Origin of the sequence: Bradyrhizobium sp. HKCCYLRH3099 (assembly GCF_051167855.1) — a bacterium.
Classification (GTDB): Bacteria; Pseudomonadota; Alphaproteobacteria; order Rhizobiales; family Xanthobacteraceae; genus Bradyrhizobium.
Window position 1 is genome coordinate 111,678 of sequence record NZ_JBNPTW010000018.1, and the last position, 56,236, is coordinate 167,913.

50 protein-coding genes and 1 riboswitch (1 of these 51 running past the window's edge) are annotated in these 56,236 nt (G+C 66.5%); of the genes, 24 read left to right on the plus strand and 26 right to left on the minus strand.

Annotation, left to right across the window (positions count from 1 at the left end):
• From ychF to ACQR1Y_RS27750, 4 genes are all read right to left on the minus strand, one after another.
• On the minus strand, positions 1-1,033 hold the 5' portion of the coding sequence (gene ychF / locus ACQR1Y_RS27735; protein ID WP_009029536.1) for a redox-regulated ATPase YchF. 65 nt of this gene lie to the left of the window's left edge; 1,033 of the gene's 1,098 nt are visible here — the first part of the coding sequence; the start codon lies at positions 1,031-1,033; its stop codon lies off the left edge, out of view.
• A 41-nt stretch (positions 1,034-1,074) separates the two neighbouring features.
• Positions 1,075-1,680, minus strand: coding sequence for an aminoacyl-tRNA hydrolase (pth, locus tag ACQR1Y_RS27740; protein ID WP_434878857.1), 606 nt, complete (start codon positions 1,678-1,680; stop codon positions 1,075-1,077).
• A 72-nt stretch (positions 1,681-1,752) separates the two neighbouring features.
• Positions 1,753-2,457 (minus strand): 50S ribosomal protein L25/general stress protein Ctc, encoded by a 705-nt coding sequence (locus ACQR1Y_RS27745; RefSeq protein WP_172112399.1) that lies wholly within the window; start codon positions 2,455-2,457, stop codon positions 1,753-1,755.
• Positions 2,458-2,643: 186 nt separating this feature from the next.
• The gene (locus tag ACQR1Y_RS27750; RefSeq protein ID WP_434878856.1) at positions 2,644-2,934 is read right to left on the minus strand and encodes an accessory factor UbiK family protein; all 291 of its coding nucleotides are present in this window, start codon (positions 2,932-2,934) and stop codon (positions 2,644-2,646) included.
• A gap of 260 nt (positions 2,935-3,194) precedes the next feature.
• Between ACQR1Y_RS27750 and lgt the strand changes: the two genes are divergently transcribed.
• From lgt to ACQR1Y_RS27775, 5 genes are all read left to right on the plus strand, one after another.
• Positions 3,195-4,052, plus strand: coding sequence for a prolipoprotein diacylglyceryl transferase (gene lgt / locus ACQR1Y_RS27755; protein WP_434878855.1), 858 nt, complete (start codon positions 3,195-3,197; stop codon positions 4,050-4,052).
• Positions 4,049-5,176, plus strand: coding sequence for a class I SAM-dependent methyltransferase (locus ACQR1Y_RS27760; RefSeq protein ID WP_434878854.1), 1,128 nt, complete (start codon positions 4,049-4,051; stop codon positions 5,174-5,176). The genes lgt and ACQR1Y_RS27760 overlap by 4 nt, the downstream gene beginning before the upstream one ends.
• A 20-nt stretch (positions 5,177-5,196) precedes the next feature.
• Positions 5,197-5,943, plus strand: coding sequence for a peptidoglycan editing factor PgeF (gene pgeF, locus ACQR1Y_RS27765; protein ID WP_434878927.1), 747 nt, complete (start codon positions 5,197-5,199; stop codon positions 5,941-5,943).
• Between the two features lie 123 nt (positions 5,944-6,066).
• Positions 6,067-6,708: a hypothetical protein gene (locus tag ACQR1Y_RS27770; protein ID WP_434878853.1), complete on the plus strand. Its 642-nt coding sequence runs from the start codon at positions 6,067-6,069 to the stop codon at positions 6,706-6,708.
• 165 nt (positions 6,709-6,873) lie between these two features.
• Positions 6,874-7,827, plus strand: coding sequence for a ribose-phosphate pyrophosphokinase (locus ACQR1Y_RS27775; protein ID WP_434860590.1), 954 nt, complete (start codon positions 6,874-6,876; stop codon positions 7,825-7,827).
• 1,024 nt (positions 7,828-8,851) lie between these two features.
• On the opposite strand, the gene ACQR1Y_RS27780 is transcribed toward ACQR1Y_RS27775, so the two are convergent.
• Positions 8,852-9,382: an REP-associated tyrosine transposase gene (locus ACQR1Y_RS27780; protein ID WP_434878852.1), complete on the minus strand. Its 531-nt coding sequence runs from the start codon at positions 9,380-9,382 to the stop codon at positions 8,852-8,854.
• Between the two features lie 515 nt (positions 9,383-9,897).
• Between ACQR1Y_RS27780 and ACQR1Y_RS27785 the strand changes: the two genes are divergently transcribed.
• The 5 genes from ACQR1Y_RS27785 to ACQR1Y_RS27805 all read left to right on the plus strand — a co-directional run bounded on the left by ACQR1Y_RS27785 (position 9,898) and on the right by ACQR1Y_RS27805 (position 15,677).
• Positions 9,898-11,130 carry a benzoate/H(+) symporter BenE family transporter gene (locus ACQR1Y_RS27785; RefSeq protein WP_434878851.1) on the plus strand — a complete coding sequence of 411 codons (1,233 nt, stop codon included), beginning with the start codon at positions 9,898-9,900 and terminating at the stop codon, positions 11,128-11,130.
• 126 nt (positions 11,131-11,256) lie between these two features.
• The gene (locus ACQR1Y_RS27790; RefSeq protein ID WP_434878850.1) at positions 11,257-12,576 is read left to right on the plus strand and encodes an ABC transporter substrate-binding protein; all 1,320 of its coding nucleotides are present in this window, start codon (positions 11,257-11,259) and stop codon (positions 12,574-12,576) included.
• Positions 12,573-13,508: a carbohydrate ABC transporter permease gene (locus ACQR1Y_RS27795; protein WP_434878849.1), complete on the plus strand. Its 936-nt coding sequence runs from the start codon at positions 12,573-12,575 to the stop codon at positions 13,506-13,508. Before ACQR1Y_RS27790 ends, ACQR1Y_RS27795 begins: the two co-directional genes overlap by 4 nt.
• Positions 13,505-14,329 carry a carbohydrate ABC transporter permease gene (locus ACQR1Y_RS27800; RefSeq protein ID WP_434878848.1) on the plus strand — a complete coding sequence of 275 codons (825 nt, stop codon included), beginning with the start codon at positions 13,505-13,507 and terminating at the stop codon, positions 14,327-14,329. Before ACQR1Y_RS27795 ends, ACQR1Y_RS27800 begins: the two co-directional genes overlap by 4 nt.
• A gap of 253 nt (positions 14,330-14,582) precedes the next feature.
• Entirely contained in the window at positions 14,583-15,677 is a 1,095-nt protein-coding gene (locus ACQR1Y_RS27805; protein WP_434878847.1) for an HWE histidine kinase domain-containing protein, read from the plus strand.
• A gap of 3 nt (positions 15,678-15,680) precedes the next feature.
• Here ACQR1Y_RS27805 and ACQR1Y_RS27810 read toward each other — a convergent pair whose 3' ends face one another.
• From ACQR1Y_RS27810 to ACQR1Y_RS27845, 8 genes are all read right to left on the minus strand, one after another.
• Complete coding sequence (locus ACQR1Y_RS27810; protein WP_434878846.1) at positions 15,681-16,496, minus strand: XdhC family protein; 816 nt, start codon at positions 16,494-16,496, stop codon at positions 15,681-15,683.
• 211 nt (positions 16,497-16,707) lie between these two features.
• Positions 16,708-17,910, minus strand: coding sequence for a vWA domain-containing protein (locus ACQR1Y_RS27815; protein WP_434878845.1), 1,203 nt, complete (start codon positions 17,908-17,910; stop codon positions 16,708-16,710).
• A complete protein-coding gene (locus tag ACQR1Y_RS27820) occupies positions 17,907-18,776 on the minus strand; it encodes an AAA family ATPase (RefSeq protein WP_434878844.1) in 870 nt (289 codons plus the stop codon). The genes ACQR1Y_RS27815 and ACQR1Y_RS27820 overlap by 4 nt, the downstream gene beginning before the upstream one ends.
• 296 nt (positions 18,777-19,072) lie before the next feature.
• Positions 19,073-21,493: an aerobic carbon-monoxide dehydrogenase large subunit gene (locus tag ACQR1Y_RS27825; protein ID WP_434878843.1), complete on the minus strand. Its 2,421-nt coding sequence runs from the start codon at positions 21,491-21,493 to the stop codon at positions 19,073-19,075.
• Complete coding sequence (locus ACQR1Y_RS27830) at positions 21,490-21,990, minus strand: (2Fe-2S)-binding protein (protein ID WP_434878842.1); 501 nt, start codon at positions 21,988-21,990, stop codon at positions 21,490-21,492. Before ACQR1Y_RS27830 ends, ACQR1Y_RS27825 begins: the two co-directional genes overlap by 4 nt.
• A gap of 230 nt (positions 21,991-22,220) precedes the next feature.
• On the minus strand, positions 22,221-23,084 hold the full coding sequence (locus ACQR1Y_RS27835) for an FAD binding domain-containing protein (RefSeq protein WP_434878841.1): 864 nt from the start codon (positions 23,082-23,084) through the stop codon (positions 22,221-22,223).
• 353 nt (positions 23,085-23,437) lie between these two features.
• Positions 23,438-24,667, minus strand: a complete 1,230-nt coding sequence (locus ACQR1Y_RS27840; protein ID WP_434878840.1) for an MHYT domain-containing protein — start codon at positions 24,665-24,667, stop codon at positions 23,438-23,440.
• Positions 24,668-25,113: 446 nt separating this feature from the next.
• Complete coding sequence (locus ACQR1Y_RS27845; protein ID WP_434878839.1) at positions 25,114-25,728, minus strand: 6,7-dimethyl-8-ribityllumazine synthase; 615 nt, start codon at positions 25,726-25,728, stop codon at positions 25,114-25,116.
• Between the two features lie 77 nt (positions 25,729-25,805).
• Positions 25,806-26,001: riboswitch (FMN riboswitch) on the minus strand.
• Between the two features lie 393 nt (positions 26,002-26,394).
• Here ACQR1Y_RS27845 and ACQR1Y_RS27850 point away from each other — a divergent pair.
• Both ACQR1Y_RS27850 and proC read left to right on the plus strand, forming a co-directional pair.
• Positions 26,395-26,895, plus strand: coding sequence for a YbjN domain-containing protein (locus tag ACQR1Y_RS27850; RefSeq protein ID WP_434860540.1), 501 nt, complete (start codon positions 26,395-26,397; stop codon positions 26,893-26,895).
• Between the two features lie 192 nt (positions 26,896-27,087).
• Complete coding sequence (proC, locus tag ACQR1Y_RS27855; protein ID WP_434878838.1) at positions 27,088-27,915, plus strand: pyrroline-5-carboxylate reductase; 828 nt, start codon at positions 27,088-27,090, stop codon at positions 27,913-27,915.
• Between the two features lie 21 nt (positions 27,916-27,936).
• Here the strand turns inward: proC and ACQR1Y_RS27860 are convergent, their stop codons facing one another.
• Both ACQR1Y_RS27860 and ACQR1Y_RS27865 read right to left on the minus strand, forming a co-directional pair.
• On the minus strand, positions 27,937-29,265 hold the full coding sequence (locus ACQR1Y_RS27860; protein WP_434878837.1) for a TAXI family TRAP transporter solute-binding subunit: 1,329 nt from the start codon (positions 29,263-29,265) through the stop codon (positions 27,937-27,939).
• 307 nt (positions 29,266-29,572) lie between these two features.
• On the minus strand, positions 29,573-30,811 hold the full coding sequence (locus ACQR1Y_RS27865) for an MFS transporter (RefSeq protein WP_434860543.1): 1,239 nt from the start codon (positions 30,809-30,811) through the stop codon (positions 29,573-29,575).
• A 549-nt stretch (positions 30,812-31,360) separates the two neighbouring features.
• On the opposite strand from ACQR1Y_RS27865, the gene ACQR1Y_RS27870 reads away from it, so the two are divergent.
• The 6 genes from ACQR1Y_RS27870 (at position 31,361) to ACQR1Y_RS27895 (ending at position 35,897) form a co-directional block, all read left to right on the plus strand.
• Positions 31,361-31,816 (plus strand): hypothetical protein, encoded by a 456-nt coding sequence (locus tag ACQR1Y_RS27870; RefSeq protein WP_434878836.1) that lies wholly within the window; start codon positions 31,361-31,363, stop codon positions 31,814-31,816.
• A 73-nt stretch (positions 31,817-31,889) separates the two neighbouring features.
• Positions 31,890-32,168 carry a hypothetical protein gene (locus ACQR1Y_RS27875; protein WP_434878835.1) on the plus strand — a complete coding sequence of 93 codons (279 nt, stop codon included), beginning with the start codon at positions 31,890-31,892 and terminating at the stop codon, positions 32,166-32,168.
• 9 nt (positions 32,169-32,177) lie between these two features.
• The gene (locus tag ACQR1Y_RS27880) at positions 32,178-33,593 is read left to right on the plus strand and encodes a TolC family protein (protein ID WP_434878834.1); all 1,416 of its coding nucleotides are present in this window, start codon (positions 32,178-32,180) and stop codon (positions 33,591-33,593) included.
• A 13-nt stretch (positions 33,594-33,606) separates the two neighbouring features.
• Positions 33,607-34,941, plus strand: coding sequence for a multicopper oxidase family protein (locus tag ACQR1Y_RS27885; RefSeq protein ID WP_434860547.1), 1,335 nt, complete (start codon positions 33,607-33,609; stop codon positions 34,939-34,941).
• Positions 34,942-34,986: 45 nt separating this feature from the next.
• Complete coding sequence (locus ACQR1Y_RS27890) at positions 34,987-35,442, plus strand: cupredoxin domain-containing protein (RefSeq protein WP_434860548.1); 456 nt, start codon at positions 34,987-34,989, stop codon at positions 35,440-35,442.
• Between the two features lie 161 nt (positions 35,443-35,603).
• Entirely contained in the window at positions 35,604-35,897 is a 294-nt protein-coding gene (locus tag ACQR1Y_RS27895; protein ID WP_434860549.1) for a copper-binding protein, read from the plus strand.
• Between the two features lie 478 nt (positions 35,898-36,375).
• Here the strand turns inward: ACQR1Y_RS27895 and ACQR1Y_RS27900 are convergent, their stop codons facing one another.
• Positions 36,376-38,451, minus strand: coding sequence for a methyl-accepting chemotaxis protein (locus ACQR1Y_RS27900; protein ID WP_434878833.1), 2,076 nt, complete (start codon positions 38,449-38,451; stop codon positions 36,376-36,378).
• 449 nt (positions 38,452-38,900) lie between these two features.
• On the opposite strand from ACQR1Y_RS27900, the gene ACQR1Y_RS27905 reads away from it, so the two are divergent.
• Both ACQR1Y_RS27905 and ACQR1Y_RS27910 read left to right on the plus strand, forming a co-directional pair.
• Positions 38,901-41,135, plus strand: coding sequence for a tetratricopeptide repeat protein (locus tag ACQR1Y_RS27905; RefSeq protein WP_434878832.1), 2,235 nt, complete (start codon positions 38,901-38,903; stop codon positions 41,133-41,135).
• 460 nt (positions 41,136-41,595) lie between these two features.
• Positions 41,596-42,768 (plus strand): TAXI family TRAP transporter solute-binding subunit, encoded by a 1,173-nt coding sequence (locus ACQR1Y_RS27910; protein WP_434878831.1) that lies wholly within the window; start codon positions 41,596-41,598, stop codon positions 42,766-42,768.
• 9 nt (positions 42,769-42,777) lie between these two features.
• On the opposite strand, the gene maiA is transcribed toward ACQR1Y_RS27910, so the two are convergent.
• The 4 genes from maiA to ACQR1Y_RS27930 form a co-directional block, all read right to left on the minus strand.
• Entirely contained in the window at positions 42,778-43,449 is a 672-nt protein-coding gene (maiA, locus tag ACQR1Y_RS27915) for a maleylacetoacetate isomerase (RefSeq protein ID WP_434878830.1), read from the minus strand.
• A gap of 109 nt (positions 43,450-43,558) precedes the next feature.
• Positions 43,559-44,065 carry a cytochrome family protein gene (locus ACQR1Y_RS27920; RefSeq protein ID WP_434878829.1) on the minus strand — a complete coding sequence of 169 codons (507 nt, stop codon included), beginning with the start codon at positions 44,063-44,065 and terminating at the stop codon, positions 43,559-43,561.
• A 221-nt stretch (positions 44,066-44,286) separates the two neighbouring features.
• A complete protein-coding gene (locus tag ACQR1Y_RS27925; protein WP_434878828.1) occupies positions 44,287-44,565 on the minus strand; it encodes a hypothetical protein in 279 nt (92 codons plus the stop codon).
• 377 nt (positions 44,566-44,942) lie between these two features.
• Positions 44,943-45,290 carry a MerR family transcriptional regulator gene (locus tag ACQR1Y_RS27930; protein ID WP_434878827.1) on the minus strand — a complete coding sequence of 116 codons (348 nt, stop codon included), beginning with the start codon at positions 45,288-45,290 and terminating at the stop codon, positions 44,943-44,945.
• Between the two features lie 86 nt (positions 45,291-45,376).
• On the opposite strand from ACQR1Y_RS27930, the gene ACQR1Y_RS27935 reads away from it, so the two are divergent.
• Entirely contained in the window at positions 45,377-46,387 is a 1,011-nt protein-coding gene (locus ACQR1Y_RS27935) for a zinc-dependent alcohol dehydrogenase family protein (RefSeq protein WP_434878826.1), read from the plus strand.
• Positions 46,388-46,594: 207 nt separating this feature from the next.
• Here ACQR1Y_RS27935 and ACQR1Y_RS27940 read toward each other — a convergent pair whose 3' ends face one another.
• Together ACQR1Y_RS27940 and ACQR1Y_RS27945 are read right to left on the minus strand one after the other, a co-directional pair.
• Positions 46,595-47,518 carry an alpha/beta fold hydrolase gene (locus ACQR1Y_RS27940; RefSeq protein WP_434878825.1) on the minus strand — a complete coding sequence of 308 codons (924 nt, stop codon included), beginning with the start codon at positions 47,516-47,518 and terminating at the stop codon, positions 46,595-46,597.
• 131 nt (positions 47,519-47,649) lie between these two features.
• Complete coding sequence (locus tag ACQR1Y_RS27945) at positions 47,650-47,865, minus strand: DUF7336 domain-containing protein (RefSeq protein WP_434878824.1); 216 nt, start codon at positions 47,863-47,865, stop codon at positions 47,650-47,652.
• Positions 47,866-48,070: 205 nt separating this feature from the next.
• Between ACQR1Y_RS27945 and ACQR1Y_RS27950 the strand changes: the two genes are divergently transcribed.
• The 3 genes from ACQR1Y_RS27950 (at position 48,071) to ACQR1Y_RS27960 (ending at position 52,155) form a co-directional block, all read left to right on the plus strand.
• Positions 48,071-48,268: a hypothetical protein gene (locus ACQR1Y_RS27950; protein ID WP_434878823.1), complete on the plus strand. Its 198-nt coding sequence runs from the start codon at positions 48,071-48,073 to the stop codon at positions 48,266-48,268.
• Positions 48,269-49,449: 1,181 nt separating this feature from the next.
• Positions 49,450-51,582 carry a flagellar biosynthesis protein FlhA gene (flhA, locus tag ACQR1Y_RS27955; RefSeq protein WP_434878822.1) on the plus strand — a complete coding sequence of 711 codons (2,133 nt, stop codon included), beginning with the start codon at positions 49,450-49,452 and terminating at the stop codon, positions 51,580-51,582.
• Between the two features lie 372 nt (positions 51,583-51,954).
• Complete coding sequence (locus ACQR1Y_RS27960) at positions 51,955-52,155, plus strand: hypothetical protein (RefSeq protein WP_434860565.1); 201 nt, start codon at positions 51,955-51,957, stop codon at positions 52,153-52,155.
• 131 nt (positions 52,156-52,286) lie between these two features.
• On the opposite strand, the gene ACQR1Y_RS27965 is transcribed toward ACQR1Y_RS27960, so the two are convergent.
• From ACQR1Y_RS27965 to fliI, 4 genes are all read right to left on the minus strand, one after another.
• On the minus strand, positions 52,287-53,459 hold the full coding sequence (locus ACQR1Y_RS27965; protein ID WP_434878821.1) for an anti-sigma factor: 1,173 nt from the start codon (positions 53,457-53,459) through the stop codon (positions 52,287-52,289).
• 63 nt (positions 53,460-53,522) lie between these two features.
• A complete protein-coding gene (locus tag ACQR1Y_RS27970) occupies positions 53,523-54,071 on the minus strand; it encodes a sigma-70 family RNA polymerase sigma factor (protein ID WP_434860567.1) in 549 nt (182 codons plus the stop codon).
• Between the two features lie 150 nt (positions 54,072-54,221).
• Positions 54,222-54,641, minus strand: a complete 420-nt coding sequence (gene fliJ / locus ACQR1Y_RS27975) for a flagellar export protein FliJ (protein WP_008960735.1) — start codon at positions 54,639-54,641, stop codon at positions 54,222-54,224.
• 109 nt (positions 54,642-54,750) lie between these two features.
• On the minus strand, positions 54,751-56,073 hold the full coding sequence (fliI, locus tag ACQR1Y_RS27980; RefSeq protein WP_434878820.1) for a flagellar protein export ATPase FliI: 1,323 nt from the start codon (positions 56,071-56,073) through the stop codon (positions 54,751-54,753).
• Between the last annotated feature and the right edge of the window lie 163 nt (positions 56,074-56,236).

The following is a 56,236-nucleotide window of genomic DNA, read 5'->3' on the forward strand; positions in this document are numbered from 1 at the left end:
GCAGCTTGCCGCCCTCGCGCGCCCCCGCTTCGCCACCGAGCGCGACGTAGTCGGCATAGGCGATGGTCTCGGCGCGGATGAAGCCCTTCTCGAAATCGGTATGAATCACTCCGGCCGCCGCCGGCGCCTTGGTGCCGCGGTGGATGGTCCAGGCGCGCGCTTCCTTCGGGCCGACGGTGAAGTAGGTGATCAGGTCGAGCAGCTGGTAGCCGGCGCGGATCAGACGGTCGAGACCGGCCTCTTCGAGCCCGAGCGTCTCCAGAAAGTCCACGCGCTCCTCGCGCGACAGGGTCGCGATCTCCGACTCGATCTTGGCCGAGATCACGACGGCGATCGCGCCCTCTTCCTTGGCGCGGGCGAACACCGCCTGCGAGAAGCTGTTGCCGTCCTTGGCAGAGCCTTCCTCGACGTTGCAGACGTAGAGCACCGGCTTCGAGCTCAAAAGGCCGAGCATGCCGAAGGCGCGCTCCTCCTCCGGCTTGCGCTCCAACAGCCGCGCCGGCTTGCCGTCGCGCAGCAGCACCAGTGCGCGGGTCACGAGATCGTGCTGCTCCTTGGCGTCCTTGTCGCCGCCCTTGGCCTTCTTGGCGAGGTTGTCGACGCGCTTCTCGAGGCTGTCGAGGTCGGCGAGCATCAGCTCGGTCTCGATGGTCTCGATGTCGGCGAGCGGGGCGATCTTGCCCTCGACATGGGTGATGTCGGAGTCCTCGAAGCAGCGCACGACATGCGCGATCGCGTCGACCTCGCGGATGTTGGCGAGAAACTGGTTACCGAGGCCTTCGCCCTTGGAAGCGCCGCGCACGAGGCCGGCGATGTCGACAAAGGTCAGCCGCGTCGGAATGATCTGACCCGACTTGGCAATCGCGGCGAGCTTCTCAAGCCGCGGATCCGGCACGGCCACCTCGCCGACATTCGGCTCGATCGTGCAGAACGGATAGTTCGCCGCTTGCGCCGCCGCCGTCTCCGTCAGCGCATTGAACAGCGTCGACTTGCCGACGTTGGGCAGACCGACGATCCCGCATTTGAATCCCATGATCCGTCTCGCATCCTCTCACAGCGACAACCGCGCGCGCCTCACGCGGCGCCGGCGTCGCCCTTGTCCAGAAAACCTTTGGCCTGCAGCGCCAGATGCACCTTGTTGGCGAAGGTGGAGTCGCGCTTGCCCGTCAACAAACCTGCATTGTCGGCCACCGCCTCGCACAGCGCCTCGACCCATGACATCTCGGACTTGGCGAAGTCCGACAGCACGTGGCCATGCACCAGCTCCTTGACGCCGGGATGGCCAATGCCGAGCCGGACGCGGCGGTAGTCGTTGCCAAGATGCGCCGAGATCGAGCGCAAACCGTTATGTCCGGCAATGCCGCCGCCGACCTTCACGCGCAGCTTGCCCGGTGCCAACTCCAACTCGTCCTGAAACACCGTGACGTCGCCGACGCCGAGCTTGAAGAAGCTGGCCGCTTCCTGCACCGCGCGGCCGGACTCGTTCATATAGGTCGTCGGCTTCAGAAGAATGACGCGCTCGCTGTCGAGCGTGCCTTCCGAGGTTTCGCCTTGAAACCGGCGGCGCCAGGGCGAAAAGCGGTGGCGCCGGGAAATCTCGTCCACGGCCATGAAGCCGATATTGTGCCGGTTGCGCGCATATTTCGCGCCGGGATTGCCGAGACCGACGAACAGCAGCATGGCGCGGCACCGGGACCTGCCGTCGCTCCGGGACGCGCGGGATAAGCCCGCGCGCCCCGACAGCGGATCGGCTTACTTCTTCTTCTCGGGGGCCTTGGCCGCGGCAGCAGGAGCCTTCGCAGCGGCGGCAGGCGCCTTGCCACCGGCAGCCGGAGCGGCGGCAGCGGGAGCCGCGGCAGCGCCAGCGGCGGCCTTCTGCTCTTCGCCATAGCCCGACGGCGGCACGATGGTGACGAGGGTCGCGTCCTCGCTACGCGACAGCGTCTTCACGCCGGTCGGCAGCTTGACGTCGGAGACGTGCAGCGAGTGGTTGATTTCCAGCGCGCTGACATCGGCCTCGATGAACTGCGGAATGTTCTCCGCGAGGCACTCGAGCTCGAGCGTGTGGGTCACGATGTTGACCGTGCCGCCACGCTTCACGCCCGGCGAGCCTTCCGAGCCGACCACGTGCAGCGGCACGCTGACGCGGATGGTCGCGCCCTGGCCGAGCCGCATGAAGTCGACGTGGATCGGGAAGTCCTTGACCGGATCGAGATGGAAGTCGCGCGGGATCACCCGGTGCTTCTTGCCGTCGAGGCTGATGTCGAAGATCGTGGTCAGAAACCGGCCGGCGAGGATGCGCTGGCGCAGCTCGCGGTCTTCCACCGAGATCGGCAGCGGGGGCTGGTTGTCTCCATAAATCACTCCGGGCACTCTCCCGGCGCGACGCTCTGCCCGTGCGGCCCCCTTGCCGACTGACGGACGGGCGGTCGCCTTCAGTTCTCTGACGGTCGCCATCTTGCTCAAGTCCTTGTTTTAAAAAGTTAAAGGCCGCAATGCGGCCCGTTGCTGGACGTCCTTCGGCAAGCCTCCAGGGGTGCGGGGGCCGCGGACGTGGCGGCCTTCTAGCCGCAAACCCGGGAAATGACAAGGAAATGAAAGGGGCTCCGTCCCCCGTCCCGTCCCCGCGCAGCCGCCGCGGCGTCAGCCGTCGGCGCTGCCGGTCCCCGGCTGACCGCCGGACGCGCCGCCCAGCTTGGCCTCCAGGGCCGTGATGCGCGCCTTGAGCGCCTCGTTCTCCTCGCGGGCGAGCCGGGCCATGTCCTTGACCGCCTCGAACTCCTCGCGTTTCACGAGATCCAGGTCGTTCAGGATCTTTTCCGCCTGGTTGCGGATGACGGCATCGACCTCGCGCTTCATGCCCTGGGCCGCGCCGGCGGCGTCGTTCATCAGGCGGCCGATCTCGTCGAAAAACCGGTTGTTGGTCTGGGTCATGCTCAAGCTCCGCTGGCGCGACGCGCGCGATCACACAATGGCGATCCGGCCCGCCGGCTTCAAGATGCGCTCGTCTTGTCATGCCTCGGTTTCCTTGTCATCGTACTTGTGAGGCCGGCACGCCCTGCGGCATAAGCGGCCCGCGATCATGTCGCGCCAGGACCGTCTGTGATGGGGCGGGGCCTGTCCGACAGTTGCTCCCTCCGCGTGCGTGCTGAAGCGGGACGCCAGTCCACGAAGTCCTCGAACAAAGTCACGGAATGACGCCTCTCCTCATCGACTTCCCCGTGTTCGATCCCGTGGCGATCGCGATCGGCCCCCTGGCGATCCGCTGGTACGCACTGGCCTATATCTGCGGCATCGTGATCGGCTGGCTCTACGGACGGTCGCTGCTCAAGAAGGAGCGGCTGTGGGGCGGCCCGGCACCGGTGTCGCTGATCCAGCTCGACGACTTCATCCTGTGGGTCACGATCGGCATCATTCTCGGCGGCCGCACCGGCTATGTGCTGTTCTACAACCTGCCGCATTTCATCAAGCACCCGCTCGAGATCTTCCAGCTGTGGAACGGCGGCATGTCCTTCCATGGCGGCTTCATGGGCTGCGTGATCGCGGTGATGTGGTTCGCGCGCCGCAACGGCCTGCCGATTCTCTCTCTCGGCGACATCACCACCGCGGTCGCGCCGATCGGCCTGCTGCTCGGCCGCATCGCCAATTTCATCAATGGCGAATTGTGGGGCCGCCCGGCCGATTCCAGCGTGCCATGGGCGATGATCTTCCCGCGCGATCCGACCCATCTGCCGCGTCATCCGAGCCAGCTCTACGAAGCCGGCCTCGAGGGCATCATGCTGTTCATCGTGCTGGCGATCATGATCCGCTTCGGCGCGCTGAAACGGCCGGGGCTGATCCTCGGCAGTTTCATCGGCCTCTACGGCGTCGCGCGCATCGTCAGCGAATTCTTTCGCGAGCCGGACGAGCAGCTCGGCTTCTTCTGGAGCCACCTCACGATGGGCATGATCCTGTCGGTGCCGATGCTGATCGTCGGCGCGATCCTCGTTGCGCGGGCGCTGCGCAAGCCCAGCGGTCATCAAACCACTCCGTCGCTGCAGGCCAATCCGTGATCGAAACGTCTCCGCTCCACACCGAGATCAAGCGGCTGATCAAGGCATCGGGTCCGATGCCGGTCTGGCGCTACATGGAGCTGTGCCTGATGCATCCGGAGCACGGCTACTACATCTCGCGTGACCCGCTCGGACGCGAAGGCGACTTCACCACGGCGCCCGAGGTCAGCCAGATGTTCGGCGAACTGCTCGGGCTGTGGGCGGCCTCGATCTGGAAGGCGGCGGGATCGCCGCAAGAATTTCGGTTGATCGAGCTCGGGCCCGGTCGCGGCACCATGATGTCGGACGCGCTGCGGGCGTTGCGCGTGCTGCCGCCGCTGTACCAGACCATCTCGGTGCATCTGGTGGAGATCAACCCGGTCCTGCGCGAGAAGCAGAAGGCGACCTTGACGGGACTGCGCAACGTCAACTGGCACGAGAGCTTCGACGAGGTGCCGGACGGCCCGAGCGTCATCTTCGCCAACGAGTATTTCGACGTGCTGCCGGTGCACCAGATGGTCCGGCGCGAGACCGGCTGGCACGAGCGCGTGGTCGAGCTCGATGAGGAAGAGAACTTCGTCTACGGCACCGCCGCCGATCCGACGCCGGGCTTCGAGCTGCTGCTGTCGCCGCTGGTGCGCGCCGCGCCGGCCGGCGCGATCTTCGAATGGCGGCCGGATACCCAGATGATGGCGATCGCGCGCCGCCTCCGCGAGCAGCGGGGCGCTGCCGTGATCATCGACTACGGCCACGTCCGCAGCGACGTCGGCGATACGTTCCAGGCCATCGCACGGCACAGCTTCGCCGATCCCCTCAAGACGCCCGGGCTCGCCGACATCACCGCGCATGTCGATTTCGACGCGCTGTCGCGCACTGCGGAAGCGGTCGGCGCGCGCGTGCATGGGCCGATCACGCAAGGCGAGTTCCTGCAGCGGCTCGGCATCGAGACGCGGGCGCTGACCCTGATGCAGAAGGCGTCGCCCGAGGTCTCCGAAGATATCGCCGGCGGTCTCAAGCGGCTGATCGGCGGCGGCCGCGGCGGCATGGGATCGCTGTTCAAGGTGCTCGGCGTGTCCGATCGCTCGATCCCGGTGCTGGCCGGGATCAGCGACGAACACACCAACGACAAGACGGGAGGCGCGTGATGCTGGTGTCATCGGATGTGATGTCCGCGATTCCGGGCCTTCGCCACGCCTTCTTCACCCGCGAGGGCGGCGTCTCCGGCGGCATCTATGCCGGGCTGAATGGTGGCCTCGGATCGAATGACGTACCGGACGATGTCCGGGAAAACCGCCGCCGCATGGCCGCGCATCTCGGCGTCGCGCCCGAACACTTCCTCAGCCTGCACCAGATTCATTCGCCCGATGTCGTGGTCGCCACCGGGCCGTGGGACGGCGCCGTCAGGCCGAAGGCCGACGCGCTCGTGACCGCCACACCGAATCTCGCGATCGGCGTCACCACCGCCGACTGCGGTCCGATCCTGTTCGTCGATCCCGAAAGGCGCGTCATCGGCGCCGCGCATGCGGGCTGGAAAGGCGCGCTGACCGGCGTGCTCGAAGCCACGCTGCAGGCGATGGAGCAGCTCGGTGCCGAACGCGGGCAGATCATCGCGGCGATCGGTCCGCTGATCCGGCAGCCGAGCTACGAAGTGGGACCCGAATTCGTGACCCGCTTCGTCGATGACGATGGCGAGCATGCGCGCTTCTTCCTGCCCGCCGAGCGCGCGGGCCACGCGATGTTCGACCTCGGCGGCTTCATCCGGATGCGACTGGAAAAGGCCGGCGTGCTGCTGATCGACGATCTCGGCGTCGACACCTATGCCGATGAGCGCTTCTTCAGTTACCGCCGCTCGGTGCACCGTAAAGAACCGGACTACGGCCGGCACGTGCACGCGATCATGCTCGAAGGCTGAAGCTGGGCGCCATTGTGGCCGCATCTGGATTGCTTAACCCTTTCTCTACAACTGAGTGCGTTCTGTCCCATTCTGTGGCAGCGGCGACCTAGACGTTAATCGATTTTAACGATATCGCTCCCGATGATGACGGGAGCGCCGACACCACTTCGACTGATCAGCCGCGCGACGCAGCACGCCTGCGTTGCCGCCGTGCTGATCCTGTCCGCGGCCACGCTGGGCGGCTGCGCGAGCAGCGGCAGTGGGGGTCCTGCCAATGCCTATGCGATGGCGCCCGCCGCTGATGGCGCGACGATCGCGTTCGAACAGATCGACGGCCCGCCACCGCAGATCTTCGACCGCATGGTGAACGTGCTCGACAGCGAGTCCAAGCTGCGCAGCCTGGCCATCGTGTCGCGCGAGGCGCCGTCCGCCTATCGTGTCCGCACCTATCTTTCGGCGCAGGTCGTGAGCGGCAAGAGCGTGATCGCCTGGGTGTTCGACGTCTACGATCGCAATCAGCAGCGCGCGCTGCGCCTCTCCGGCGAAGAGCCGATCGGCCGCGGCGGCCGCGATCCGTGGGCAGCGGTCGATGACATGGTGCTGCGGAAGATCGCGCAGGCCGGCTTCAGCGGCCTCGCCAACATGCTCAATGGCAGCGCACCTGCCGCCACCACGCCGCCGGCAGCGCCTGCGCCCCGAGGTCCTGCGATTGCAGCGGTCGAGCCGGCCTCGCCCGCCTCCGACGGCACCAGCGTCGCCGCCCTCGGCTACACCGACCATTAGGCAAAGCGGCGCATTTTGCCCCGTTTTTTGACCGGGAAAACACCCGCGGCGGGTTGCCAGCGGCGCTATGTCCTTGATATCACCTCGCCCGTGCAAAACTGCCGGTTCCACGGATAGCCCGATATGCTGAACAAGGTCTCCAGCGAGCCGCGGGGAGAAATCGCGATGTCGGCCAAGAACGGCTCCATCAAACTCGTCGCCGGCAACTCCAATCCGCCTCTCGCCGCCGCCATCGCGACCGAGCTCGGTCTGCAGCTGACGAAGGCGGTGGTCCGGCGCTTCGCCGACATGGAGATCTTCGTCGAGATCCAGGAGAACGTCCGCGGCTCCGACGTCTTCATCATCCAGTCGACGTCCTATCCGGCGAACGACCTGCTGATGGAACTGCTGATCATCACCGATGCGCTGCGCCGCGCCTCCGCGCGCCGCATCACCGCCGTGGTTCCGTATTTCGGCTACGCGCGGCAGGATCGCAAGTCCGGCTCGCGCACGCCGATCTCCGCCAAGCTGGTCGCCAATCTGATCACCCATGCCGGCGTTGACCGCGTCATGACGCTCGACCTGCATGCCGGCCAGATCCAGGGCTTCTTCGACATCCCGACCGACAATCTGTTCGCCGCGCCGCTGATGGTGCGCGACATCAAGGAGCGGTTCGACCTCTCCAACGTCATGGTGGTGTCGCCCGACGTCGGCGGCGTGGCGCGCGCCCGCGGCCTCGCCAAGCGCATCAACGCGCCGCTCGCGATCGTCGACAAGCGTCGTGAGCGTCCCGGCGAGTCCGAGGTCATGAACGTGATCGGCGACGTCTCGGGTCACACCTGCATCCTGATCGACGACATCGTCGATTCCGGCGGCACGCTGGTGAACGCCGCCGATGCGCTGCTGAAATACGGCGCGAAGGACGTCTACGCCTACATCACCCATGGCGTGCTCTCCGGCGGCGCCGCGACCCGCATCAGCTCGTCGCGGCTGAAGGAGCTCGTCATCACCGACTCCATCCTGCCGACCGAAGCCGTCCGCAATGCGCCGAACATCCGCGCGCTGCCGATCGCCCCGCTGATCGCGGAAGCCATCGGCCGCACGGCGGCGGAAGAGTCGGTGTCGAGCCTGTTCGACTGAGATTGCCGGCTGCAAGGGGCTGGCCGAGGCATCGCGGCTGCGACTCTCGAAGGCTCTTGCACCAAGCTGATCGTCCCGCATCGGAAGCCTCGCTTTGGTCCCCATTGTCATTCCCTGCGAAAGCGGGGAATCCAGTACGCTGCGGCGCATCGGTTCAATCACAAGCGTCTCGGAGTACTGGATCGCCCGGTCAAGCCGGGCGATGACGGCAGAGTTTGTCGCAATCAGTTCGCTTGCACTCCGTCATTGCGAGCGAAGCGAAGCAATCCAGAGTCCCGCCCACGACTCTGGATTGCTTCGTCGCTGCGCTCCTCGCAATGACGCCTCGCCTGTGAGTTCTTCCACGACAGCAACTATCGACAGCATCGCAGGTACACCTTCGCGATCTCGCGGCACATGTTGCGTCCGAGCTTTGATCTCGCAATCGCCCTCATCCAAAAGAGGGCGCAGGGAAGGCCGGGCGCTGGCCGCGCCCGTGGCCCGCCTGCGGAAAAAAATGCAGGCGGCAGGTACCACAGGTCTGGCCTGATACACCCGGCCCTCCCTGCGCGATGGCTTTAACGGCTGCTTCGCAGTCTCCCCGGTGCGCCGGGCTTTCTGGCCACCGTTGCCTGCGCGGCGCGTGAGCGCCGGCACAAGCGTGACACCAGCATCGGGGTGCCAGGACCGTGCGACTTGACCGTGCGTGCCGGATCGTTCGTCGGCGCGACATCAGCCACGCTGCGACCCGACACACCCACCGCATTCCGCTGCCGACGTCCGTGACGACCGCGATACGTCCCCTCCGACGCAACGGAACGAGCGGCACCATACTGCTGATTTGGCGAAGTCGTCAAGTAATTTATCTTTATCCGAAGTCAGATATTCCCTGGAAGTAACCGACTGAGCTACTCCTTGGGCAGATGGCGGCGGATTACGGCTGCGCCTAATCCGCCCTACACTCCGCCGCGCGCGCGGGACCGTAGGGCGGATTAGCGCAGCGTAATCCGCCGTCGCCCGCCAAATTCAAGGTGCGTCGTAATGATCATCGTTCCCCAAACTCACCGCTTGAATTGACATCCCCCGCCCAGTCGCTTGGAAACAGGCCAGCACGCACGTCGCGGTGAAATGACGAATGGGGCCAATCGACCACACGGCTGACCAGACGGTGCTTGACTGTATTGATGTAACAATACTCGACGTGCCGAGCATGGTCATCTTCGTCGCGGATCAGATGCTCCCAGAATCGGCGCTGCCAAATACCTCGCTCACGGTTCGCGATCCGAACCGCGCTCAGCTGCTCGGTCGGTGACAGCTCGCGGGCGAAACGACTCTTGATGAGCCGCCATCGGGTTGAGAAATCGGCATCGCCGGGCGGCAAGGTCCAGACCGCGTGGAGGTGCTCCGGCATGACGACAAAGGCATCGATCTCGAAGGGAAAGCGCACTCGGGTTGCAGCCACTGCCGACCGCAGGAGATCGATGTGCTCGATCAGCAGATCTCGATGCCGATCGAGGAGGTTGACGGTGAAGAACCAACAACCGCCTGGAACGAATGCGCGCCGGTAGTTGGGCATGGACCAACGCCAGTTGTGATTGATTGTGGCGAGGCTATCCGAAAGGAGGCGACCCAACAAGCTAGCCCCGGCCGAGCGCGCGGCCTGGCGGCGGATTACGGCTGCGCCTAATCCGCCCTACGCATTCCCGGCCTACATCGTCGGAAGCAGAGACTCTCACTCCGTCGTCATTCCGGGGCGCGCGGAGCGACGAAGTCGCGTGAGCGCGAGCCCGGAATCCATACCCACGATCACCTGCCGTGAATCGAAATGTTCGCTCGGGGCTCCTTTCACGTCACAAACGACTGCCTGTGGTTATGGATTCCGGGCTCATTCGCGTTCACGCAAGGGCTTCGCCATTTCGCGAACGCGAATGCCCCGGAATGACGTGTGGAAAGAGGGGGGCCGAACGAGCCACCGCCCGGCTGACCGGCAGTCGCCATTCCCCGCGCCTTGCACGGTTCGCCCCATTCAGTCAAAACATCTCCGACGACCCCAAGGACAACAACAAGAACACGCATCGAGCCCTGCCCCTCATGTTCAGCGCCATCGAACGGCCCGCAGGGCCGCCGCCAGGCCTCCGTCAGATCGCCCGTGATTTCGGACCGCTCCATGCCTCGCATGGCTTCATCGGCTGGCTGTTCGCGATCACCGGGCCCGTCGCGATCATCCTGTCGGTCGGCGCCAAGGACGGGCTGTCACAAGGCGAGCTCGCGTCGTGGATCTTCGGCGTGTTCTTCATCAACGGGCTGATCACGATCCTGTTGTCATGGCGCTATCGCGAGCCGCTGGTGCTGTTCTGGACCATTCCCGGCACCGTGCTGGTCGGACAGGCGCTGACGCATCTCAGCTTCGCGCAGGTCGTCGGCGCGTTCTACGGCACGGCGCTGCTGATGCTGGTCCTCGGCCTCTCCGGCTGGGTGAAGCGGGCGATGCTGCTGGTGCCGATGCCGATCGTGATGGGCATGGTCGCGGGCGTGTTCCTGCGCTTCGGGCTCGATCTCGTGCGCGCCGTGCTCGGCGAATTCAGCATCGCGGGCCCGATGGTCGCGATCTGGCTCGTGCTGACCGCCCTGCCCGCGCTCGGCCGGCGCTGCCCGCCGATCATCGGCGCGCTGGTGGTCGGCACGCTGGCCGCCATCGTGTTCGGTAATTTCGATCACGGCGCGTCGTTGCAGCTTGCGCTGATCACGCCGGTGATCCCGACACCGTCCTGGTCGCTGGCGGCGATGATCGAGCTGGTGGTGCCGCTCGCGGTCACCGTGCTGGTGGTGCAGAACAGCCAGGGTTTTGCCGTGCTCGCCGCCGCCGGGCACACCCCGCCGGTCAATCTCGTCACCGTCGCCTGCGGTCTCGGCTCGGCCTTGGCTGCGATCGTCGGCGGCGTCTCGACCTGCCTGACAGGACCGACCAATGCGATCGTCGTCTCCGGCGGCGAGCGCACGGGCCACTACACCGCGGCGATCGCGGTGGGCGTGCTCGCGCTCGGCTTCGGGCTGCTGGCGCCGACCTTCACCGCGCTGCTGCTGATCGCGCCGAAGGCGCTGATCACCACGCTCGCCGGGCTTGCCATGCTGCGCGTGCTGCAGACGGCGTTCGTGACCGCGTTCAAGACACGGTTCTCGCTCGGTGCTCTCATCGCCTTTCTCGTCACCGTCGCCGATGTGCCGCTGCTCAACATCGGCGCTGCGTTCTGGGGCCTGGTGGCGGGGTTCGCGCTGTCATGGCTGCTGGAGCGCGCTGATTTCAACGCGGAGGCAAGCGCCTGACGCGCCTGCCGCATCGCACCACGCTTTGATGTCGCTATCCCGGCCGAGCGGGCAACACGCTGTTGCAGCGCCGCTCAATCGCGCTACACTTCCCGACCAAACAAAAAGTCTTCGGGGAGGATACCAATGACCGCGATCACGCGCCGCAACATGCTTGCGGGCACGGCAGCAGCAGGCGCGCTGGCGCTCACCGGCCAGCCGGCCTGGTCGGAGCCGCAGTGGAAGAAGTATGCCGGCACCAAGCTGGAGGTGATCCTGGCCAAGGGGCCGCGCGGCGACAATCTGCAGAAGAACATCAAGGAATTCACCGCGCTGACCGGCATCGAGGTCGAATCCGAGCAGATCCCCGAGCAGCAGCAGCGCCAGAAGGTGGTGATCGAGCTGTCGTCGGGCAAGCCGAGCTTCGACGTCGTGCACCTGAGCTATCACGTGCAGAAGCGGCAGTTCGAGAAGGCCGGCTGGCTCACCGACGTCACCGACATGATGAAGGACCCGAACCTCACCGCGCCAGACCTCGTCCCCACCGATTTCTCCGCCGCGGGCCTCACTTACGCCAGCAACGACAAGGGCCGCATGTTCTCGCTGCCATGGTCGGTGGACTACTTCATCCTCTACTACAACAAGGAGCTGTTCGCGAAGAAGGGCGTCGAGGTGCCGAAGACGCTCGACGAAATGGTCACGGCCGCGCAGAAGCTGACCGATCCCAAGGACGGCACCTTCGGCTTCGTCGGCCGCGGCCTGCGCAACGCCAACATGACGTTGTGGACGAACTTCTTCCTCAATTACGGCGGCGAGTTCCTCGACGCCAAGGGCAACATCCAGACCGACGGCCCCGAGGCGGTCGAGGCGACCAAGCTGTATCAGAAGCTGCTGACGACCTGCGCGCCCCCCGGCGTCGCCGGCTTCAACTGGATGGAGTCGATGGCCTCGTTCACGCAAGGCCGCTCGGCGATGTGGATCGACGGCGTCGGCTGGGCGCCGCCGCTGGAGGATCCCAATGCCTCGCGCGTCGTCGGCAAAGTCGGCTACACCGTGGTGCCCGCCGGGCCGAAGGGGCAGTTCTCGGCGACCTATGGCGACGGCGTCGGCATTCCCGCGGCGTGCAAGAACAAGGAGGCCGCCTGGCTGCTGTGCCAATGGATGGTCTCGAAGGCGCAAGGCGCGCGCCTGGTGCAGGCCGGCGGCGGCGTGCCGTTCCGCAACTCCGTGCTCAACGATCCCGGCATTCAGAGCGGCGTGAAGATGCCGAAGGAGTGGCTGCAATCGGCGATCGACTCCGGCAAGATCTCGAAGCTCGGCCTGCCCGTGATCATTCCCGTCGCGGAATTCCGCGATCTCGTGGGCGCGGCGCTGACCGCCACGCTGTCGGGCGCCGATCCCGCGACCGAGTTGAGGAAGGCGCATGAGCAGTTCCGCCCGATCCTGGAGCGCAGCGAAAAAGCGTGAGCACGATCGTCGAACAGGCTGGCGCGGCGGCGGAAGCCGTTGCGCCGGAGCGCGCATTGCGGCCACCGTCCTACTGGCCGTTCGTGGTGCCGGCGCTGATCACCGTGCTGGCGGTGATCATCTTTCCCTGGCTGTTCACGATCTGGATGAGCTTTCAGGAATGGAAGGTCGGTTCGCCCACGACCTTCGTCGGACTGTCGAACTATCTGCGGCTGCCGGCTGATCCGCGCTTCGTCGAATCGGTCGGGCACACGCTGTCCTACACGGCGCTGTCCGTGCTGCTGCCGCTGGTACTCGGCACCTTCGCGGCGGTGATCTTCCACGCCCGCTTTCCGGGACGCGGGCTGCTGCGGGCGCTGTTCATCATGCCGATGATGGCGACGCCGGTGGCGATCGCGCTGGTGTGGACGATGATGTTCCACCCGCAGCTCGGCATCCTGAACTACCTGCTGTCCCTCGTCGGCCTGCCGCCGCAGCTCTGGGTGTTTCATCCGGGCACGGTGATCCCGTCGCTGGTGCTGGTCGAAACCTGGCAGTGGACCCCGCTGGTCATGCTGATCGTGCTCGGCGGCATCGCCTCGCTGCCGACCGAGCCCTATGAGAGCGCGCAGATCGACGGCGCCTCGACCTGGCAGATGTTCCGCTACATCACCCTGCCCCTGATCATGCCGTTTCTGTTCATCGCCGCGATGATCCGCGCGATCGACGCCATCAAGAGCTTCGACATCATCTTCGCGATCACGCAAGGTGGGCCCGGCTCGGCGTCCGAGACAATCAACCTCTATCTCTACAGCGTCGCCTTCGTCTATTACGACCTTGGCTATGCCTCGGCGATCGCGGTGGTGTTCTTCGCTTTGATCATCGCGCTGACCGCGCTGCTACTCCTGCTGCGCCGGCGCGCGCAGTGGAATGCGCTGGGGAGCGAGACATGAGCGTGAACACCCTGCTCGGCAGGATCGGCCTGGCGTTCGGCGTCTTCCTGATCGTCTCGCCGGCGATCCTGTTCTTCCTCTGGATGATCTCGCTGTCGGTGAAGTTCGAGGTCGACAACGCCGCCTATCCGCCGGTGTTCTGGCCGGAGCATTTCGCCTGGAAGAACTACGTCGACGTGCTGTCGTCGAACCGCTTCTTCACCTACTTCAAGAACAGCCTACTGGTGACCGGCGGCGCGACCGCGCTCGCGATGCTGGTCGGCGTGCCCGCCGGCTACGGCATCGCGCGCATGGCCGCGCATAAATCGGCGATCGTGATCCTGATCGCGCGCATCACGCCCGGCCTGTCCTATCTCATCCCGCTGTTTCTCTTGTTTCAGTGGCTCGGCCTGCTCGGCACGCTCTGGCCGCAGATCATCATCCATCTCGTGGTCACCGTGCCGATCGTGATCTGGATCATGATCGGCTATTTCGAGACCACGCCGATCGAGCTCGAGGAGGCCGCGCGCATCGACGGCGCCACGCGCTGGCAGGTTTTCCGCCACGTGGCATTGCCGGTGGCGAAGCCCGGATTGGCCGTCGCCTTCATCCTCGCGGTGATCTTCTCGTGGAATAATTTCGTGTTCGGGATCGTGCTGGCGGGACGCGAGACGCGGACGTTGCCGGTGGCGGTATATAATATGATTTCTTTCGATCAGCTGAGCTGGGGACCGCTCGCGGCAGCCGCGCTGATCGTGACGCTACCGGTGCTGCTGCTCACCGTCACGGCGCAACGCCAGATCGTCGCCGGGCTGACGGCGGGCGCCGTCAAGGGCGGCTGAGCGTCATACCAACGGCACCTCAACCGAACGCGCGTTCGGTATATCATATGCCATGCGACGGCTGCGGCAGAATGGCCTGGATGCCTTGGTCAGGCCATGATCTGCACCTTGGTTACCTCGATGGAACCAGGATTCGGCCCACGGCTTGACGCAAGCTCCGATCGTCTCCAAAGGTTTCCGACTGTGTCCGTGCCGGCTTCGTTTCAGCCGAATACCCCTCTCACCGGCTGAATGCCCGACCGACGAAAGCTGCATGACGTCCGATCGCGACGCCTCCGCGCCTGACCGATTGACTGCCCTGTTGCAGACCGAGCTCCTGGACTCGCCCCCCGAGCCCGGCTTCGATCGCGTCACGCGCCTCGCCACGCGGCTGTTGCAGGCGCCCGCCGCGATCATCGCGCTGGTCGACCGCGACCGGCAATTCTTCAAGAGCTCGGTCGGGCTGTGCGAGCCGTGGGCCTCGCTGCGCGAGACGCCGCTCAGCCATTCGTTCTGCCAGCATGTCGTGACTTCGTCCGGTCCGCTGGTCGTCAACGACGCCACCCGGCATCCCCTGGTGAAGGACAATCTCGCGATCCCGAGCCTCGGCGTCATTGCCTATCTCGGCGTGCCCCTGAAGCTGCCGAGCGGCGAGGTCATCGGCGCGCTCTGCGCCATCGATCACCAGCCGCGGCAGTGGAGCGACGACGACGTCGCGCAGCTGACAGAGCTCGGCGAGATCGTCATGGACGAGATCGCGCTGCGCGCCGAAAATGCGCGGCGACGGACGATCGAACAGCATCAGCGCGTGCTGGTCCATGAGCTCAATCATCGCGTCAAGAACACGCTGGCGCTGGTCGACAGCGTGATCGCGCTCAGCATCCGCGACGATTCCGCGCTCGCGGAGTTCGGCGAGACGCTGCGCGGCCGCATCTCGGCGCTGACCCGCAGCCACGCGCTGGCGCTCGACCGCGGCCGCGAGGCGATCGCGCTGAAGGAGCTGGTCTGCGCCGAGCTCGCGCCGCTGCAATCCGATCGGGTGGTCGTCGACGGTCCCGACGTGCAGCTATCACCGGGCATCGCGCTGTATCTGTCGATGGGCCTGCATGAGCTCGTCACCAATGCGGTGAAATATGGCGCGCTGTCGAACGAGGCGGGACGCGTGGCGCTGAGCTGGAGCCATGCCGACGACCGGCTGTGCCTGTCATGGCAGGAGAGCGACGGGCCGGCCGTCACGCCGCCTGCACGCACCGGCTTCGGCTCGCTGCTGTTCGAGCGCATCCTCGGCAGTGCGCTGAAGGGCCAGGTGACGCGCGACTTCGCAGCCGATGGTCTCAAGGTGACGTTCGATCTGCCGCTGACGGCCTGACACTCAATCGCGCTGGCCGCGCCGGCGCGTCAGCGTGATCTCGGCCAGGATCGACATCGCGATCTCCTCCGGCGTGATCGCGCCGAGATCGAGCCCGGCCGGCGCCTTCACTCTGTCCAGCAACGCCGCGTCGATGCCGTCCTTCAGCAGCTTGTCGCGCAAACTGTCCATCTTGCGCCGGCTGCCGACGAAGGCGTGATACGCCGCCTCGCAGGACAGCGCCCCCCGCAGTGCGGCCTCGTCGCCCTTGCCTTGGGTCGACACCACGATGAAGCGGCGGCCGCCGGCGAGGTTGTCCAGCGCGAAGCCGTCGACATGCGCATCAGCTTGCGGCATCTCGGTGAGATCGGCGGCAGGCGCGGCGAGCGTCACATGATAGCCCAGTGGCCGCGCCTGCGCGACGAGCGCCAGCGCCACCGGGCTGGCGCCGAGGATCACCAAGGACGGATGCGGCAGCACCGGCTCGACGAAGATGTCCATCGTGCCCTTGCTCGGGCACATGTTGGCGGCGAAGCGCACGCCCTCCTTGGTCTCTCCAGCCTTGACGCCGAGCTCGGCGAGCAGGTTCTCCGGCTGCACCGACACCATCCGCGGCACGCCGTCGGCCAGCGCCTCCCGCGCCGCCTTCAGCACCGCTCCCCGCGCGCAGCCGCCGCCGATCCACCCTGCGACGATGCTGCCGTCGGGACGGATGATCGCCTTGGCGCCGGCCTTGGCGGCCGTCACCGACACCGTGCGCACGACTGTGGCGAGCACGAAGCTTTCCTCGTTGGCTTTCAGCTGGGCAGCGAGATCGAGCAGTTCGGGCGAGGTGGTCATATGCTTCTCCTCACTAGGTGGAGGCGAACTGCATCTGCACAGACGGTCTGTTCCCTCCCCCCTTGTGGGGGAGGGTTAGGGAGGGGGGCGGCTGGCGCCGGTGTCCGCGGTACCCCCCTCCCCAGCCCTCCCCCACAAGGGGGGAGGGAGCGCACTGGCGATGCCGCAGCAGCGCGGTTCAAACTGTGCGTGGTCCGCTTCATCCGCATCCTCACAACCTCGCCAGATACGGCTCGAGCGCCGCGAGCGAATTCAGCGTGTGCGCGGGCGCGTAGAGATCGACATGGGGCAGCGCGGCCTTGATGCCGCGCGCTTCAGGCGCGTAGCCGTCCCAGCCGAGCATCGGATTGAGCCAGACGATGCGGCGGCAGCGGCGTCGCAGTTGCGCCATTTCGCGATCGAGCAAATCAGGATCGCCGGTGTCGTAGCCGTCGGAGACGATCATCACGCAGGTGCGCGAATGGATGACGCGTGCGGCGTGCCAGCGATTGAAGGTCTGCAGGCTTTCGCCGATGCGGGTGCCGCCGCCCGCGCCCTGCGCCATCATCGAGAGCCGGTCGAGCGCCCGCGCGGCGTCGCGCTCCTTCATCGCGTCGGAGACGTAGGCAAGCCGGGTGTGAAACAGGAACGCCTCGGCCTCGCGAAATGTATCGAGCACGCCGTGGATGAAGCGCAGGAACACCGCCGTGTACGCGCTCATCGATCCGGACGCGTCGAGCAGCACGACCAGCCGCAGCGGCTTCATCTTGCGGCGGCGATGCACCAGCGCAATCGGCACGCCGCCATGGCTGATGTTGCGATGGATGGTCCGGCGCAGATCGAGGCGCTCGCCCTTGCGGCGCAATTGATCGCGCCGCGTCAGCCGCGTGCGCATCGCCTGCGCGAGCCGCGCCGCGGCCTCATGCGCCAACGCGATTTGATCGGGATCGGCGAGCTTGCGGAAGTCCGTGTCGCTGATCGCTTCCACGCGCGAGGCGCCTTCGCGCTGGCCCTCACCGGACGCCTCACGCGGCGTGTCATCCGAGGGCACCTGATCCATCGCGCCTTGCGGACCACGCTCGCCCGCGCCGGCCTGCAGGCTCTTCAGCGACGGACTGTTCGCCGCCTGCGCCGATCCCGACGCGAGGACCCGCGAACGCGCGCGCTTGCCGAGCCAGAACGCATCGAACAGGCCGTCGAAGCGATCCCACTCGCTCTTGCGTGCCGCGAACAGATGCTTGAAGGCGGAGCGCAGCAGGCCGGGCCTGTCGGCATAGCCAGCTGCCATCACCGCAGCGGCGTCCTGCCCTTCGGGCATTCCGACCGCAAAGCCGTTGTCGCGCAGCGTCCGCAGGAACGCGCCGAGGCGGCCGGCGACCAGCCGCGCCACCGCGTGCAGGTCCTCATGATCGGGCGTGGCGCCACAGCAGCTCATGCGACCTTCCCCAGGAGCCGCGCTGTGACCTCGCGGGAGACCCGGGAACGATCCTCGTGGGTCTTCAGCAGGCAGATCAGCGTGTCATGCATGACCTCCGGCTGATCCTTGAGATCGCGGATATTCAGACCGACCAGCGCCGCGGCCCAGTCTAGCGTCTCGGCAACGCCAGGCACCTTGCGCAGCTCCTCCTTGCGCAGGCCCTCGACCATCCGCGCGATCTGCAGCGCAAGCGACGCCGAGGCGCCGTCGATCCGCGCCAGGATGATCCGCGCCTCGCGATCGACGTCGGGATAGTCGACATAGTGATACAGGCAGCGCCGGCGCAGCGCGTCGGACAGCTCGCGGGTGCCGTTCGAGGTCAGCACCACATGCGGGATGCTGGTCGCCGTGACGGTGCCGAGCTCGGGGATCGAGACCTGGAAGTCGGACAGCAGCTCCAGCAGGAACGCCTCGAACTCGTCGTCGGCGCGATCGATCTCGTCGATCAGCAGCACCGGCGGAGTGGCGCGGCGGATCGCGGCGAGCAAGGGACGCTCGAGCAGATATTTCTCCGAAAAGATCTGGTCCTCGATCGCGTCGGCATGCCCACGATGCGCCTCGATCGCGAGCAGCTGGCGCTGATAGTTCCACTCATAGAGCGCGGCGCTCTGGTCGAGCCCCTCATAGCATTGCAGCCGGATCAGCTCGGTGCCTTCAACCGCAGCCAGCGCCTTGGCCACCTCGGTCTTGCCGACACCGGCCTCGCCCTCCAGCAGCAGCGGCCGCTTCAGCAACTGCATCAGCGCAATCGCCGTCGCCAGCTCGCCATCGGCGATGTAGCCGCAGGCGGTGAGAGATTGCGCGATGTCGTCGCGGGTTTTCATGTTGGTTGGGTTCTCGATCTCGCCTCGAAGTCGGTGCGTTCCCTCCCCCCTTGTGGGGGAGGGCTAGGGAGGGGGGTGGCCCGAAGCGACACTGCCGCCGGAGACCCCCACCCCCGACCCCTCCCCGCAAGGGGGAGCGGAGCGCACTGCCGATGCCGCTATGTCTTTTCCAGCAATTTCGTTCGCTCTCTCGGCGTCATTGCGAGCGAAGCGAAGCAATCCAGGGGCTCGGGTGGGACTCTGGATTGCGTCGTCGCTTCGCTCCTCGCAATGACGGCAGTGCTCAAGGATCCAGTCTACGCCACTACCCCCAGGTTCTTCGCCGCCTGCCAGTTGCGCCAGAAATCGTGGGGCATCTGGATGTGGGTGGCGCCGAGGAACGAGAAGGCGTCGTTGACCGCGTTCGAGAACGCCGGGACGCCGCCGACATTCGGGCTTTCGCCGACGCCCTTGGCGCCGATCGGGTGGTGCGGCGACGGGGTCACCGTGTAGTCGGTCTCCCAATGCGGCGTCTCGACCGCGGTCGGCATGAAGAAGTCCATGAACGAGCCGGTCACGACGTTGCCCTCGGAATCGTAGCGGATCTCCTGGCCCATCGCGATGGCGAAGGCCTCGGTGAGGCCGCCATGCACCTGGCCCTCGATGATCATCGGGTTGATGCGGGTGCCGCAATCGTCGAGCGCGTAGAAGCGCCGGACCTTGTACACGCCGGTGTCGACGTCGATGTCCATCACGCAGAGATAGGCGCCGAACGGATAGGTCATGTTGGGCGGATCGTAGTAGCTGACCGCCTCCAGTCCCGGCTCCATGCCTGGCGGCACGGAATTATACGCCGCCCAGCAGATGTCCTTCATCGACATCGCCTTCTCCGGCAGGCCCTTGACGCGGAAGCCGTCGATGTCCCATTCGAGATCGTCCTCGTGGACCTCGAGCTTGTAGGCCGCGATCATCTGCGCCTTGGCCTTGATCTTGCGCGCCGCCATCGCGATCGCCGCGCCGGCGACCGGCGTCGAGCGCGAGCCGTAGGTGCCGAGGCCGTAGGGCGCCGTGTCGGTGTTGCCCTCCTCGACCATGATGTTGTCGGCGGGAATGCCGATCTCGCTGGCGATGATCTGCGCCCAGGTGGTCTCGTGCCCCTGGCCCTGGCTCTTGGTGCCCATCCGCGCGATGCCGGCGCCGGTCGGGTGCAGCCGGATCTCGCAGGAATCGAACATCGCGATCCCCAGGATGTCGCAGTTCTTGGACGGGCCGGCGCCGACGATCTCGGTGAAGAAGCCGATGCCGATGCCCATGATCTCGCGGGTCTCACCACGCTTGAACGCCGCGCGCTTCTCGGCCTGCTCCTTGCGCAGACCTGCGTAGTCGACGGTCTCCATCATCTTGCGCATGGCGGTGTGGTAGTCACCGGAATCATATTCCCAGCCCAAGGCCGAGTGATAGGGAAACTGCTCCGGTTTGACGAAGTTCTTCAGCCGCAACTCGGCGGGATCCATGCCGAGCTTCTGCGCCAGAATGTCCATCGCGCGCTCGATGCAATAGGCCGCCTCGGTGACGCGGAACGAGCAGCGATAGGCGACACCGCCCGGCGCCTTGTTGGTGTAGACGCCGTCGACCGCGAGATGCGCGACCGGGAAGTCGTAGGAGCCGGTAACGATATTGAAGAAGCCGGCCGGCCATTTCGACGGATCGGCGCAGGCATCGAAGCCGCCGTGGTCGGCCAGCACGTGCACGCGCAGGCCGGTGACCTTGCCGTCCCTGGTCGCAGCGATCTCGGTGGTCATGTGATAGTCGCGCGCGAACGCCGTCGCAGTGAGATTTTCGATGCGGTCCTCGACCCACTTCACCGGCTTGCCGGTGACGATCGAGGCGACCGCCGCGCAGATGTAACCCGGATAGGCGCCGACCTTGTTGCCGAAGCCACCGCCGATGTCCGGCGCGATGACGTGAATCTTCTGCTCCGGGATTTTCGCGATCAGCGACACCACGGTGCGGATCACGTGCGGCGCCTGGAACGTGCCCCAGATCGTCAGCTCGCCCTTGATCTTGTCGAACGAGCAGACGCACTGGCAGGTTTCGAGCGGCGACGGATGGGTGCGGTGATAGGAGATCATCTCCTTGATCGTCACATCCGCCTTCTTGAACGCCGCATCCGTCAGCTCCTTGTCGCCGACGCTCCATTCGAAGATGTGGTTGTGGTGCTTGCGCGGGCCGTGCGCGCCGACCGTCTTGCCGGCTAGATCCTCGCGCAGGACGGGCGCATCCGGGTCCATCGCCTTGAACGGATCGACCAGCACCGGCAGCGGCTCGTAGTCGACGACCACCTTGGAGACGCCGTCATCGGCGGCGTAGCGGTCGGTGGCGACGACGAAGGCGACCTCCTGGTTCTGGAACAGCACCTTGCCGTCGGCGAGCACCATCTGCACATCGCCGGCCAAGGTCGGCATCCAGGCGAGGTTGACGGTCTTCAAGGTCTCGGCGGTGATCACCGCGAGCACGCCAGGCACCTTCAGCGCCTCGTCGGCGTGGATCGCTTTCACTCGCGCATGGGCATGCGGCGAGCGCACGAAGTCGCCATGCAGCATGCCCGGCAGCTTGACGTCATCGACGTAGTTGCCCTTGCCTTGGGTGAAGCGGATGTCCTCGACGCGCTTGCGCCGGCAGCCCATGCCTTCGAGGGCGGCTTCGCGTTGTTCCCGCGTGGGAGTCATGTCGTTCATTCCGCGGCCTCCTGGAATTCAACGCCGTTGATCTTGGCGGCGGCGTATTGGATCGCCTTGACGATGTTCTGATAGCCGGTGCAGCGGCAGATGTTGCCGGAGATGCCTGCGCGGATCTCGGCTTCCGTCGGCTGTGGATTCTCCTTCAGCAGCCGATGGGCGCGCAGGATCATGCCGGGCGTGCAGAAGCCGCATTGCAGGCCGTGCATCATGCGAAAGCCTTCCTGCAGCGGCGACAAGGTGCCATCGGCATTGGCCATGCCTTCGATCGTGGTGATCTCAGCGCCATTGGCCTGCACCGCGAGCATGGTGCAGCTCTTCACGCTCATGCCGTCGATATCGATCGTGCAGGCGCCGCAATGGCTGGTCTCGCAGCCGATATGCGTGCCGGTGAGCTGTGCCTGCTCGCGCAGGAAGTGGACCAGAAGCGTGCGCGGCTCCGCGAGGCCTTCGACCTCGCTGCCGTTCACCTTCATCGTGACGTGGGTTTTGGGCATTCGGTGCTCCCTGAAGACGTCTTTGAACTTTGGGCCGAGCTATCAGCCGCGATCTCGGTGCGCTCCCCTCCCCCTTGCGGGGAGGGGTCGGGGGTGGGGGTCCACGGCGGCGGTCTCGCTTGGGGCTACCCCCCTCCCCGCCCCTCCCCCACAAGGGGGGAGGGAGAGGAGAAAGCGTGCCGTGAGGCGAGAAGGAACCGCCTGCGCGGCCACGGTTCTGGTAAAAGCTGCTACTTCGCCCTGCTCGCCGCGCGCTGCAGCGCGCGCATGACCATGATGCCGCCGACATGGATGCGGTACTCGGCCGGGCCGCGCGCGTCGGACGCCGGTTGCATGATCGCGCGTGCCGCCGTCGCGGCAGCCTTCAGCGCCGCATCGTCGAGCGTAGTGCCGATCACGGCATTCGCCGCATCGGTCGCCAGCAGCGGCGTCTCGTGCAGATTGGTCAGCGAAATGACGCAGTTCGCGACCTTACCGCCGGCCATGGTCAGCACGACGCCGGCGGCGGCGGTCGCATAATCACCGACCTTGCGCTTCAGCTTCTCATAGGCGTAGCCGTGCCCCGCCGGCGGCACGGGAATGCTCACCCCGGTCAGGATCTCCCCGGGCTCAAGCGCCGTGAAATACGCCCCCTGATAAAACTCCCGCGCGGCCACTTCGCGGGCGCCGTTCGGGCCTTCGAGCCGGTACGTCGCATCCAGCGCCAGCATCAGCGCCGGCATGTCATTGCCGGGATCGCCATTGGCGACATTGCCGCCGAGCGTGCCGCGATAGCGCACCTGCGGATCGGCGATCAGCAGCGCGGTCTCGTGCAGGATCGGCAACGCCTCACCGATCTCCGAGGACGCCAGCAGCTCGGCCTGCGTCGTCATGGCGCCGATCGCGATGCGGTCGCCGTCGCGACAGATGCCCTTGAGGCCGGCGATGCCGTGCAGGTCGATGAGATGCGCCGGGGTCGCCAGCCGCAGCTTCATCATCGGCAGCAGGCTGTGGCCGCCGGCGAGCGGACGCGCCTCGTCGCCGAGATCGGCGAGCAGCTTGATCGCATCGCCGACGCTCGCGGGCCGGTGGTAGTCGAACGGACCAGGAATCATCTCGTTTCCCTTCCCTCATGCTGGCCTGCCTTCCCGGCTTGGCCGTTTGCGTCGATGCGGCGAACGTTCGTGCTGCAGGAGCGAAGTGTGAACGCCAGCGGATCGCGAATTGGGCGGGAGAGTCGATCGGGATCGCCGGCCGCGCAACGAAGCGGGCACGGAGAGCGATGAATTCGCACGAACGGCGGATGATCGCGCACGAATTGCGTCAGTCGACACGACCTAATGATGCGAATGACGAACGCAGTTGGTTGCGCGACGCCGCATCGGCGTAAGACGCTCGCGGTGTCAGCCGATGTGCGTTGCGACGAAGCGCGCGCCCGATGCTGCGAGTGCGAAATGACTGTGTGAGATCATGCCGGCCGACGCAACCCGAGTCGCGCCTTGACCTCGGCGACTTTGGCGCGGCTCACCGGCACGCGCGGCTTGGACGGGCCGTCAAGCTCGATGATCGCGCCCTCGCCTTCCTTGCCGACGAAGGTCACATGCTCGATCGCGACGATGTGACTGCGGTGGACGCGGATGAAGCGGCCGGGATCGAGCTGCGCCTCGGCCTCGGAGATCGACCACGGGCACATCCGCTCGCGGGTGCCGTCATGCACCCTGGTGTAGTGCGCATCGGCGCGGACGCTGCGGACGTCGCCGGCATCGATGAAATGGGTGCCGTTTGCGCCTTCGAGCGGCAGCCGCGCTGCCGCGATGCGCGGCGGCTGGCCGATGCCCCCGAGCGGCGCGGCCTTGATGCGTGCGGGTGGAGCGCTTTCGAGCGCGTCGGGGGGAGCCACCGCAACGGGTTGCGCCGCAGGGGTGACCGGCTCCGGCGCGAGGTCAGGGGTAGTGATGGGGGGAGCCGTGGCCGGCTCCGCTGTACGGCGCGGGTCGGGCACCAGCGACAGCAGGAAGCCGGCGGCGACCACGAAGCACAGCACGGCCACGACGATCGCCAGCACCTGCGGCGACGCAGCAAGCCCCGCGGCGGCATGCTGATGGCCCTCGCCGGCCGGCACGACATGCATGCCCAGCATCGCCGTGTAGTGCATGCCGGAGACGGCGATGCCGAACGCCAGCGCACTGATGGCCAGCCGCAGGCCGTCCTGCCGAGCGAGAAAGATGCGCAGGCCGCCGTAAGCGGCGACGATCGCGATGGCGACCGACAGCGCCACAAGCAGCGGATCATGCGTCAGCCCGAAGCGGCCGGCGAGGCCGTGCATGCCGACATAGTGCATGCTGGCGATGCCGGCGCCGAGCAGCAGCGCCGAGGGCACGACGCGCTGCGGCGAAGCATCGCCGATGCTGACGAAGAACAGGGAGACGCCGACCACCAGCGCGCAGATCAGGAAGGAGATGATGGTCGGCAGCACCAGATAGACGGCATCCGCCGGCAGCGGCGCGGCCATCATGCCCACGAAATGCATGGTCCAGATGCCGACCGCGAGAATGCCCGCGGCCCCGGACAGCAGCACGCGCGGACTCGCCCCCGGCCCGCTGCGAATGCGCGCGGTGAGACTGAATCCGGTATAGCCACCCAGGCTCGCGATCACGACCGAGAGCGCGACGAGATAAGGATCGTATCCTTCGATCATCCTTGCCGGCCGCCCGTCGCCACGGGCCAGCCTCCTCCCGGAGGAGGTTTTACAGGGGGCGAGCGGGGGATGACAACACAAGGCGGGGACCGCGAGGGGGCGTGATGTCGCTGGGTGGCGAGGCGGATGCGCGCGGCGCATTTCGGTTCGCAGCAAAGTTGGGATTCGAGCTTCCGCCACGGCGGCAGTGCGCTCCCCTCCCCCTTGCGGGGAGGGGTCGGGGGTGGGGGTCCATGCATTCCGCTCGAAATGATGAGCTTCAACTCCGAGAACACATGTTGGCGGAAGTGAGTCTCATGGGCTTCGGAGTTCGGAGACCCCCACCCCCAACCCCTCCCCGCAAGGGGGAGGGGAGCCCACTGCCTGTGCCGCAAGGATCGAGAATCACAATTCGGCTGCGAGAAGCGCATATGGCTGGCCGCGGCCAGCCATATGCCCTCACCCGGTCAAATGATCCCCGCCGCCACCTGGCTGCGCAGGCGCTCGAGGCTGAGCAAGGTCTCCGCGCAGGCCGTGGCCACTTCGACGCCCTTGGTCGCGAAGTGCTTGCGGAAGAACTCGAAATGCGCCTGCGTCTCGTGGAATTGCTGCGGCGTCAGCACCGCGGAGAACACCGGCACCTCGGTGCGCAGTTGCACGTCCATCATCGCCTTGATGACGGTGTCGGCGACGAACTCGTGCCGATAGATGCCGCCGTCGACGACGAGGCCGGCCGCGACGATCGCGGTGTAGCGCCGCGTCTTGGCGAGCAGCTGCGCATGCAGCGGGATTTCGAACGAGCCCGGCACCTCGAAGATGTCGACGCGGTCGCGGGCGATGTGGCGTGCCTCGATCTCGTCGAGGAACGCTGTGCGGCATTCGGCGACGACGTCGCGGTGCCAGGCCGATTGCACGAAGGCCACCCGCTGCGGCTTGGCGAAGCGGGGATGCGAGGGGGCCGGAGGCTGGTCCTCAGGCGGAGATGCCACCGGCGTGTCCGCCGGCGAAGCGGCTTCAGTCGCGATATCGGTGGGAGTGTCGGTGGCGGTGGTGTCGATGGAGTCTTGCAACATCTGATTCATGGTTGTCCTCGTTGAGAGACCAGAATCAGGGCACACGGAACGACGACGCCCCCACGCGGAGTGCGCGGGGTGCCGGGACCCGTTCTCTTTCATCCGGACTGTGACCGTCGGCTTCGGAGTCGCACCGAATCTGCTGACCCTTCTCTGTTCGGCCCGATCCGGAGAACAGGATTCTCCAAACCTGACCTTGCCGAGAAGGCGCTCGCGGGCTCGCGCTCTCGACCGAGACCGCTTACCGCCGGTGGGGAATTTCGCCCCGCCCTGAGAACATGAGCCGCCCGGCTGGACGACCCGCAGGAACTATGCAGGCCCCCGGCAGCGGCGGCAAGGCCTCACGCCCGCGGCCGGCGAAGCCCCGCCATGCAGCGTCCTGCGGCCTTTTCCGCGGCCAAATCGGTTCGAATAGGCGGTTTGCGGTGAATCCGATTCCGTTTTGTTCTCAAAATCGCATGATTCCACAGGCTGGACAGGAGTTGTGGACGAAGCGGTGTTTCGCTGTGGACGGACTCGCCCCCCCGTTGCGCAGATTCCGCAAATCACATCAGTTTGTCCTCGCACGCCCGGGGTACCTCCGGGGCTGCAAGCCGGGTCGCGACGCGCCGTGAGGGCGCGGGCCGGGTCGCCGCGTAAGTACCAACGAGATCAAGAAGACGAGGTCGAGACGGCATGTCCCTGCTCGAAAGCACTATCGATTCCGGAAATCATCCGTTGAGCGTCGTCGAGAACATCGCCGCCGACAACAACTGGATGTTCGAGCGTTCCGGCGAGGACGAGATCACGATCGCCTCCAAGGGGCAGTGGACCGACTACCAGATCTCCTTCACCTGGATGGCCGAGATCGAGGCGCTGCATCTGGCCTGCGCCTTCGACATGAAGATTCCGGAAGCGCGCCGCGCCGAGGTGCAGCGGCTGATCGCCGCCATCAACGAGCAGCTCTGGCTCGGCCATTTCGACATCTGGACCCACACCGGCATGGTGATGCATCGCCAGGCGCTGGTGCTGCCCGGCGGCATCACGGCCTCGGGCCCGCAATGCGAAAGCATGCTGGCCGGCGCCATCCACGCCTGCGAGCGCTATTTCCCGGCGTTCCAGTTCGTCGTCTGGGCCGGCAAGTCGACCCAGGACGCCATGGCGGCCGCGCTATTCGATACCGAAGGCGAGGCGTAAGCCGCCGGCGCCTCGACATATTCGGTGTCGTCCCGGCCTTGAGCCGGGACCCCTGCGCGAGCGCCTTCGGCGTTCGTCGCAAGCCGCGTGATGCCCATGTCGCCCGCGATGCTTGTCGCTCTGCCCTCGCTCCACTAGAACCGCCTGTGGTTATGGATCCCGGCTCAAGGCCGGGACGACAGCTTTTGTGCGGTGACTCTCGTGGGCAACAACGAACTCCAACACACCACCGGCACGATCGTGCTGGCCGGCGCCGGCAAGATGGGCGGCGCGATGCTGACCGGCTGGCTGGCCGGCGGGCTCGATCCGAAGCGCGTCGTCGTCATCGAGCCGATGCCGTCGGCGGAGATCACCGCGCTCGTGGCCCGCGGCGTCCGGCTCAATCCGGCGACCAGCGCTCCGGCCGAAGTCGTCATCACAGCCGTCAAGCCGCAGATGTTCGCCGAGGCCGGGCCGGCGCTGAAGCCGTGGGTCGGCGCGTCCACGCTGGTGCTGTCGATCATGGCCGGCACCACGATCGCGAGCTTGCAACAAACGCTCGGCGGAGCCGTGGTGCGCGCGATGCCGAACACGCCGGCCGCGATCGGCCGCGGCATCACCGTGGCCGTGCCCGCCGCCAATGTCAGCGCCGCGCAGCGCGCGCTCACCGACGCGCTGCTGCGCGCCACCGGCGCGGTGGAATGGGTCGACGACGAAGGCCTGATGGATGCGGTAACCGCCGTGTCCGGCTCAGGCCCCGCCTATGTCTTCCTGCTGGCCGAGGAGCTCGCCCGCGCCGGCGTGGCCGCCGGCCTGCCCGAGGCGCTCGCCACGACCTTGGCGCGCGCCACCGTGTCGGGCGCCGGCGAGCTGCTGCGCCAGTCGGAGCTACCGTCCGCCACCCTGCGCCAGAACGTCACCTCGCCCGGCGGCACCACGGCAGCGGCCTTGTCAGTGCTAATGGCTGCGGACGGCTTTCAGCCGCTGCTGACCAAGGCGGTGGCCGCCGCGACCGCGCGCTCCAAGGAGCTCGCCAAGTAACTTTGACGATAACTGACAAGCTCAGCGCGACGGCGTCGGCGGGCCGCCATGCTGCTGCCGCCATTGCAGGAACTGCTTGAACAGCGCGCTGCGCTCGGCCGGATCGTTCGACACCTGTCCGCCGCTCTGGCGCACGAAGGTCTCGAACTGCTGCTGCTGGACATCGGCCACCTGCGGCCGCGGCACCATGTTGCGCGCCACCAGCCAATCGTCCGCCGCCTTGAAGCGCTTCCAGCCGGGGATGGTCGCGACGATGCTCGACTCCCGCCATTTCGGATGCCGCGGCGGCTTCATGAACTCATCGTAGTTGGCGAAGAACGCCTCGACGAAGCGCGCGACCTTGCGATAGCGCTCGGTATTCTCAGGCCAGTTGTAGCTGACCAGCAGCATGCCGATCGCCACCGTCTCGATGGTCTCGCCGGGATTGAGCAGATTCGGATACTCCTCGGATGACAACGTCGTCGGCAGATAGAGATCCTGCAATCGGCGGTCATAGGGGATCGTCACCAGATGCAGTGCGCGATTGTCGTTCCTGATGTTGCGGGCGAGCTGAAACACCTTGCCGGTCGAGACGATGTAGGCGTCGGCCTCGCCATCGATCAGCTTCTGGATCGATTTGGCATCGTCGGTTGCGTAGTCGAACGATGCGGTGAGGCCGAGCCGGTTGAAGATCACGCGCGCGGAATAGAAGCCGACATCGGTCGGCGCGATCACGCGCTTGCCGTTGAGATCGGCGATCGAACGGATCGAGGAGCGCGCGATGACGTGGATCTCGTTGTGATAGAGCCGCGCGATGTAGCGGAATTGCGAGGTGATGTCGGGGATGCCGTATTGCAGGCGATAGAACTCGGGCACATCGGCGGCGACCGCGCCCATGTCGATGCTCTTCAGGAAGAGGATGTCGGAGACGTTGCGCACCGGTCCCTTGCCGAGCACCGGCAGCACCCGGACATTGGTCTGGTCGTCGAGCACGCGCGCCATGTCCGAGCCGAACACCGAGGTCGCGCCGCCGGCCGGCGCGGTGATGATGGTGACGGTACCGTCATTGACGTCGTTCGGATTGGGCAGCCGCCAGACGTCCGGACCGCTGCCGGGCGCTGGCGACAGCGACGCCGGCAGGCCGGCGGGACGCGGCGGCGCCGGAGCGTTGGCCGCATTGGGCTTGGCCGGCGCCGGGGCGACCGGCACGATGACCGATCGGGTTGCGGCCGGGCGCTGCGGCTGCGCCTGGGCGGGCGGCGGCTGCTGTTGAAACTGCGGCCACACCTGCGCGGGCGCCTGGCTCATCAAGAGTCCGGATGCCAGCCCGGCGAGCGCGATGAGCGAAGCTGCCTTCGAGACGATGGACATAGCGCAACGGCCTCCTGCACCATCGCGATGCGCCGCAGCGTTCTCGACCGGTCCGGAGCTTTCACCGCGCGGCTTGCCCGGCCCTGGGCATGCGACGGGCGACCGCGGCCTCGGCTGAGACCTCGCGACAACCAACTTCGCGATGCGGAGCGCGCCGGGCCAAATTGCCACGATCGGCTCCGATCGAGTTCCCTAGTTGTCGAATCGGATTCGATGGATTTGCGGCGGGGAACGGGATTTTGTATGACGACGTGCATATAAGCCGGACCTCGCAGTCCGGCTGTGGCTTCAACGCAACGCCTTGACGTCAGGCCGCCAGCCGGTGTTGCCGCCGTGCCAGGATCAGCAGGGTCACCACGATCGCGAGGTTCAGGGCATTCCAGGCGATGCCGTTGGCGAACGCCGCCGCATAGGAGCCCGTGGCATCGAAGATCACGCCGGACACCCAGCCGCCGAACGACATGCCGAACACCGAGGCGAAGATGACGATGCCGACCCGGGTGGCCGCCTCGCGCGCCGGCATCGCCTCGCGCACGATGATCGCGTAGCTCGGCACGATGCCGCCCTGGAACAGGCCGAACATGCCGGAGATCAGGTAGAGCGACGTCAGACCGTCGAAGAACAGATAGAACAACAGGGCAAAACCCTGCGCCAGCGAGCCGATCAGGAGCGTGCGCATGCCGCCGACGCGATCGGCGAGGAAGCCCGAGCCGATCCGGCTGACGATGCCGAGCGCCATCATCAGGGACAGCATCTGCGCGCCGACGGCGACGCCATAGCCGAGGTCGCCGCAATAGGCGACGATGTGCACCTGCGGCATCGCCATCGCCACGCAACAGGCGATCGCGGCGACGCTGAGCAGCACGGTCAGCGCATTGGTGGAGATCGGCAGGCTCAATTGCGGCGGCGGCGCCTGGCTGTGGTCATGCGCGCCCGCGCCGCCCATCCGGGCGCGCAGCACCAGCAGCAGCGCCGACATCGTCACCGCGCAGAATATTCCGAGCGCGACATGGGTGGCGCGCCAGCCGATCTGCTGCACGCCGTAGTTCACCAGCGGCGGCCACACCGTGCCGGCGACATAATTGCCGGAGGCGACGATAGTAACGGCCAGCCCGCGATAGCGCTCGAACCAGTGCGACGCCTCGGCCATCAGCGGCGCGAAGGTCACGGAGGAGCCGAGCCCGATCAGGAAATACACCGCCTGGAACTGCCACAGGGTCACCGAGGCGCCGGCGAGCAGATAGGCCGCGGCGGTCGTGGCGATCGACAAGGCCATCGCGGTGACGATGCCGAAGCGATCGGTGATGCGGCCGACGATGACGCCGCCGAGACCGAAGCCGAACATTGTCAGCGTATAGGCCAGCGAGACCGCGCCGCGGCTCGCGGCATATTCGGCCTGCACCGTCGGCAGCACGACGACCACGGTCCACATGCCGGCGCCGCCGATGGAACCAATGACAAGCGCAAGCGCCAGCCGCGCCCAGGCCTGGCGCGAGTCCGGTGTGAAGTGAGGCGCTTCCTCGAATCTAGTCTGGGGTCCGTGCACGATGGCCGCAACTTCGTCGCCGCATGCCACGGGGTCAAGCCGCATTGCTGCGGGCCAGCCCATGCAGAAGCAGTGCAACAAAGGCGCTTTGGCCAATCGAGCGCACGTATTTACGCGAACTGCGTTGCCGCCCGACGGGTTGGGCAACGCGAGAGCGACCGTCGTGTATGTGGGGGCAAGCTTTCGCGCAGTGCACGGTGCGCTCCCTCTCCCCGTTCTTCACGGGGAGAGGGTTGGGGTGAGGGGCAGCCACACCCACCGACCGTGCGGAGAGCCCCCTCACCCGGATTGCATCTGGCGATGCAATCCGACCTCTCCCCGCCTTAGCGAAGCTTCGCTTCGCCCTGGCGGGGCGAGGTGAACAGTGAGCGCGCGGTACGACTGCCGCAGAACAAGCTCCCGGCGAAATTTGTTGCGGAACCACGGCGCGCAATAGCGTGTAGAGTGGACCGGGTGCCCTCCCCTCTTTGCCCCCCGGCACCTCCTGCGCTACAATGCACGCCTCACGGAGCGATTTGCGCGCGGATGTCGTTGGGGCTCACTCGGAACATGCTGATGGTGGCGGGGCGGCTGCTCGTGCTCGCCTACCTCGTCTGCGTGCTCAGCCCCGGCGTCACGCTGGCCTTCGCCCATGGCGCGGCGCCCTGCCTCGACGAAGCGTTCATTGCCGTCGCCGCCGCGCATCATCACGCCGCCCCGCATGAGAGCCACGACGGCGCGATGATGCCGCGACATGCGGCGCACGCGCATCATCACCAGAATGACCGGGTCGCGGAGGCCAGCCTGCAGACGCAGCCTGACCCCGCGCCCTTCCCGGCCCATCACGACCACGACAAGCTGCCCGGCCCCTGCTGCGCCATGATGTGCGCGGTCGGCCTCACCGCCGCCTTGCCGGCGGTCACCCTGCCCGCGCCGGTCGCCACCGCCAGCGAAGCCATCGGCGAAGCCGGCCTGCCTGGGCGCACGCCGCCGCTGCTGTACCGCCCCCCTATCGTCCTGGCCTGAGCGAACGACGCCGGCTCGTCGCGCCTCGCGCGCGCGGCCGTTTGCTTGTCATCGACAGACCTAAGGACACATCATGTTGTCGCATCCCAAGGCGACGCCCGCAGCCGCACGTCCGGCGCGGCGCAGCCTGCCGTTCCCATGTCTCCCGATCGCTGTGATACTTGTCGCCGCGACGGCACTCGCCGCCTGCCAGCCGCGCACAGTGGCGCTGTCGGGGGCCGACCCCGCCGATCCCTCAGCGCGCGTGGCGCCGGTGCGGACCTCGGCCGTGGTCGCGCCCTACACGCCGCTTCGGCCTGCTGCACCGACACGTTGGGGCCAGCGCGACCCGCGCTCCGAGCCGAGCCGTTAGGAGCGCCCGATGCAGTGGATCAAACGGCTCATGGCCCTGGGCCTGGCCGCGACGGCACTCGCCGGCTGCGCCTCGTTCTCGCCCGACGGCGGCATGGGCGTCGTCGCCGACATCACCGGGCGCACGACGGCCAAGGAGGTCGCCTCGGTGCGAACCGAGGACGACGCCGCGCGCGTCCGCGAGGCCACGCGGAAACTGCTGGCGCGGCCGCTGTCGGCCGATGCCGCGGTGCAGGTCGCGCTGTTCAACAACAAGGGCCTGCAGGCCGCCTTCCATCAACTCGCGCTGAGCGAGGCCGATGCGGTCGAGGCCAGCCTGCCGCCCAACCCGACGTTCTCGCTGATGCGCATCAGCGGCGACGGTGCGTTCGAGGCCGAGCGCCAGGTCGCCGGCGATATCCTGGCGCTCGCCACCCTGCCGCTGCGCTCGGAGATCGCGCGCGAGCGCTTCCATCAGGCGCAGCTCAGGGCGGCGCTGGCGACGCTGCGGCTCGCCGCCGAGGTCCGCCGCGCCTACGTGCGCGTCGTCGCCACCAACGAGCTGGTGGGACTTCTCGTCGAGGCACAATCCGCCGCGGAAGCCACCGCAAAGCTGGCCGCGAAGCTCGGCGAGACCGGCGCGCTGAACCGTCTCGACCAGGCCCGTGAGCAGGTGTTCTACGCCGAGACCACCGCCGAGCTCGCCACCGCACGCCGTGTCGCGGGCAGCGCGCGCGAGCGGTTGATCCGGCTGATGGGATTGTGGGGCGACGATCTCGACTTCCGCCTGCCCAACAAGCTGCCCGCGCTGCCGCGCAAGCCGCTGACAGAGCCGTTCGTCGAGCGCGACGCGGTGACGCATCGCATCGACCTGCAGATCGCGCGGCTCGAGCTCACGGCGCTCGCGACCTCGCTGCAGCTCAGCGACGCCACGCGCTTCGTGACGCTGCTCGACCTCGCCGGCCTCGAGCGCAAGACGGGAGAGCCGGACGGCCGCGTCATTCGCGAGCGCGGCTACGATGTGCAATTCCAGATCCCGATCTTCGACGGCGGCGAGGTGCGGGTACGGCAGGCGGCGGAGACCTACAACATCGCCTTCAACCGCCTGACCGAGCGCGCCGTCACGGTCCGCTCGGAAGCACGCGACGCCTATCGCAGCTATCGCGCCGCATTCGACATCGCCGGCCACTACGCCCGCGAAGTGCTGCCGCTGCGGAACATCATCAGCGAGGAGATGCAGCTGCGCTATTCGAGCATGCAGGTCGACATCTTCGCGCTGCTGCTCGAGGCGCGGCAGCGCCTGGCCTCACGCCGCGCCGCGATCGATGCGGTCAGAGACTTCTTCCTGGCCGAGGCCGAACTGTCAGCCGCCGTCAACGGCGGCGTGGCGGCGGCCGAGGATGGCACGCAACAGACCGCGAGCACGCTCGCGCCGAGCAACGACTGACAGGAGAGCCCACATGTTGTCACGCCGAACCCTGCTCGGCTCCGCGGCGCTGGCCGGCGCCTCCGCCGTGTCAGGCCGCGTCCAGGCCGCCGCGATCCCCGAAGCGCCGACCATGGAGAAGGCCGTGATGCAGCCGCCGCTGCGTCCCACGGCGGGACCGGACTATCAGCCCGTGGTCACGCTCAATGGCTGGTCGCTGCCGTTCCGCATGAACGGCGATTGGAAGGAATTCCATCTCGTTGCCGAACCGGTCACGCGCGAGTTCGCGCCGGGCATGACGACGCATCTCTGGGGCTATAACGGCCAGTCGCCAGGCCCCACCATCGAGGCCGTCGAGGGCGACAAGCTCCGGATCTTCGTCACCAACAAGCTGCCGGAATACACCACCGTGCATTGGCATGGCGTGATCCTGCCCTGCGGCATGGACGGCGTCGGCGGCCTGACCCAGCCGCACATCAAGCCCGGCAAGACCTTCGTCTACGAGTTCGAGATGAAGCATGCCGGCACCTTCATGTATCACCCGCACGCCGACGAGATGGTGCAGATGGCGATGGGCATGATGGGCATGATCGTCGTGCATCCGCGCGGAGCCCAGCCGCCGCCCGTCGACCGGGACTTCGTGTTCGTGATGTCGACCTATCGCATCGAGCCCGGCAGCTACATGCCGAAGGTCAACGAGATGACCGACTTCAACATGTGGACCTGGAACGCGCGGGTGTTTCCCGGCATCGACCCGCTGCCGGTGCGGCTCGGCGACAAGGTGCGCATCCGCATCGGCAACCTCACCATGACCAACCATCCGATCCATCTGCACGGCCACAAGTTCAAGGTGACCGGCACCGATGGCGGCTGGCTTCCGGAAGCGGCGCAATTTCCGGAGACCACCACCGACGTACCCGTCGGCGCGGTGCGCGTGCTCGACTTCGTCGCCGACAATCCCGGCGACTGGGCGTTCCACTGCCACAAGTCGCACCACACGATGAATGCGATGGGCCACGACATGCGCAACCTGATCGGCGTGTCGCGCAAGGAGCTGGCCGCCGCCGTCGGCAAGCTCGCACCGGAGGGCATGGTGATGGGCCACACCGGCATGGCGATGGGCACCATGGAGATGCCGGCGCCGGACAACACGCTGCCGATGATGACCGGCACCGGCCAGTTCGGCCCGATCGAAATGGGCGGCATGTTCACCACGGTGAAGGTGCGCGAGGGGCTGGCGCGCGACGACTATCGCGATCCCGGCCCTTATCAGTTTCCGCAAGGCACCGTCGCCTACGAAGTCGCGAGCGCGCCGGAGGCCGTGCGGCGGAGCGACAGTGCGAAAACACGGACGCGCGCGCAGCGCTGAGGCTGCGATCAACCGCGACACACAGACGACAATCAGGAGCTCTGGATGAAGATTGCGATTTCACTGGCCATGGCCGCCACCGCGCTGCTCGTCGTACCGGCGCATGGGCATGAGCAGCACGGCACGCCCGCCTACTCCGCAGGCGAGCCCGGCGATCCCAAGCAGCCGTCGCGCACCATCGAGGTGCTGCTCAGCGAGATGGAGTTCACGCCGGCGCGCATCGAGGTCAAGCGCGGCGAGCAGATCCGCTTCGTGCTGCGCAACACCGGCAAGGAGGATCACGAATTCCTGCTCGCCACGAGACGCGAGAACCTGAAGCATGCCGCCGTCATGAAGAAGCATCCGCACATGGAGCACGACGAGCCGAACGGCGCGCGTCTCGCCCCGGGCAAGGCCGCCGAACTGCTGTGGCGCTTCAGCAAACGCGGCACGTTCGAATACTCCTGCCTGATCCCCGACCATCGCGAATTCGGCATGACCGGCCATGTCACCGTCAAGTAACGCAGCCCGGATGAGCGCAGCGCTTCAACCAAGCCCACGAGCCCGTAGGGCGGATGAGCGTGAGCGTCATCCGCCCCGCCCCCCGCGCTTGGCGATATGGCGGATGACGCTGCGCTCATCCGCTTTACGCACCGTTTCAACCAACGAGAAGGAACCACATCATGAGAGCTTATCGTCACCTCACGACCGCTGCGCTGCTTGTTGCTCTCATCACTCCCGCCATTGCGGCCGACGCGATCAGCGGTGACGTCAAGAAGATCGACGAGGCGAATAGCAAGATCACGCTGCATCACGGCCCGGCCAAGAGCCTCGGCATGGACGAGGCCATGACCATGGTCTACCGCGTCAAGGACGCCGCCATGCTGAAAGGCTTGAAGACCGGCGACAAGGTGAAGTTCGAAGCGCAGGAGGACGCGTCGGGCTACACGGTGACGAAGATCGAGAAGGGGAAGTAGCACCTCGCCGCTACGTTCGCGGTCTCCGCGGGACCGCACACTCTCTCCACGTCATTCCGGGGCGCGCGGGAGCGCGAGCCCGGAATCCATACCCACGACCATCTGCCGTGGCACGAGATCCAGGCCACGCCTGATCTCCACGATCACGCCGGCCTGTGGCTATGGATTCCGGGCTCATTCACGCGCGCTGATGCGCGCGCGAATGCCCCGGAATGACGCAGGGCAATCGCATGTGGCGATCGCCGTTTTGTGCTCGTCTCTCTCCATCGTCATGGCCGGGCTTGTCCCGGCCATCCACGTCGGCCGGCATGCTGAGAACGATTTGGATGCCCGGGACAAGCCCGGGCATGACGGAGTAACTAACTTGCAGGATCGTTCGTCGCGACAGCCTGGAATTTCCACACGCGATTGCCCAGCGGAATGACGCGCGGATGGGTGGTGCAGGGTCGCAACCAGCTGGGTGAGGCGGCGAAACTGACTAGGCCGCCCGCACCGAGTTCAGGAAGCGCGCGACCTCCTGCTTGAGGCGGCTGCTTTGGCCGCCGAGCGACTTGGCGGCGGCGAGCACGTTCGAGGAGGCCGAGCCGGTCTCGTTGGCGCCCTGGCGCACGCTGGAGATGTTGGCGGAGACTTCCTCGGTGCCGTGCGCGGCCTGCTGCACGTTGCGGGAAATCTCCCGCGTCGCCGAGCTCTGCTCCTCGACCGCGGAGGCGATCGCGGCGGCGATCTCCGACATCCGCGCGATGGTCTCGCCGATGTCCTTGATCGCGCCGACCGACTCCTGGGTCGCGCCCTGGATGCTGCCGATCTGCTGGCCGATCTCGCCGGTCGCCTTCGCCGTCTGCTCCGCCAGCGCCTTGACCTCGGAGGCCACGACGGCGAAGCCGCGGCCGGCCTCGCCGGCGCGTGCCGCCTCGATCGTGGCGTTCAGCGCCAGCAGGTTGGTCTGGCCTGCGATCGCATTGATCAGCTCGACGACGTCGCCGATTCGCGCCGCCGCCTTGGCGAGTTCGCCGACGCGGTCGTTGGTCCGCCGCGCCTGCTCCATGGCGTCGCTCGCGATCTGCGCCGAGATCTTGACCTGGCGGCTGATCTCGTCGACCGAGGTCGTCATTTCCTCGGTCGCCGCCGCCACCGAATGCACGTTGGTCGAGGCCTCCTCGGAGGCGCTGGCAACCACCGTGGCAAGCTCCAGCGAGCGTCCGGCGGTCGTGGTCAGCGCGTCGGCCGCATGTTCGAGATCGGTCGTGGCCGAGGCGACCACCTCGATCACCTCGCCGATCGCAGCCTCGAACTCGCGGGTGAAGGTCTCGACACGCTGGCCGCGCTCGATCTTGGCCTGAGCTTCGGCATTGGCCGCGCGCTCGGCGGCCTTCTTCTCCAGCAGCGCCTCCTTGAAGGTCTGCAGCGAGGCGGCCATCGCGCTGATCTCGTCGTCGTGGCGGCTCGTGGGAATGGCGATGTCGTCATGGCCTGTCGCCATCTCGCCGATCACCCCGGTGAGCGCGATGACCGGCGCGATGACCCGGCGGCGCAGCAGCAGCGTGACGCCGACCAGCAGCGCCAGCAGCACGGCGACCACGACGCAGCCGATGATCAGCATCAGCCGCGCGCTGTCGCGCGCCGCGGTGGCGCGATCGCGCGCCTCGGCAATGGTCGCGTCGCGCAGCACGAAGAACTTCTCGATCGCCGGCACCACCGTCTCGGCGAGCTGGTCGGCATTGATCGTGTAGTTGGCATCGCCCAGGCCGGTGGCGATCTCGCGGTCGACGACCGGATTGGCTCGGCCGAAATAGGCGTCGTTGGCCTCCTTCAGCGCGGTCGCGAGCCGCGGCGGATTGCCGAGCTGCTGGACGCCGGATTGCAGGCGGTCGCGATTGCTCTCGATGCGGCCGAGGCCGCGATCCATCGTGGCCTTTTCAGGGAGCGTGACCTGCCGGCGCGCACTGATCGCGGGCGACAGCGCGGCCGCACGGCCGCCCGCGGCGATGCGCAGATCCTGCGCCGTCCGCGCAACGCTCAACAAGGGTGTCAACGAGGCGTCGTTGGCGGCGACGCGGTCGGCGAGACTGTCCAGGATCGGATCGATCATCGCGGCCACCTGGGTGACGCCCGGCAGGAATCCCTTCACCGCGTTCTGGTCGCGACCGCTCAGCTGGCGCGTCAGAATCGGATCGGTCGCGGCGCGGATGTCGTTGAGCTTGGATCCGGCCTGCGCGAAGCTGTCGGTGATGGATCTGGACTCGGCGAGCTCGCCGAGCGCTGCCTTCGCCTTCTGGAAGCTCGTATCCCCCAATTGCCTGATCTTCGCGATGGCGGCGAGCTGCGGCTCGGTGGCGGGCGCTTCCTGGAACAGCGGCGTGATGTAGGGCGCACGGTGCCCGACCACGTGCTGGCCGTAACTCAGCACGGCGCCGAACGCCTCGACCGACCGGATCGCCTCGTTGCGATCGACATAGGTCCGATATTGCCCGAACACGTTCTGCGCGGCCGGCACGAGCGCCAGGGCCGTCACCGACAGCATCGAGACCGCAAACAATCGACCGATCTTCATCGCAGAGGCGTCCATCCATGTTTTGATTTTGAGTGAATGTGCACGACGCACCCTAAGCGTTGCTTAAGTGGAACCGCCTCCGTAGTCTTACGGGGATCATGGCGCGCGCTGCCAACTGTCATCGCCGCGCAGCAACGACGCCTTGCGCCGTGGACGCCATCGTGGCTCGGCTGCCGCTCGACCTCGCGGCGAACATCCCCGCCGGCCTTGCATCGACACGCCACGGCCTCCGTACTCTGGCGGCTCTCAGCCGCGCCATTAACCATTTGCTAACCATGCGCGCGGCAAGATTTGCCGCGTCGCGCTGCGCGTGGCCGGTCGTCGGACAACCGATCCGAGGCGTCCTGGTCCGTGGGGCCACGGGCTCGACCGGCGGCCGCGGCGTGCTTTGCTCGTGCGTCGGCGGCACGCCGGAGCCAGCCGTCACTGTCAGCCCGGAGAATGAGCCCTTGAGCACCGTCGGTTCGCGCGCCTTCCAGAAGGCGCGGCAGGAAAAGAAGCAGAAGAAGCTCATCGAGACGCAGCTGACGGCCGCCTACACCGCCTATCGCGCCGGCCGCCATGCGGACACGCAGGCGGCGTGCGCCAAGCTGCTGCAGGAGGTGCCGGACTGCTTCGAAGGCATGCACCTGATGGGCATCTCGCTGGTGTCGGCCGCGCGCTTCGGCGAGGCGACCGTGTTCCTGAAGGAAGCCGTCAAGCTCGAGCCCAATTCGGCGGATGCGCAGTCCAATCTCGGCTGGGCCCTGATCAATTGCCAGCTTTTCGAGGAGGCGCTCGCCCCGATCGAGCGATCGCTGGCGCTGCGGCCGAACGCGCCGATCACCTTGCGCAACCACGCCATCGCGCTGCTGCGGCTGAAGCGGGGCGAGGCCTCGATCGCGGCGGCGACCCGCGCGCTCGAGCTCAATCCCAACGACGCCGACTGCTGGTGCAACCGCGCCGTCGCCGAGCTGATGCTGCGGCGCTGGGATGCGTCCGCCGCCAGCGCCGAGCGCGCGCTGGCGCTCAACCCGAACCATTTCGAGGCGACGGTCAACAAGGGCCTCGCCCATCTCGAGCTGCACCATTACGAGGTGGCGGAGGCGGCGTTCAATGCGGCGCTCGCAGCGCAGCCGCGGCATGCCGAGCTGCTCGCGCATCGCGGCCGGCTCTACATGGTCTCGGGCCGCACCGCGGAAGCCGAAGCCGATTTCGACCGTGCCGTCACGCTCGATCCGCAGCTGCAGGTCGGCTGGCAGGGCAAGGCGCAGATCTGCATGCTCAAGGGCAACGTCGCGCAGGCGATCGCCGCCTGCAAGCGCGTGCTCGACACCAACCCGACGGCGCAGGTCGCGCTGACCCTGCTCGGCGCCTGCCGCGGCCGGCTCGGCGATGTCGAAGGCGCGATCGCGCAATTCGACCAGGCGCTCGCGGTGCAGCCCGATTACGACGAGGCGATCACCAAGAAGATCTTCTATCTCGACTTCCTGCCCGGCGCCGATTTCGCGGTCCAGCAGATGGCGCGGCAATATTGGTGGATGGCGGTCGGCTCGAAATTCAAGCGCCGCACGCTTCCGCCGCGCGCGCTCGATCCCGACCGGCGCATCATCGTCGGCTACGTCTCGGCCGACTTCCGCACGCATTCGGCGGCGTTCGCCTTCCTGCCCGTGCTGCGCGGCCACGACAAGACGCAGGTCCAGGTCAACTGCTACTCGACCTCGCGGCAGCACGATGCCTATACCGCGACCTTCCAGTCGATCGCCGACGTCTGGGTGGACGCCGCGACCCTCTCCGACGACGAGCTCGCCGACCGCATCCAGGCCGACGGCGTCGACATCCTGGTCGATCTCTCCGGCTACACCACGGGCATGCGCATGCCGGTGTTCGCGCGCAAGCCGGCGCCGATCCAGGTCACCGCATGGGGCAGCGGCACCGGCACCGGCCTTGCCACGATGGACTACTTCTTTGCCGATCCGGTCACGGTGCCTGCGAATGTGCGGCCGCTGTTCGCCGAGCGCGTCTACGATCTGCCGTCGGTCATCACGATCGATCCGGTGCTGGACGTGCCGCCCGCGCCGCTGCCGATGCTGCAGAACGGCCATGTCACCTTCGGCGTCTACAATCGCATCGACAAGATCTCTGACGCGGCGATCGCGCTCTGGGCGCGGCTGCTGGCGGAGGTCGCGGACGCGAAACTCGTGATCAAGCATCTGGCGCTCAACGATCCCGCGGTGCGCGACGGCCTCATCGCCCGCTTCGTCGCCCACGGCGTGCCGGACGCGCGCCTGTTGTGCCTCGGGGCCAGCGAGCGCGTCGAGCATCTCAAATCCTACGGGCACATCGACATCTCGCTCGATCCGTTCCCGCAGAACGGCGGCATCTCGACCTTCGAGTCTCTCTACATGGGCGTACCGGTCGTTGCCAAGCTCGGCACCGCAGCGGCCTCGCGCGCGGCCGGCGGCATCCTGACCGCGGCCGGGCTGGCCGACTGGGTCGCCGAGGATGATGACGGCTACATCCGCATCGCCAAGACCTTCGCCGCCCAGCCCGAGCTGTTGTCGAAGCTGCGCGCCGAACTGCCCGGCATGGTCGCGCGCTCGCCGGCCGGCGACGTCGCCCACTACTCGCGCTGCGTCGAGGCCGGCTACCGACAGTTCTGGCGCGACTACTGCGCCGGCGCCGCCGCTCCGCGGCGCAGCTAGGCGCGTTGGCCTGCGGCAGCAGCGGGTCGCGCGTCAGCTCGAACCGTTCAGCCGCAGCACGCAAATACCCATGCACCACCGGGTTCCATCGATGGAACTCATAAGTTCCCAGCGCTCTCATCTCAGGCCGCTGCCGCGCCGTCCGCTCGGACGTGCGCCGCTGTCGAACTATCAGCGCCTCTCGCGACCACAACCCTAGGACGCGGTCATTTTGGCCGAGCGAGCTCCGACAGGCTCGTCATCGCTGCTCATCCACACGAAGACCTCGACGCAACTCCGCCGCAGCAAGGGCGAAAATACGGATGTGGCATTTTGGTGGCGAATTGGCGCGCGCTTCGCGGCGCCGGGTCAACCAACCGGAGAGTAGTAGACGGCCAGCGACAGGCGCGCGCATAATCGCGCAGCAAATGAGCCGCAAATGATGGGTCACCAAGCGGCCGTAGGCGGGGGACATCAAGGTATGCGGGTTGCGTTGTTGAGTTGCGTCGTTGCGGCCGGAATGAGTCTGGCCGCGGGGGTTATGCCGGCTGCCGCGCAGACGGCGCGAGCCGCCAAGCCTACGGCGGCGACGGCCACCGCCGTCGGCGAAGGCGGCAAGCTGCAGGAGTCCAATGAGTGGACGGTCGGCATCGCCGGCGGCCTGCTCGAAGGCACCAACATCCGCTTCGCCGCGGAGATGGCCAAGGTGCTCGACGACCGGCCGAACCTGCGCGTGCTGCCGATGGTGACCTATGGCGCGCTCGGCAATATCGAGGATTTGCTGTATCTGCGCGGCGTCGACGTCACCATCACCTCGGCCGACGTGCTCGACGAGTTCGTGCGCAACGGCACGCTCGCCAACATCAAGAACCGCATCCGCTACATCTGCTCGTTCTACATCAACGAGATGCACGTCTACGTCCGCCCCGAGATCAAATCGCTCGAGGATCTCGCCGGCAAGAAGGTGTCGTTCAACACCGTCGGCAGCGCGGCGAACCTGACCGGCGGCATCGTGTTCGACCGGCTCAAGATCAATGTCGAGAAGGTGTTCATCAACAATTCGGTGGCGATGGAGAAGATGCGCAACGGCGAGCTGGCCGGCGTCGTCCACGTCACCGGCAAGCCGACCGACCTGTTCGCCAAGTTCAAGCCCGAGCCGGGCTTCCATTTCCTCCCCGTGCCGTTCGCGCGCAGCCTGCAGGACTACTACGTGCCGACCAAGCTGACGTCGCAGGACTATCCCAATCTGCTCAAGCCCGGCGAGACGGTCGAGACCATTGGCGTGCCGCAGGTGCTCGCGGTCTACAACTGGCCGGCGGAGACCGAGCGCTATCGCCGCGTCGCGCGCTTCGTCGACTATCTGTTCAAGCGCTTCGACCAGTTCAAGCAGCCGCCGTTCCATCCCAAGTGGAACGAGATCAGCCTGTCGTCGTCGCTGCCCGGCTGGACCCGCTTCCGCGCCGCGGAGGAGCTGCTCGCCAGCACGCGTCCGCCGGAGGCCGGCAACGTCGCCGTGAAGCAGCAGTTCGACGAGTGGATGAGCACGCGGGCGCCGACCGGCGGCAAGCGGTTGAGCGAGGACGAGACGAGGGTGCTGTTCGAGCAGTTCCGCGACTGGATGAAGCGCGACGGCGCCCAGCCCACGCGGCAGTGACGGTGCGGGTTACGGCGTCGCAGGCTTGACGCGCGGCCCCTGCGGCGCACCCGGCTGCGCCAGAGGATGCGCGGCCGCAAAGGCCGGTATCGCCATCGCCGCCTCGAACACGCGCTGGACCGTCGGCGCCGACGCGAAATCGAGCCCCTGGTTGCGCGCGAACACGACGTGGCCGGCAAGGCAGATGTCGGCCACGGTCGGCGCGTCGCCATAGCAATAGCGGCCGGTCGCGGCGTGTCCAGCGAGCTGGGCCTCGAACGCCGCCAGCATCTCCGCCGCCCAGTGCCTGAGCCACGCCGCGCGGGCCGCATCGCCGACGTGCAGCACCTCGGTGAGATAGCGCTGCACCCGCGGCGTCGTCAGCGGATGCGCATCGCAGGCGATCATCGCCGCCAGCGCGCGGACGCGGGCGCGTCCCTTGGCATCGCCAGGCAGCAGCGCCGGGCCGGGACAGGCTTCGTCGAGATAGTCGAGGATCGCCAGCGATTGCGTGAGCACGGTGCCGTCGTCGAGCACCAGCGACGGCAGCGCCATCTGCGGATTGAGCGCCGCGTAGGCATCCTCGCGATGTTCCCGGCGGTCGATATCGACAGCAATCTGTTCGTAGACGACGCCCTTGATGTTGAGCGCGATGCGCACACGAAAACTCGCAAGCGACCGCCAGAACGAATAAAACTTCATGCCGCCCCCTCTCCGGCGTGATCATATCGCGGTGGTCAGGTCGATTTCCATGGTGAGCCGTGCCGCAGGCGCTTTATCGTGCGAAGCGCGGCGCTGCCGAGCCTACGGGTCACTCCGTGCCCGGCGAAAACTCCTGATCGGCAACGCTGGCGCCGTTCGGCACCTTGATGGCGACGACCGCGCGGTTGAGGGCCTGGTGGCAGGAATTGCAGCCTTCGGTTAGCGCCGCATAGGACTGCTCGAACCGACCGATGTCCTTCTGCTTGATCGCCTGCGCCAGCGCCTCGATCGGCTCCTGCGTCACCGCTGCGTTCATGTCGGCGAACGAGTTGCCGTCGACCAGCGGCTGCGCGCGACTGACGCGGTTGAACGCGCCCTTGAGATTACCGAGCTCATAGGCGCTGAACGCCCAGTTGCCGCTGTGCGCCGCGATCCACAGCCGGACGTGGCGCGGCTGGATGGTCGCGATCATCAGGTCGCTGACAGTCGGCACATAGGCTGGCGACGGCGGCGCCTCTGCGCTGAGCCCCGGCGCCATTGCAAGCGAGGCAAGCCCGGCAAGGCCTGCGGCCGTCGCTGTGAGCCGCACGCCTTGGCGAACCTTCCAGAAGGGCATCTTGCGTTCTCCGAATGAATTTAGAACGCTTCTAAAGAATGGCCTTGCCCATTGCCAGTCAGTTTGCCTGATTGCAGCGATCAGAAATTCTTGATGGCGCAGGCCGCCAGCCCGCAGTATCCCGAACGCAGTGACGGTGGCCGATCAGCTGCGGTGACAGTGGAGGATACGATCTTCCCCTCGCAGGCTGATGGTACGCCATCGGAGCTCAACGGTTCAGTTCAATCGCGATCCTCGAGCTCCGCATCCGGCGCATCGTCCGGCAACAGCAGCTCCGCGTCGCGATCAAGATCGCCGATCAAGACCGGCTTTCCATCGCGGCCGAATTGAAACACGCTGTCGCTATCATCGGCATTGATGTCGCCGAAGATCTTTTCCACCGTGGCGAAATCCCGGTGCGGGGCGAAGCCATGGGCCTTTGACAATGCGGAAAGATCGCGCAGCAACTTGCGCGCCTCGCTCGGAGCGATCGGGACCATCGTCCCGCCCGCATCCGCCATCCCCATATATTGATATACTCGCGCTCCATGGTCCTGAACATCACGTCCTTGACGCCCAGCGCGAAGCTGTCGAGCAGAAACACGGCCATCGTGTAGGGGGAGGTGTGGCCGCGCGCCAGGAGCAGCGTCCCCATGCCGACATCGAAAAGGCCTTCGTTGACGCAACAATGCTGGATCGGCGCCTGCGCCGCCTTTGCCACGCGGCCGGGCAAGCTGTTCTGAATCGCGTCCTCGCGTTTCGCCAGGGTTGCCAACTGCTTGCGCCGCTGCGCCTTCTTGGCCCGCTTTTGTGCCATGTTGACTGCCATGACCGTCCCTCCACTGCTCCGTCCGTCCGCGACAAGATAGCAGGAAAGGGGCGACGCCGTCTCCGGCGATCAGGTCACGCGCGAGATGAAGCCCGCGAGAATCGTCCGGCTCTGGCTCAGTGCCTCGATGCGTTGATCGAGAAGGCCGACCTGCTGCGCCAGTATCCTTCGCAAATTGTCGCAAGGTCTGAAGTCCGGACGGGTGTTGCGCACGCACGGAAGCAACTGCTTGATCGTCTCCAGCGTCATCCCGGCGGAGCCAAGCAGCTTGATCCGGCGCACGGCTTCCTCATCCTCCGGACCGTAGTCGCGATAACCGGACGACATTCGTTGCGGCGCAAGCAAGCCCTCGCCCTCATAGTAGCGCAGCATCCGAATGCTCACCCCCGTCCGTCGGGACAGTTCACCGATCTTCATCTGAAAACCTCTTGACCCTGACAGTGCTGTCAGACCTTACAGATCGTGCTCGCCCAAGTGGAGTCCCCCTTGTGCTGGGAGCAACGATGAAAGCCTATCATTTGAATGGCCACGCAGGTGCAGGGCGCCTGGTGCGCACCGACCTCGACAAACCCGAACCTGCCGGCGGCGAGGTTCGCATGCGGGTCGAGGCGGCAAGCCTCAACTACCGCGACCTGCTGATCCTCGACCGAGCGGGCCAAGGCGGGTTCGACGGCCGCGTTCCGCTGTCCGACGGCGCAGGAGTCGTCGATGCCGTCGGCCCCGACGTCGTTCGATGGCGCGGAGGTGACCGTGTCGCCGCATCGTTCTTTCGCGATTGGATCTCCGGACCGTTCAAGGCGAGCTACGTTCCGTCATCCCTCGGCGGCAGCACGACGGATGGCATGCTGGCAGAGTACGTGGTGCTGCCGGAGACGGCGCTGGTCGCCGTGCCGGCGCATCTCACGTCGATCGAAGCCGCGACCCTGCCCTGTGCCGGCGTGACGGCCTGGCACGGCCTGATCGCGCGCGGCGGAATGGGCAAAGCGGCCACACTGCTGGTCCAGGGAACCGGCGGCGTCGCTTTGTTCGGCCTGCAGTTCGCGATCGCACTCGGCGCCCGCGCCATCGTGATCTCGTCGTCGGACGAGAAGCTCGCCCGCGCCCGGGCGCTCGGCGCCTCGATCCTGATCAACTACCGCGACACGTCCGATTGGGATGCCGCCGTGATGAAAGCGACGGACGGCGAAGGCGCCAGTCATGTCCTCGAACTCGGCGGACCCGGCACCTACGACCGATCTCTGCGCTCGGTCGCATCCAGCGGCAAGATCGTTCAGATCGGCGTCTTGACGGGGTTCGGCCCGAAGCCCGACCTCGCCCGCCTGCAATGGGAGAATGCCGACATCATCGGCGTCACCGTGGGCTCGGTCGAACATTTCACGGCGATGAATCGCTTCCTGAGCGAACACGCGATCCATCCGATCGTCGATCGCGTCTACGACTTCGACGACGCTCCCGAGGCGTATGTCCATCTCCGGTCCGGATCGCATGTCGGCAAGATCGTTCTGAGGCTGTAGGCACGTGGGCGGATCGCCTGGATCATCATGGCGAGAACAGGTGTCCTTCTCCTCGCGGTGACGAAGCGCTCTTGCCGTTGGCAGAGCGCTTCGGTGCCAGCTTCATCCGCCTGTCAGGGCCACCACAGCAAGAGCGGCACGCCGCAACGATTCTGGGCCCATCGGGTGCGCAGTCTTGCCGTGCGGACGACGGCGGGTCGCTGATCGTCATTTGCCGATCGTCCTGCGCAGCCAGGTGTCGACGATCGCGGTCGCGGGATGGCTGGGATCGCCGAGTTCGCGGTTGATCTCCATGTGGCCGCGCAGGCCGGTGCCGCCGACGCCCGCAACTTCGGCTGGGGTCCCCGCCTGCGTCAGGGCCGCGCCGAGCGCCTCGGACTGCACCTTGCCGTCGGCGCGGTCGACGTGGAGGATCAGGAACGCGGGCGCATTCGGCTTGGCGGCCTGGAGCGTCGGCGACAGCGCGCGCTGACGCGCCGGGTCGGTGCCGAACGCCTGGATATAGGTGTCGAGCATGAAGCGGCCGCTGTCGGTGAGCTGGCGCGCCACGTCGTAGCAGGCGCCATCCAGCGCGATGATGCCGCTGACGTCGCGCAGCGACACCCCGGCTGCGGTGAAGTAGCGCGGATCGGTCCCGACCAGCGCGACGAGATGTGCACCGGCGCTGTGCCCCATCAGCACGATGCGCGACGGATCGATCCGAAGCCGCCCGGCATTGTTGCGCAGCCACGCGACGGCCGCGGCGACGTCCGCCGCCTGCTGCTCGACCGTCGCCGCCGGCACCAGCCGATAGTCGATCGAGGCAAACGCGTAGCCCTGCGCAAGCATGTGCTCGACCTTCGCCGCCCCCGTCGCGTTGCGCTTGTCGCCCCGCTTCCATCCGCCGCCATGCACGAACACGACCAGCGGCGCGGGCGCGCCTCCCCGCGCCTGCCAGAAGTCGAGCTTCTGCAGCGGATCAGCGCCGTAAGCATATTCGGCCGCCGGTGCGCCTTGGCGCTCGGCCTCGCGCGCCGCCATGCGTGCCTGCAGCCGCTCCAGAAAGGGACCCGCGAGTGCAGGTGAAAGGAGGAAGGGCTGCAGCAGCCACAGGCCGGCAGCTAACAAAACCGCAAAAGTCGAACGCAACATCGAGAGCTCCATCGTCGTCAGACGATAGCAGCACGCGTTGCTTAAAGAAGGCCGCACGCGGTGTTGTTACAAAATGTCACGAACGGTGACGCCCGCGAAATTACGGGCGGTCTTGCGCGCATAATCCCAGCCTACCGTACAGTGAATCCTTCGCTCCAGGCATCCCTGTCAACTTCGTATTCGCTGACGAAGAAGCCATCAGGATAATCGCGAAAGCCTGGCAACTGAAGCTTGCGCATCTTGCCGGCAATGGCTTCCGCGGCGCTGCTGTAGACGCCGACGAGCTTGTCTTCCGTCTCGTCATTATCGAGCGGGCGGGCGTGCCAAAGTAGAAAAACCGTACGCATTCGTGTATTCCTCGATTTCGATACGTCACAGCGAACGAGTCAGGTTGGTTGTCCCAGCCCTGAGCGACGGCTAAGCTTCGACCATGAAGATTGCATTCTCGATCGCAGTCAGCGCAAGACGTCGAATCGAGGCCCTGGTCGACGCGCTCAAGAGACAGAACGGACTTCCCGAGGTAATCCCGGCCGTGATGTGGCTCGACGCGACTTGAACCCGGATATCGCGACATCCCGGGTCGTCATTGGCTTCTATGACAGTCGGGCCGACATCATCGACGACATCACCGTGGAGGATGGCTTCGCGTTCGTGCTTGCCGTCACACGGGACGATGAGCGGCTGTTCGATGGACAAGAACTGCACTACATCGATGATGCCTTCGTCCTGAAGCAGCGCCGGACACACTGACACGCAGACATCCATAGCCCCGTCTAACGTCTGCGGACTGTAGCGAAAACTCTCCTCCCATTGGCTCGGCCAATCATCTCTCGACGCGCGCCTGGCGAACGCCGGACTTCGTCGCGCTCGGATGGGGCTCGTCGACCACAGGCCGGCTGACGTCAAGGCGTGCCGCAGCGCGCATCAAGCATTTTTTGTTTTGCCGAATTTTCTTCTTTCATTTTTTCCGAAACCATGTATATCTTTTCCCGTCCTGCTTCCGCCGGAGGGGCGTGTCGCGACCGTCACGAGACGTGGGAGGTGGGATGCGATGGGCGCAGCGAATCGCGGCGTGGCCTCGAGCTGCGCGGACGAACGGTTCGTTGCGCACGGCGAAGTCGTGCGGTCCTGATACCCCGATGCTGGTATCAAGCAGGTGGCGGTGCTCGCGCATCACGCCAGTGATGGTGGCCAACAAGCCCGGCGCACCAGGGAGACCACGTATAAGCCGTTCCAACCGTCGCGCAGGGAAGGCCGGGTGTTTCGGCCAGACCTGTGGTGACTGCCGCCTGCCTTTTTTGCTGCAGGCGGGCCACGGGCGCGGCCAGCGCCCGGCCTTCCCTGCGCCCTCCTTTGTTCGAGGGCGGACCTGATGCACGACTCGGGCGCGATGCGCCGCGGGAGATGATGGCGCATGTCTGCGAGAAAGGCGTTTGCGTTGGCCGGCAGGTTGCGGCGCCAGGGGCCTCGTGGTTCGAGACGCGTCGCAAGGGCGACGCTCCTCACCATGAGGAGACAGGTCCGAAGCCGAAGCTGCCCATTGATGATGCGCAGCGAGCTCGCCGGAAGGACCAAGGGCCGGCTGACGGTTTTCAATCGCTGCGACCCGGCATCTCCCCTCACCCTGAGAAGACCGCCGAAGCGGGGCGTCTCGAAGGGCGAGGCCCGGGTGTGGCGGCGTCTCCGAGCTGCGGCAGGAGCGCACATCCCGCCTCTCCGCAACCTTTCGTTAACCGCCGTTAACCGAACGCTAACCATACACCGGGCAAAAATTGCCGGGTGGGACGATGCGTGTCGTGATTGGGTGCAGTTGACGGGGGAGAGCTTCCGTGGACGCCAGCGCGGTACCTCAGTTTCGGAACGGTGGCCCTGTGGCCGCCGCGCAGTCGTTTGGGGCCGGCAGACGCGGCCCCCGGGAAGGGGCGAAAGCCATGGTCGACGTCACGGCGGGTCAGGGAGCCGGCTCTCCGGCCGGCGGGTTCTCATTCGGCGATCTCAAGACGCTGATCATGCGCGGCGACATCGCGCTGGCGCTCGGCATCCTCACCATCCTGGTGGTGCTGATCCTGCCGCTGCCCTCGCTGGTGCTCGACCTGTTCCTGGCGATCTCGATCACCCTGTCGATCCTGATCCTGATGACCGCTCTGTTCATCCAGGCACCGCTGGAATTCTCGTCGTTTCCGACCATCCTGCTGATCTCGACGATGCTGCGGCTGTCGCTGAACCTGGCCTCGACCCGGCTGATCCTGTCGCGCGGCCACGAGGGCACGGATGCGGCCGGCCACGTCATCGAGGCGTTCGGCAATTTCGTGATGGGGGGCAATTTCGTCATCGGCATCATCGTGTTCGCGATCCTGGTGACGGTGAACTTCGTCGTCATCACCAAGGGTTCGGGCCGCATCGCCGAGGTCGCGGCGCGCTTCCATTTGGACTCGATGCCCGGCAAGCAGATGGCCATCGACGCCGACCTCTCCGCCGGCCTGATCGACGAGAAGGTCGCAAAGGCCCGGCGCAAGGAACTGGAGGACGAAAGCGGCTTCTTCGGCGCGATGGACGGTGCCTCGAAGTTCGTCCGCGGCGATGCCGTCGCCGGCCTGCTCGTCGTCTTCATCAACATCATCGGCGGCATCATCATCGGCGTGGCCCAGCAGGGCCTGGGTTTTGCCGAGGCCGCCCGCACCTACACGACGCTGACCGTCGGCGACGGTCTCGTGACGCAAGTGCCGGCGCTGATCGTGTCCACCGCGGCCGGCCTGCTCGTCTCCAAGGCCGGCGTGACCGGCGCCGCCGACAAGGCGCTGATCAAGCAGTTCTCCGGCTATCCGCAGGCGCTCGGCATGTCCGCCGCGGTCATGCTGGTGCTGGCGCTGCTGCCGGGCATTCCGACCATCCCGTTCCTTGCGCTCGGCGGCGGCGCCGCCGCGCTGGCGCTGAAGGCGCGTCGCCACAAGGAAGTGGCGAAGGCCGAGGAGATCGCCGCGGCCGCCGCCGCGCCCGCCGCAGCCGCAGCTTCTGCGGCGGCCGCCGAGGAACCGATCTCCGCCGCGCTCAAGATCGACGATCTCAAGATCGAGCTCGGCTATGCGCTGCTGCCGCTGGTCAACGCGCCCGATGGCACCGACCGGCTGACCGACCAGATCAAGGCGCTCCGGCGGTCGCTGGCGATCGAGATGGGTTTTGTCATGCCCTCGGTGCGCATCCTCGACAACGTCCAGCTCGAGGCCAACACCTACATCATCAAGATCAAGGAGGTCGACGCCGGCTCCGGCAAGATCTGGCCGAGCCAGTTCATGGTCATGGACCCCGGCGGCAACCAGGTGGCGGTGCCCGGCATCCACACGACGGAGCCGACCTTCGGCCTGCCCGCCACCTGGGTCGATGCCGGGCTGAAGGAGGAGGCGACGCTGAAGGGCTACACGGTGGTGGACGCGGCGACCGTGCTGTCGACCCATCTGACCGAGCTGCTCAAGGCCAATATGAGCGACCTGTTGTCCTACGGCGAGGTGCAGAAGCTCCTGAAGGAGCTGCCGAAGGAGCAGAGCGAACTGGTCAAGGACATCGTGCCGACACAGATCACGATCTCCGGCCTGCAGCGCGTGCTGCAACTGCTGCTGTCGGAGCGGATCTCGATCCGCGATCTCTCGACCATCCTGGAAGGCGTCGCCGACGCGCTGGCCTTCTCGCGCAACCCGGCGACGATCGTCGAGCACGTCCGCGCCCGCCTCGCCCGCCAGATCTGCGCCCAGAACACCTCGCCGATGGGCTATTTGCCGCTGATCGCGCTGTCGGCGAAGTGGGAGCAGGCGTTCGCGGAGTCGCTGATCGGCCAGGGCGAGGAGCGCAGCCTCGCGATGCAGCCGTCGCGGCTGTCGGAGTTCATGACCGCGACCCGCGACGCGTTCGAGCGCGCCGCCCGCGAAGGCGAGTCGCCGGTTCTGGTGACGTCGGCGGCGATCCGGCCCTTCGTCCGCTCGCTGGTGGAGCGCTTCCGCGCCCAGACCACGGTGCTGTCGCAGGCCGAGATTCATCCCCGGGCGCGGCTGAAGACGGTGGGGAGCGTGTGAGGGAAACGCGTGCGGAACCTGCGAGTCAGTCTGAAGTTGATGAAAGCAGGACCGGTGCGGAGCGCCGGTCTTGCCGCTTTTCCAAGCAAACCAACCCTTGCTTCGCCGCAACAGGCAAACGATTTCTTAATTTTGCGTTAGGTGGCTGATATGGCAGCCACAGTCGGAACCATCATTTAAGTATTTGATCTTGAATGACTAAGATCGATTTTCGAGGATTGCAATCGCGAAGCATCACACGTATTCACACGCTTGTGATGGCCCCTGCGAAACAGAATCGCGGTTTCCTACGTTACTGTTCGCGAGACGATGAACCGGAACGTCGCCGGCTCACACGAATCAGCGAAGGACGGAAGACGGCAGGAGGCTTCCATGAACCACTCGATTTACAGCGCGGATCGGACGACCCACCTCAAGATCGTGGTGGTTGCGCTCGTAGCTGGCATCGCGGTGGCCGGCCTTGGCATCTCCGCCCGTTTGAACGCGGAGCCGAACTACACGCAGACGGCAAAGGTCCTCAAGGCCGGCAAGCCGGTCGCGGTGACGAGCTCGCAGACGTCGCTGGTTCGCTAGTACGAATTCCCGGAATTCACGCGGTTCTCACAGCCCCCCAACTGGCCGCGTGGATATGTAGTAGACCCAACCCCAAGTCGACTACCGAAAACGCCCGCTCCCCACGGGCGTTTTCTTTTTTGCGTTTTGGCTCACTTGCCCGGCGGCACCGTCTCGATCAGCTTGCCGGTAAAGACGATTGGTCCCGTTGCCTGCCCCGTCGGCGAGCCGCCTTCCGGCTCGACGGTCACGGCATAGGTGGCCCGGCTGACGATGTCGGGGTCGTAGGAGGACAGCACCGGGCGGCTGGTGAAATCACTGCCGCCGATGACGCCGAGCGAGCGCGGCTTCTGCAGCTTGTCGGAGACGATCCACAGCTCGAAGCTCTTGCCGGGCTCCGGCGCCGCACCGACACGGCGCACCGTGTAGCTCCGGGTGGCGGAATCCACGGTGAGGATGAACGCCGGCGAGGCGGCGTCCTTTTGCAGCAAGGCCACGAACTGGGCGGCGGGCTCCGGCGCGGCCGGCACCTTGACCTCGACGGTCTGGATGCGCGGCTTCGGCTGCAACGGCTGCGGCAGCAGATCAGGGCGATAGACCTGCACGCCGACCAGCGCCAGCAGCACCGCGGCCAGCGCGGTCATGACGTTGGCGACCGCGCGCCACTGCCGGACCCTGGAGGAGAGCTGCACCACATTGGCGCGCTCGTCTGCACGCTCCTGGGCGGCAGCGAACGTGCGCCGCGGCGCGACCACCGCAGGCGCCTCAGCAGCGGTTGCAGGCTCGGGCTTGGCAATCTCGATCGGCGGAGCTTCGGGCTTCCGGGGATTAGCCTCGGACGGCTTGATCTGAGTGGGCTCGACGACCGGCTGCTGCTCAACCGCCGGCGCTTCGAGCTTGGCCGCTTCGTCCTGTCGCGCTTCCGCGATGATGGGTGGGGCACCAGGCGCCGGCAACTCCGGCGGCACGACGACAACCGGAGCGGCAAAGTCCGGCGCCGGCGGCTCGGCCGCCGGGGGCTCAGCCGCCGGTGTCTCGACCGCCGGTGCCTCAGGTGCCGGCGCCTCAGTTGCCGGCGTCGCAGCGACCGCCGCCGGCCGCGACTGCGCGATCGCGGCCTTGATACGGTCCCACAGCTCCGGCCGCGGCTCGACCAGGCCGACCATCTGATTGAGCGCGCCAAGCCGCAATTCCCACGCCTGAACCAGCGCAGCGAAATCGCGGTCGACGGCCATCATGGTCTCGACCTGCGCGCGTTCGGCGGCGTCGAGCGTGCCCAACGCATATTCCGCGGCAAGCGCGATATGGTCTTCGCTATACGCCATCACAGGTCCAGGTCACGTCACCACCAAGATCTCTTGCGCTTACGCTCTCAGTCCAACCACACCTCATCCGAGACCGAGGCATTGGCGGATGTCCATCATGCTCCGCCGGAGCCAGGTCTTCACCGTGTTCACCGGCGCGTCGAACTTGGTCGCCAATTGCTCCCGGCTCCAGCCGTTATAGTAGGCAAGCAGCACCAGCTTCTGCCGGTCCGGCTCGAGCTGGCCGACACATTCCAACAGCCGCTTCAACTCCTCCGACATTTCCCGCCGCGCCAGCGGGTCCGGCGTCTCGGCCGCCACCTCCAGCGCGGAGGGCTCATCCTCCAACGACAGCTCGCCGCGCTTGCGCACCAGGTCGATGGCCCGGTTGCGGGCGATGGCGGCCATCCAGGTAATCGGGGAAGACACGGCCGGATTGAATTGCGCGGCGTTGTTCCAGACCTTGACGTAGGTCTCCTGGACGACCTCCTCGGCGAGGTCCTGTCGATGCAAGATACGGAGCACGACGCCATAGAGTTTCGCGCGCGTCGCCGCGTAAAGGCGCTCGAACGCGGCCTCGTCACCCTTGGCGACGGCGGCAAGCAACAAGACCAGCTCTGCCGGCGTCAGCATTCAGCGTCCCCGAAAATCGCCCCACTCCCTCGCTCGAACCTGCCCTCCCGTAGCACACATCGCGCGCGGCGCTCCAGCCGGGCGGACATGACGAAAAACCCGGACCTCGCGGCCCGGGTTTTCGAGGCAACAGACCCGTGGCGGGCCGGCTCAGGCGATGACGCCGAGCCGGGCGCGCATCAGGCCGATACTGTCCATGTCCGCCTGCTCGCGGGCGCTTTCCTCGGCCTTTTCGCGGGCCTGGTCGCGCTCGTCGAGCAGCTCAACTTTCTTCATCTCCTCGAATGCCTCGGACAGCGCCGCCTTGGCGTCCTCGAGCTGGGCGCGCAGCTCATCGGCCGAGCGCGTCAGGTTCTCGCGGCGCTGGATCGCGGCCTTGGCGTAGGTCGGATAAGCAAAATGGGTCGGGTCGTTGATGCCGGCCCGCTCCTGTTCGGTCTGGATTTCCCGCTCGAGCTCGGCCGACATGCGCTGGAAGTCAGCGATCATGCCCTCGATCTGCGTCACCCGGCGGCGTTTCTCATCCACCTGAAATTTCTTCAGACGGATCAGCGTTTCGCGCGACTTCATCGACTCATACTCCCCAGAAGTCCCGTAGACGGCGCGGGACAGGGCCGGCCGCCCTTACTGGGCTCGCCGACTAGGCTCGTGACATGGAGGGGATGATGTCCCGACAAAGTTAGCTTTCCGTTTCCAAGCGCCCCAGGATCTGTTCCAGCTCCCGATACCCCTGCGCCAGCCCGCACACCTCATCCTTGCGCTGGCGCAGGAACGCCTCCAGCGGCTCGTGCAGCTTGATCGCCTCGTCGACCTCCGGACTGGAACCCGCGCGATAGGCGCCGAGCCGGATCAGCTCTTCCATGTCGGCGTAGGTCGCCATCACCTGGCGCGCGCGCATGATGGTCGGCAGGAAGACGGGGTCGGCCGATTTCGGCATCGTCCGCGACACCGATTTGAGGATGTTGATGGCCGGATAACGGCCGCGTTCGGCGATCGAACGCTGCATCACGACGTGGCCGTCGAGGATGCCGCGCACCGCGTCCGCCACCGGCTCATTATGATCGTCGCCGTCGACCAGCACCGTGAAGATCCCGGTGATGGTGCCGTCGCCGCTGCCGGGACCGGCCCGCTCGAGCAATTTCGGCAGTTCTGTAAAGACGGTCGGCGTGTAGCCTTTCGCGGTCGGCGGCTCGCCGGCCGACAGCCCGATCTCACGCTGCGCCATCGCGAAGCGTGTCACCGAGTCCATCAGGCAGAGAACATCCTTACCTTCGTCGCGAAAATATTCGGAGATTGCGAGCGTCAGATACGCCGCCTGCCGCCGCATCAGCGCCGGCTCGTCGGAGGTCGCGACAACCACGACCGAGCGGGCAAGGCCCTCCTCGCCGAGATCGTCCTGCAGGAACTCCTGCACCTCGCGGCCGCGTTCGCCGATCAGGCCGATGACCGACACTGCCGCATCGACGTTGCGCGCCAGCATCGACAGCAGCACCGATTTGCCGACGCCGGAGCCGGCGAAGATGCCGAGCCGCTGGCCGCGGCAGCAGGTGAGAAAGGTGTTCAGCGCGCGCACGCCGAGATCGAGCGGAGACCCGACGCGCTTGCGCGAATGCGCCGGCGGCGGATTGTTGCGGTAGGGAACCGGCGCCGCGCCTTGGGGCAGCGGCCCCTTGCCGTCGATCGGCTCGCCCATGGCGTTGACGACGCGGCCGAGCCAAGCCTGCGACGGCCGCACCTGATTGGCGGAATTGGCGATCACGGCGCGGCAGCCGCGCCGCACGCCTTCGAGCCCGGCGAACGGCATCACCACCGCATTCTTGCCGGAGAAGCCGATCACCTCGGCAGGAATGACATTGCTGCCGGTCTCGATCATCAGCCGCGCGCCGACCGACATCGCGTGGATCGGCCCGGCGATCTCCACCATCAGCCCCTTCACGCCGACGACGCGCCCATAGGTGTTCACGGCGTCGATGTCGCTGATCTGCTCGGCCAGCGCTTTCATCACGGAACCACCTTCATCGCGGAACCGCCGCCATCACAAAACAGCCTTCATTGCGAAAACCTTAAGTAAGGGCAGATTCGCTGCGCCGGTTTAACTCTGTGTTTACTCGCATCATTAATCATTGCGTCATGGTCTGGAGTGACTGACGTAGTGCGCTTTGCCG

What these genes read in the sequence shown, in the direction of transcription:
- pth (WP_434878857.1), bottom strand. Translation starts at nt 1,680, where the DNA reads ATGCTGCTGTTCGTCGGTCTCGGCAATCCCGGCGCGAAATATGCGCGC.
- ACQR1Y_RS27745 (WP_172112399.1), bottom strand. Translation starts at nt 2,457, where the DNA reads ATGGCGACCGTCAGAGAACTGAAGGCGACCGCCCGTCCGTCAGTCGGC.
- ACQR1Y_RS27750 (WP_434878856.1), bottom strand. Translation starts at nt 2,934, where the DNA reads ATGACCCAGACCAACAACCGGTTTTTCGACGAGATCGGCCGCCTGATG.
- lgt (WP_434878855.1), top strand. Translation starts at nt 3,195, where the DNA reads ATGACGCCTCTCCTCATCGACTTCCCCGTGTTCGATCCCGTGGCGATC.
- pgeF (WP_434878927.1), top strand. Translation starts at nt 5,197, where the DNA reads ATGTCCGCGATTCCGGGCCTTCGCCACGCCTTCTTCACCCGCGAGGGC.
- ACQR1Y_RS27770 (WP_434878853.1), top strand. Translation starts at nt 6,067, where the DNA reads ATGATGACGGGAGCGCCGACACCACTTCGACTGATCAGCCGCGCGACG.
- ACQR1Y_RS27775 (WP_434860590.1), top strand. Translation starts at nt 6,874, where the DNA reads ATGTCGGCCAAGAACGGCTCCATCAAACTCGTCGCCGGCAACTCCAAT.
- ACQR1Y_RS27780 (WP_434878852.1), bottom strand. Translation starts at nt 9,382, where the DNA reads ATGCCCAACTACCGGCGCGCATTCGTTCCAGGCGGTTGTTGGTTCTTC.
- ACQR1Y_RS27785 (WP_434878851.1), top strand. Translation starts at nt 9,898, where the DNA reads ATGTTCAGCGCCATCGAACGGCCCGCAGGGCCGCCGCCAGGCCTCCGT.
- ACQR1Y_RS27790 (WP_434878850.1), top strand. Translation starts at nt 11,257, where the DNA reads ATGACCGCGATCACGCGCCGCAACATGCTTGCGGGCACGGCAGCAGCA.
- ACQR1Y_RS27800 (WP_434878848.1), top strand. Translation starts at nt 13,505, where the DNA reads ATGAGCGTGAACACCCTGCTCGGCAGGATCGGCCTGGCGTTCGGCGTC.
- ACQR1Y_RS27805 (WP_434878847.1), top strand. Translation starts at nt 14,583, where the DNA reads ATGACGTCCGATCGCGACGCCTCCGCGCCTGACCGATTGACTGCCCTG.
- ACQR1Y_RS27810 (WP_434878846.1), bottom strand. Translation starts at nt 16,496, where the DNA reads ATGACCACCTCGCCCGAACTGCTCGATCTCGCTGCCCAGCTGAAAGCC.
- ACQR1Y_RS27815 (WP_434878845.1), bottom strand. Translation starts at nt 17,910, where the DNA reads ATGAGCTGCTGTGGCGCCACGCCCGATCATGAGGACCTGCACGCGGTG.
- ACQR1Y_RS27820 (WP_434878844.1), bottom strand. Translation starts at nt 18,776, where the DNA reads ATGAAAACCCGCGACGACATCGCGCAATCTCTCACCGCCTGCGGCTAC.
- ACQR1Y_RS27825 (WP_434878843.1), bottom strand. Translation starts at nt 21,493, where the DNA reads ATGAACGACATGACTCCCACGCGGGAACAACGCGAAGCCGCCCTCGAA.
- ACQR1Y_RS27830 (WP_434878842.1), bottom strand. Translation starts at nt 21,990, where the DNA reads ATGCCCAAAACCCACGTCACGATGAAGGTGAACGGCAGCGAGGTCGAA.
- ACQR1Y_RS27835 (WP_434878841.1), bottom strand. Translation starts at nt 23,084, where the DNA reads ATGATTCCTGGTCCGTTCGACTACCACCGGCCCGCGAGCGTCGGCGAT.
- ACQR1Y_RS27840 (WP_434878840.1), bottom strand. Translation starts at nt 24,667, where the DNA reads ATGATCGAAGGATACGATCCTTATCTCGTCGCGCTCTCGGTCGTGATC.
- ACQR1Y_RS27845 (WP_434878839.1), bottom strand. Translation starts at nt 25,728, where the DNA reads ATGAATCAGATGTTGCAAGACTCCATCGACACCACCGCCACCGACACT.
- ACQR1Y_RS27850 (WP_434860540.1), top strand. Translation starts at nt 26,395, where the DNA reads ATGTCCCTGCTCGAAAGCACTATCGATTCCGGAAATCATCCGTTGAGC.
- ACQR1Y_RS27860 (WP_434878837.1), bottom strand. Translation starts at nt 29,265, where the DNA reads ATGTCCATCGTCTCGAAGGCAGCTTCGCTCATCGCGCTCGCCGGGCTG.
- ACQR1Y_RS27870 (WP_434878836.1), top strand. Translation starts at nt 31,361, where the DNA reads ATGCTGATGGTGGCGGGGCGGCTGCTCGTGCTCGCCTACCTCGTCTGC.
- ACQR1Y_RS27875 (WP_434878835.1), top strand. Translation starts at nt 31,890, where the DNA reads ATGTTGTCGCATCCCAAGGCGACGCCCGCAGCCGCACGTCCGGCGCGG.
- ACQR1Y_RS27880 (WP_434878834.1), top strand. Translation starts at nt 32,178, where the DNA reads ATGCAGTGGATCAAACGGCTCATGGCCCTGGGCCTGGCCGCGACGGCA.
- ACQR1Y_RS27885 (WP_434860547.1), top strand. Translation starts at nt 33,607, where the DNA reads ATGTTGTCACGCCGAACCCTGCTCGGCTCCGCGGCGCTGGCCGGCGCC.
- ACQR1Y_RS27890 (WP_434860548.1), top strand. Translation starts at nt 34,987, where the DNA reads ATGAAGATTGCGATTTCACTGGCCATGGCCGCCACCGCGCTGCTCGTC.
- ACQR1Y_RS27895 (WP_434860549.1), top strand. Translation starts at nt 35,604, where the DNA reads ATGAGAGCTTATCGTCACCTCACGACCGCTGCGCTGCTTGTTGCTCTC.
- ACQR1Y_RS27900 (WP_434878833.1), bottom strand. Translation starts at nt 38,451, where the DNA reads ATGAAGATCGGTCGATTGTTTGCGGTCTCGATGCTGTCGGTGACGGCC.
- ACQR1Y_RS27910 (WP_434878831.1), top strand. Translation starts at nt 41,596, where the DNA reads ATGCGGGTTGCGTTGTTGAGTTGCGTCGTTGCGGCCGGAATGAGTCTG.
- maiA (WP_434878830.1), bottom strand. Translation starts at nt 43,449, where the DNA reads ATGAAGTTTTATTCGTTCTGGCGGTCGCTTGCGAGTTTTCGTGTGCGC.
- ACQR1Y_RS27920 (WP_434878829.1), bottom strand. Translation starts at nt 44,065, where the DNA reads ATGCCCTTCTGGAAGGTTCGCCAAGGCGTGCGGCTCACAGCGACGGCC.
- ACQR1Y_RS27925 (WP_434878828.1), bottom strand. Translation starts at nt 44,565, where the DNA reads ATGGCGGATGCGGGCGGGACGATGGTCCCGATCGCTCCGAGCGAGGCG.
- ACQR1Y_RS27930 (WP_434878827.1), bottom strand. Translation starts at nt 45,290, where the DNA reads ATGAAGATCGGTGAACTGTCCCGACGGACGGGGGTGAGCATTCGGATG.
- ACQR1Y_RS27935 (WP_434878826.1), top strand. Translation starts at nt 45,377, where the DNA reads ATGAAAGCCTATCATTTGAATGGCCACGCAGGTGCAGGGCGCCTGGTG.
- ACQR1Y_RS27940 (WP_434878825.1), bottom strand. Translation starts at nt 47,518, where the DNA reads ATGTTGCGTTCGACTTTTGCGGTTTTGTTAGCTGCCGGCCTGTGGCTG.
- ACQR1Y_RS27945 (WP_434878824.1), bottom strand. Translation starts at nt 47,865, where the DNA reads ATGCGTACGGTTTTTCTACTTTGGCACGCCCGCCCGCTCGATAATGAC.
- flhA (WP_434878822.1), top strand. Translation starts at nt 49,450, where the DNA reads ATGGTCGACGTCACGGCGGGTCAGGGAGCCGGCTCTCCGGCCGGCGGG.
- ACQR1Y_RS27960 (WP_434860565.1), top strand. Translation starts at nt 51,955, where the DNA reads ATGAACCACTCGATTTACAGCGCGGATCGGACGACCCACCTCAAGATC.
- ACQR1Y_RS27965 (WP_434878821.1), bottom strand. Translation starts at nt 53,459, where the DNA reads ATGGCGTATAGCGAAGACCATATCGCGCTTGCCGCGGAATATGCGTTG.
- ACQR1Y_RS27970 (WP_434860567.1), bottom strand. Translation starts at nt 54,071, where the DNA reads ATGCTGACGCCGGCAGAGCTGGTCTTGTTGCTTGCCGCCGTCGCCAAG.
- fliJ (WP_008960735.1), bottom strand. Translation starts at nt 54,641, where the DNA reads ATGAAGTCGCGCGAAACGCTGATCCGTCTGAAGAAATTTCAGGTGGAT.
- fliI (WP_434878820.1), bottom strand. Translation starts at nt 56,073, where the DNA reads ATGAAAGCGCTGGCCGAGCAGATCAGCGACATCGACGCCGTGAACACC.